This is a genomic window from Streptococcus infantis (genome assembly GCF_047465035.1).
GTDB classification, from domain to species: domain Bacteria; phylum Bacillota; class Bacilli; order Lactobacillales; family Streptococcaceae; genus Streptococcus; species Streptococcus infantis_T.
This window is the reverse complement of sequence record NZ_JASHAQ010000019.1, coordinates 1-44,716: the sequence shown is the minus strand read 5'-3', so window position 1 is coordinate 44,716 and position 44,716 is coordinate 1. Positions and strand designations below refer to the sequence as shown.

Genomic DNA, 44,716 nt, shown 5'->3' with positions numbered 1-44,716 from the left:
TGTGTGATGCTTCTGTTATACTACCTGTTCGCTCACAATAGGAGAGAACTTTTTTACGAAAATCTATTGAATATGCCATAAGAAGATTATACCACATTATGTACTGTTTTAGGTTCATTTTACTATAATTTAAAAGATAGAGAACGGAAGAAATTTTTGTATCCTTATCCGAAGAAGAAGAAAAACGATATCTCCTCTGAAAGTAGATACCTTTTTAATGTTTAAACATGATGAGTTTGTAGCAGCAATCCTAGCTTATATCGCCAACAAATCACGTATTGAGAAATAAGAGATAAAACCTGGTACAAAATGCCAGCTACTAAAAAGAGGCTAGGACAAAAGTCCTAGCCTCTCAATTGTCTTTGGATTGTCGAGCAAGACGCAGTGGTTGAGTGGGCTCTACTACGCTGATTTCATCAGCTTTTACAGCCCTACTCAACTGTGCGGAGGTGGGACGACGAAATCGAATTCTAACGAATTAACGATTTCTGTCCCACTCTCTTTTTTGATGTTTCTGTTTTTACATTTGAACAATTCTACGATAGCTTCTTGAAGTAATCATAAAGATTAGTACATAGACTAAAGCAAAGATACCACAGATAGAAAGAGTTACGCTTAACATCATGGCTGAATCAACAACACCAACGACCTTGAGAATCAGGCTCAGCATATGATAAGCAAAGGCCAGATGAAGAAAGGCAAAGGCCAGAGGTAGGAAGAAAACAGTCAAGACTTGTTTATTAATGGTTTGCTTGATTTGTTTTTGATCCAAGCCAACTTTTTGCAGGATGACAAAGCGTTCACGGTCTTCATAACCTTCTGAAATTTGTTTATAGTAGATAACGAGTACAGTACCTACCATAAAGATGATAGAGAGAAAAATACCGATAAAGAGGACTCCACCAAAGAGAGCGTTCATTTCGACAGTTGACTCACTCGCAATGTTTGCACCGTAAACCATACCATTCTCGTTCTTGAGATTGTGACTGAAATTATCAGAGTAGTTTTCAAAATCATCTGCAAGTTTGAGTTGTTCCTCTTTACTTGCCGTCACATCCATTCCACCATATAGCTGAGTGTAGATAGCAGAATTCTGGTATTTATCTAAAAAGTCCTGCAAATTTGAGACAACAAGGTAGTTATAATCTGAGATCAAAAGTACATACTGGTTAGCAACATGGTCTCTGAGGAAATCTTGCTGAATTTCTTGCTTGATCGTATAGTTATGATTGTTAAGACTGAATGCTTTTTGACCTTTAAGGCCATCGTTCTTAGCGAATAGTCCCACCTCATTATTCGTAAGGTTCAACTTTTGTCCAGTCATTTTTTCATAATCCTTTTGATCAAAGACTAGGAAAACTGTCTTGGGCATAACACTATTTTGACCTTTTTCAAAGGTGGTTAATTTGGTACCATCTTGACTAGAAAGGCCGAAACTTGCATAGCTAAGAACATCCTTAGTACTGATTGTTAGGTTCTTTTCGCTAGCGTATTGAGTCAAAAGCTTGTCTAAATCCTCAACTTCTACATTTTGTCCTGAAATTGACATATCGTGAGGATACAGGAGTTTTTTAATATTTTCAGAACCATTGTAGATACTGGTTGCTGCTGACATGGTGACCAAAACCATGGTGGAAAGGATGGCAATAGTCGCTAAACCAACCGCATTTTTCTTCATACGGAAAATGAGGTTAGAAACAGAGATGAGATTATTAGGTTTGTAGTAATATTTCTTGTTTTTCTTGAGCATTTTCAAGAAAACTGTAATCCCAGCATTGAACAAGAGATAGGTTCCTAAAATGACCAGTATTACAGCTAAAAAGAAGGTAGAAATAGCTAATAGAGCATTTGTTACGCTTTGAGCTAGATAATAGCCACTACCTAAAGAGAGTAGTCCCAAGATTGTCTGAAACACTAGGAAACGACCCTTCTTCTCACCTTTTGCTTTCTCACGAGATAGTTGGAGAGCATCCATACGGATAATGCGGATAGCATTTAGGAAGACAATGACTAAAAAGATAAAACCAAATACCAGAAGGATGGAAAGGACTACGGACCATTGGAATGTGGCTACTAACTCCACTTTCATCTTTGAAAGTTTGAGCAATAAAGCGAAAATCAGATTATCAAAGAGGGCACCAATCCCAATCCCAGCAGTGACTGTTACTAGACCAAAAATCAGGAGTTCCTTGAAGGTCATACCAATCAAATGTCGCTTTTCTAGTCCCAACATGCCATATATACCCAGTTCTTTGGAACGATTTTTCATGACAAAACTGTTGGCATAAAGGACGATAATGGCAGATGCAAGTGTTACTACGATGAGACCTAGTTGTAGGGTAAATTGAATAGAAGATCCACCCCGCATTTCTACCATTTTAGGATTAAAAGTTAATGAATAAAATAGGTAGCTGATAGTAACTGCAAGGAGAACTGCTAGTGCAAAAGGATAATAGAGTTTGCGGTTTTTGATTAAGTTGGAGATGGCCAACTTATTGGTTAATCGAAACATACTAGTTCACCTCACTTGCCATGACAGTCAAGGTGTCAGAGATTTCTTGGAACATCTGACGATCAGTCTTTTCACCACGGTAGATTTGATTGTAGAGAATACCGTCCTTGATGAAGAGGACACGTTTAGCACGACTTGCTGCAGCTGTTGAGTGGGTTACCATGAGAATGGTTTGTCCTTGTTCATTGATCTGATCAAAAATATCAAGAAGAGCTGCAGATGATTTAGAGTCTAGGGCTCCTGTTGGCTCGTCAGCAAGGAGAATTTCTGGTTCTGTAATGATGGCGCGTGCTACTGCTACCCGTTGTTTTTGCCCCCCAGAGATTTCATAAGGATACTTCTCCTGCAATTGATTGATGCCAAGATTTTCAGCCGTCACGACTAATTTTTTCATCATTTCTGTAATAGGCTTTCTAGACAATACCAAAGGGAGTAAGATATTGTCTTTAACAGAAAGCGTATCTAACAAATTGAAGTCTTGGAAGACAAAGCCTAACTTTTCACGACGGAAGCTTGATGCTTCTGTATTTTTAATGGTAGCTGTGTCTGTTCTGTTTAGGAAGACCTGACCACGAGTTGGTTTGTCAAGCATGGCGAGAATATTGAGGAGAGTTGATTTACCAGAACCAGACTCACCCATAATGGCAACGTAGTCACCTTTTTCAACGGTAAAGTGAATATCTTTCAGGGCTTCTACTTGGTTGCCTTGAAAGCGAGTTTTATAAATCTTTTGAACGTGTTTTACATCTAATAGTGTCATTTTAACTTCTCCTTTTTAATATCCCATTAGTTGAAATTGAGCCTGCATAATAGCGCAACCGAGCTGAACTCGCTCAATCTCTTTTGGACTTGGTTTACTTGTATGTTTCTTTTGTAAAATATTTTTCATAGTTTTGCTCCTTTATCTTTATGCTATAAGTTTACTCCAAATAAAGAGAGCTTGCCATAACATAACCTTACAAAAGAGGCCTTTAATCTTACATTTTTGTAAGATTACAATTTTTTATCTGATTGAAGTCTGCTTTCTTACCATAACAAGGTCTAAAGAAGAGCCTGAAAGGATTCTTCCAAGCTCTTAGCAATTCTTTTCATTCGATCAGTAGGTTTACTTCTGAAAACTTGATACGCACAGTCGTCCCTTGACCAAGTTTAGATTCGATACGGATTTGATGTCCTAATTCTTGGCTGATTTTTTGGGTCAAGTAGAGTCCAAGTCCAGATGACTGCTGGGTCATGCGACCATTATAGCCTGAAAATCCGCGTTCAAAAACTCGCAATTGATCACTGTTTTTGATGCCAATCCCAGTATCTTTGATGCAAAGTTCTTGATCTTCCATATAGATCTCAATTCCACCTTCATTTGTGTATTTGAGGCTATTTGAAAGGATTTGTTCAATAACTACTAACAACCATTTTTTATCCGTCACAATGCTTCTATCCAAGTCATGCAGATTAACACTTAAACCTTTCTGGATAAAGAAAAGGGCATATTTGCGAATGACTTCCTTGACCAAATCCTCCACATTTTCTTTCTTCAACACCAGATCATCATGGAAGCTCTCTAAGCGTAGGTATTGGAGAACGAGGTTGGTATAGGAATCAATCTTAAAAATTTCCTGTTCTAGCTGTTGCTTCAATTGGCGATCTGCCACCTCGCTCACGAGGAGTTTACTGGCCGCAATTGGAGTTTTTATCTGATGAACCCAGAGTATATAATAGTCCACCAAATCATTGTAGCGGTTTTCAGCATCTGATTTCTTTTGATAGAGTTCTTCTTCACTTTTCTCTAGTTTTTCAGTTAGTAGGGCCTCCATTGGTGACTTGGCTTCTCTTTTTCCGTAAAACAATTCCTTACGATATCGTTGCAATTCTATCAAGAAATCATAGACCAAAAACAAAAGTGTCAAAAAGGTAGATAGAAAGAAGAAATAGTTAAAGTAGGGCACTTGGTTATCAAATAAGACCTCAAAGAGAAAAAGTAAACCTGTAAGTAAGAGAATAAACACGAAAAAACGGCTACGCGAACGGATATAAGCTAGAAAAAAACTTTTAAAATCAAGCATGTTTCAATCCGTACCCTATTCCTTTCTTAGTTTCGATAAAACCAATCAAACCTTCTTCCTCCAATTTCTTGCGCAAGCGCGCGACATTTACGGACAAGGTATTATCATCGATAAAAAAGTCACTATTCCAGAGCTCCCGCATCAAATCGTCACGCGCTACGATATTTCCCGTATGCTCAAATAAGACACGTAAAATCTGAAATTCATTCTTGGTTAAACTGATAGCTTTGCCATTGACATGCACATCCATAGACTTGGTATTGAGGATAACTCCAGCATACTCTAAGAGACTTTCATCCCGTCCAAACTCATAGGAACGACGCAATAAGCCCTGTACCTTGGCTAAAAGAACCTGCTGGTCAAAAGGCTTGGTTACAAAGTCATCCGCCCCCATATTGATAGCCATCACGATGTCCATAGCCTGGTCTCTCGAAGACAGAAACATAATGGGAACTTTTGAAATCTTGCGAATCTCTTGGCACCAGTGATAACCATTAAAGAGAGGCAAGCCAATATCCATGAGAACCAGATGAGGCTCAGACTGAACAAATAGTGTTAGAACCTCCATGAAGTCTTCTACCATGACTACCTCAAATCCCCATTCGGAGAGCATTTTCCCAACTTGCTGACGGATTACTGGATCATCTTCTACTAGTAAAATCTTATGCATCTGCTCCTCCTTTTTCTATATTATAGCAAAATTCTTCTGACTACTAGCAAAATTGATGCAAATCTGATAAGATAAAAGTAAAGAAAGGAGTTCCCATGTCCAATATTTTCGACTACCTAACTGACGTTCAATACGATTCTTTTTACGATCTTCCCTTGAATGAACTGGATATACTTGCTTTTACAGAGCTGACTTATCTTCCTTTTGATAACTTATTGGAACAGCCTATCAATCGTTTAAGCGATGTCGCAACTCGCGTCCCTCGTGAGACTAACATGTTGACCAATAAAGAACGTCTTCAGCTCCTGGATCAGTTATCCCAGCACAAACGTTTTAAAAATAGCAAACTCTCTAACTTTGTAAACGAGGTTGATACGGAGCAACAGAAACAGTTCGCTGCTATGACCTATCGCCTTGATTTAGATACTTATCTGATTGTCTTTCGTGGCACAGACGACAGTATTATTGGCTGGAAGGAAGATTTCCATATGACTTACATGAAGGAAATCCCTGCCCAAAAGCATGCTATTGAATACTTGGAAGAATTCTTTACCCAACATCCAAAACAGAAAGTGATTGTAGCTGGACATTCTAAAGGTGGGAATCTGGCTGTCTATGCTGCCAGTCAAATCCAGTCTGAATTGCAGGAAAAGATATCGTCGGTTTATACCTATGACGCCCCTGGTTTGCAGGCTCATCTGACTGAGACCACTGGTTATCAAGATGTTATTCCAAAAATTCACCGTTTCGTCCCACAAGGTTCTGTCATTGGCATGATGCTAGAAGTTCCTGATACTCCTATCGTCGTCAAATCTATGGCTCTCGGAGGAATCGCCCAACACAGCACCTTTAGTTGGCAAACTGAGGATAATCACTTTGTCCAACTAGAGGCCATCAGTAGTGAGAGTCTCCAAATCAAAGACACTCTCAAAGAATGGGTGGATAGTGTTCCCGATGAGGAACTGGAGCTCTACTTCGATCTCTTCTTTGGTACCATTCTAGAATCTGGAATTAGCTCCATTAATGAACTGTCTTCTAAAAATGCTATTGACCATGTTCGACAACTTGTTTCTCAAGCCCAAACACTGGAGCCTGAGCAAGTTGAAATCTTAAAAAATCTGACACAACTCCTACTGGATGCTCGCTTCCAAGCCTGGAAGAATCATTTTTAATCAAGAACAAGGTCTCTTCTTTGAAGGGGCTTTTTTATTGATTTCTTATTTTATTCTTCTGTGTTATACTAGTAGGAGTAAATGCTTTGAAAGAGGAAATTCTATGAAAATCCATAAAACTGTGAACCCTGTTGCCTATGAAAATACTTATTATCTTGAAGAAGACCAACACCTGATTGTTGTTGATCCGGGTAGCAACTGGGAGGCTATTCGCAAGACTATCGAGACCATTAACAAACCAGTCTGTGCAATTCTCCTGACCCATACCCACTATGACCATATCTTGAGTCTGGACTTGGTCAGAGATACTTTCGGAACCCCTCCAGTTTATGTGGCAGAAAGTGAAGCATCTTGGCTCTATACTCCTATTGATAATCTTTCTGGTCTTCCTCGACACGACGATATGGCAGATGTCGTATGTAAACCAGCTGAACACACCTTTTTCTTTCATGAAGAATACCAGATTGAGGACTTCCGCTTTACGGTACTTCCAACTCCAGGTCACTCTATCGGTGGAGTTTCATTTGTTTTTCCAGATGGGCACTTGGTCTTAACGGGTGATGCTCTTTTCCGAGAAACTATTGGACGAACAGACCTACCTACAGGTAGCATGGAACAACTCCTTCATAGTATCCAAACCCAGCTCTTTACTCTCCCGAACTACGATGTCTATCCTGGCCATGGTCCAGCTACGACCATCGCTCACGAAAAGACCTTTAACCCATTTTTCTAGCAAGAGAAAAACCAAGGACAATCATCCTTGGTTTTTGTGTGGCTTCAATTTCTACATCATTACTTGCTCAGAAGAATCAACATTGACTAGAAAAATAATTCAAAACTAATTAGCTGGATTCAATTCTTTCCAGTCAATGTTAGACAAATCAAGCTTTTCAGAAGAAATATCTAAAACTTGCTCTGCTTTCTCATTGCCACCGATTTGAATAGTTGCTTCTTTAATCTTCTGCACTCCATTTTTTTCAAATGAATATAGAACCAGGTTCATTTCTGGACGAGTTGACTGCCAGTCTGCATAAGAGACTAGACCATTTTCGTAAATAACAAAGCCTGAGCGAAAACCGCCTGCAGAAGCTACATAAGCTGTGTGAAGTAAGTTTGGTTTTTGATTTTCCAAATAATAAATGGCTGAAACAAATTTTTCATCGCCAATAAGTAACTCATCTTGCCCATCCTTATTCAAATCAAGAAGGGCATATTTAAAGTCTGGTGCATTTTGATAATCCATACGAGAGAAAATCATGCTATATTCTTCTGAAGCAATCTTGTGTTGTTTATTTTCCGCGTATAAATCTTCTCTATTACCTTGTTTTAAAAGGTCTGTAAAGTGATTATAGCGTTCAATCACTTCTTTATACAAATCTGGTCCCGTTTCCTTCTTATTTTCAGCAATTGATTGTGACGCCTTGGTTGACGAGTCGCTTGTATTTTCAGTCTTTGCTTCTGTTGATGCACTAGTCTTATCGTCTTTGGAAACAGATGATAGTGCAGATGAAGGTTCTATATTGCTATTATTTTTATTGAGACCACAAGATGCCAAAACTGAAATCGAAAGAATAGCTGAAAGCATCATTAAAAATTTCTTCATGTTAACCTCGATAGCATTGCATTTTCAGATGGATAAACTTCAAACATAAGTCATTTGCGCCAAGTTATACTTGGTTAAGAAATCATTTTACCAAATAATCACACGGTCTTCTGGTGCACGCCACATGCCGTCACCTTCTTTGACATCATAGGTCGTAAAGAAGTCATCAAAGTTTGGCACTTGGATATTGACACGAAGTTTAGCTGGTGCGTGTACATCAACGCTAGCCATGAGTTTCATCAACTCTGGGCGGCCTTTCATACGCCAGATACGTGCAAAGTTATGGAAGAACTCTTCAGCTGAGAAATCTGGCTCTCGCTTAGCAGCTTCTAGCGCTGCAGCGATTCCTCCTAGGTCGGCAACGTTTTCGGATACAGTTAATTTCCCATTGATTTTTGCGCCGTAAGATTCTTGACCATCAAACTGGTCGATAACCTTCTGCGTTTTTTCTTTAAAGGCTGCGTAGTCGCTCTCTGTCCACCAATCCTTGAGACTTCCATTTTCATCAAAAGAAGCTCCATTAGTATCAAAGGCGTGAGAAATTTCATGGGCAATAACCGCACCGATACCACCATAGTTAGCAGAAGATGACTGATGCAAGTCATAGAATGGTGCCTGTAAAATAGCAGCTGGGAAGACAATCAAATTCTTTTGTGGGTTGTAGTAGGCATTCACCATATGAGCAGGCATTCCCCACTCCTTATAGTCAACTGGCTGGTTCCACTTACTCCAGCTGTGCTTGATTTCCACACGCGCAAAGGCGAGGGCATTCTCAAAGAGGCTAGCAGATTCATCCACTACCTTATCCTTATAGCGAGCTGGCAGTTCTTCTGGATAACCGATATAAGGCTTGATGACATTGAGTTTGACGATGGCTTTTTCTCGAGTTTCAGGAGTCAGCCAGTCATTCTTAGCCAAACGTTCCTTATAAACGTCAATCATGGTCGCAACTTTTTTCTCCACATCAGCTTTAGCTTCTGGAGAGAATTTTTCGTGGGCATACCAAAGGCCGAGGGCTTGTTTGAATGGTCCTTGAGCTAAATGGTAAGCTGCCTTACGTTTGTCTTGAGCCTCTGGAACTCCTGAAAGAGCTCGTCCGTAGGCACCTGACAAGATACGAATCTCATCTGTTAGATAGCTAGTTGAAAGATTAACCACACTCAAGATCAAGCTTGCCTTGAGCAAAGGCCAAGCTTCTTCACTATAGAATTGCTCTGCTGCTTGCCAGAAACGTTCTTCATCTACGATAACCTTATCTGGAGTTTGCCCAATCACTGCTTGGAAAAAGTCATCCAATGGAAGGGCAGGCGCAAACTTTTTGAAATCTTCGTAAGCGTATGGATGGTAAAGTTTGGCATACTCTGAACTCTCTTCGTTTGAAAGTACGACAGCTGCGATGCGACGGTCCAATTCCAATCGTTTCTCTAGCAAGTCTTCGATTTCTTCATCTGAGAAGTTATAGGCTTTGAGGAGATTAGAAGTACTTTCTTTCCAAAGGTTCAATAATTCCTCACGCTGAGGATGGTCTTCCGCATAGTAGGTTGTATCAGGCAAAATAGTTCCTGGTGCACTAGCCCAGAGAACATTGGTTCTAGCATCCATAAAATCTGGTGATACTCCAAATGGAAGGAAGTTTGGTTTACCAGCTAATTCAAATGCTGCTAGTTTACTTGCGAAATCCGCAAAACTTTCCAAATCTTGATATTCCTTCAGTAAAGGGAGGACTGGCTCGATTCCATCAGCTTCTCGCTTATCGAAATCTCTGACCATAGCATGGTACTTGACAAAGTTTGCTAGAATAGGATCTTCAGGTACATCTTCTCCAGCCAACCACTTATCAGTCGTCGTTAGCATCAACTCTTCAATTTCTTCGTCAAGGTCGATAAAACCACCTGTTCGAGATTTATCGGCTGGAATAACAGCAGTCTTTTCCCACTCACCATTTATAGCATCATAAAAATCATCTTGATAACGTGTCATCTTGTTCTCGCTTTCATTTTTCACTTATTCCTAGCTTAGCAAAAATCCCTGGGGAATGCAATTAAAAATACCGTCTTCTTCTGATTGTTTTCTAGTTAATATTTTAAATATTTACAAAATTAACTTGACTTAATTTTTATTTTAATGTATATTAAAAGATAGGAGGAATATAACTGTATGATACGTATCGAAAACCTCAGTGTCTCCTACAAAGAAACGTTGGCACTAAAGGATATTTCACTAGTGCTCCAAGGACCAACGATTACCGGAATCATCGGTCCAAACGGCGCTGGGAAATCAACATTATTAAAAGGTATGCTGGGAATTATCCCACATCAAGGTCAGGCATTTCTCGATGACAAGGAAGTTAAAAAATCCTTACATCGAGTTGCCTATGTCGAGCAAAAAATTCATATTGACTACAACTTTCCCATCAAGGTCAAGGAATGCGTCTCGTTAGGACTATTTCCCTCTATTCCTCTCTTTCGAAGTTTAAATGCTAAACATTGGAAGAAAGTGCAAGAGGCCCTTGAAATCGTCGACCTAGCTGACTACGCTGAACGGCAAATCAGTCAACTGTCTGGAGGTCAATTCCAGCGGGTCTTGATTGCCAGATGTTTGGTGCAGGAAGCCGACTATATCCTCTTGGATGAACCCTTTGTTGGGATTGACTCAGTCAGTGAGGAAATCATCATGAATACGCTGAGAGATCTTAAAAAAGCTGGAAAGACGGTTCTCATCGTCCACCACGACCTCAGCAAGGTTCCCAACTACTTCGATCAAGTCTTGCTTGTCAATCGAGAAGTGATTGCTTTTGGTCCGACCAAAGAAACCTTTACCGAAGCCAATCTCAAAGAAGCTTACGGTAATCGACTCTTTTTCAATGGAGGTGACCTATGATTGCAGAATTTATCGATGGATTACAAAAATTCCATTTCTTACAAAATGCCTTGATAACAGCTATTGTTATCGGGGTCGTAGCTGGAGCTGTAGGATGTTTCATCATTCTACGTGGGATGTCACTCATGGGAGATGCCATTTCACATGCTGTCTTACCAGGTGTAGCCCTCTCCTTCATCTTGGGCATTGACTTCTTTATCGGAGCCATTGTCTTTGGACTGCTAGCTGCTATCATCATTACCTACATCAAGGGAAACTCGATTGTCAAAAGCGATACCGCCATCGGCATTACCTTTTCTTCTTTCTTAGCCCTCGGTATCATCTTGATTAGTGTCGCTAAAAGTTCAACTGACCTTTTCCATATCCTTTTTGGTAATATCCTGGCCGTCCAAGATACGGATATGTTTATTACCATGGGGGTAGGGGCAGCCATTCTCTTGTTAATCTGGATTTTCTTCAAGCAACTCTTGATAACGTCCTTTGATGAACTCTTGGCCAAAGCCATGGGAATGCCTGTCAATTTCTATCACTACCTTCTCATGGTACTCCTAACTCTCGTATCTGTGACAGCCATGCAAAGTGTCGGAACTATCCTGATTGTAGCCATGCTGATTACCCCAGCAGCAACTGCTTATCTGTATGCTAATAGCCTGAAAAGCATGATTTTCCTTTCCTCAACCTTTGGAGCGATAGCTTCAGTTTTGGGGCTCTTTATCGGCTATAGCTTTAACGTTGCGGCAGGTTCTAGTATCGTGCTCACAGCTGCTAGTTTCTTTCTCATTAGCTTCTTTATCGCTCCAAAACAACGATATTTGAAACTGAAAAATAAACATTTGTTAAAATAAGGGGCAAAACCCCAATAAATTGGAGGATCTAATGAAAAAATTAGGTACATTACTCGTTCTCTTTCTTTCCGTCATCGCTCTTGTAGCATGTGCTAGTGGAAAAAAAGATGCAGCTTCTGGTCAAAAACTAAAAGTTGTTGCCACAAACTCAATCATCGCTGATATTACTAAAAATATCGCAGGAGACAAGATTGATCTTCACAGTATCGTTCCTGTTGGTCAAGACCCACACGAATACGAACCACTACCTGAAGACGTCAAGAAAACTTCTCAAGCTGATTTGATTTTCTATAACGGTATCAACCTTGAAACAGGTGGCAATGCTTGGTTTACAAAATTGGTAGAAAATGCTAAGAAAACTGAAAACAAAGACTACTTTGCAGTCAGCGAAGGCGTTGATGTTATCTACCTTGAAGGTCAAAACGAAAAAGGCAAAGAAGACCCACACGCTTGGCTCAACCTTGAAAACGGGATCATCTATGCTCAAAATATTGCTAAGCAACTCATCGCTAAAGACCCTAGCAACAAGGAATTCTACGAAAAGAATCTCAAAGAATACACTGAAAAACTAGACAAGCTTGACAAGGAAGCCAAAGAGAAATTTAACGCTATTGATGCTGACAAGAAACTCATCGTAACCAGCGAGGGATGCTTCAAATACTTCTCTAAAGCTTACGGTGTACCGAGTGCATACATTTGGGAAATCAACACTGAAGAAGAAGGAACACCTGACCAAATCAAGACTTTGGTTGAAAAACTTCGCCAAATGAAAGTTCCATCACTCTTTGTTGAATCCAGTGTCGATGATCGTCCAATGAAGACTGTTTCAAAAGACACAAACATCCCAATCTATACTCAAATCTTTACGGACTCAATCGCAGAACAAGGTAAAGAAGGCGATAGCTACTACAACATGATGAAATACAACCTTGACAAGATTGCTGAAGGTTTAGCTAAATAATCATTTTAAAAACGTCAGTCACCTTGAATTGGCGTTTTTTGATTCAAAATCCGGTCAAATTATTGGAAAACTCTGAACATTTAATGTAGAATGAAAGAAAAAAGATTGGAGTATCTTATGGTAACTTTTCTCGGAAATCCTGTGAGCTTTACAGGTAAACAACTACAAGTCGGCGACAAGACACTTGATTTTTCACTCACTACAACAGACCTTTCTAAAAAATCTCTGGCTGATTTTGACGGTAAGAAAAAAGTCTTGAGTGTCGTACCTTCTATCGATACAGGCATCTGCTCAACTCAAACGCGTCGTTTTAACGAAGAACTGGCTGGACTGGATAATACGGTCGTCTTGACTGTTTCCATGGACCTACCTTTTGCTCAAAAGCGCTGGTGTGGTGCTGAAGGAATTGAAAATGCCATCATGCTCTCAGACTACTTCGACCACTCCTTTGGACGCGATTATGCCCTCTTAATCAATGAATGGCATCTGCTCGCACGTGCAGTCTTTGTCCTTGATACAGACAATATCATCCGATATGTCGAATACGTAGACAATATCAACAGCGAGCCAAACTTTGAAGCAGCCATTGAAGCAGCAAAGTCGCTTGACTAAAAGAAAGCCCACCTGTAACAAGACAGAAAGCTAGAGAAATCTAGCTTTTTTTGGTATACTAGATAGAGATAATAAACAAGGAAATGCGAATGACACCAAATAAAGAAGATTACTTAAAATGTATTTATGAGATTGGCATGGAAGTTCCTAAGATTACCAATAAGGAAATCGCTGCTCGGATGCAGGTATCACCTCCTGCGGTAACCGAGATGATCAAGCGCATGCAAGCCGAAAATCTTATCCTAAAAGATCAGAAAAAGGGCTACTTACTAACGGATATTGGTTTAAAACTTGTATCTGACCTTTACCGAAAGCACCGACTCATTGAAGTTTTTCTGGTTCATCATCTGGACTATACCAGTAACCAGATTCATGACGAAGCGGAGGTATTAGAACATACGGTTTCAGACTTTTTTGTCGAGAAATTAGACAAAATGTTAGGTTTTCCAAAAACCTGTCCCCATGGAGGAACCATTCCTGCTAAGGGAGAGCTTTTAGTTGAGATCAATAACCTTCCTCTCTCGGATATCAAAGAAGCAGGAACCTATCTACTGACTCGGGTCCATGATAGCTTTGAACTTCTCCAATATTTGGAAAAACACAGCATCCATATTGGAGACCAACTACAAGTCAAGCAGTTTGATGGCTTCTCTAATACCTTCACTCTGATTCACAAGAATGAAGAACTCCAAGTCAGCCTAGAAATTGCCAAACAACTCTATGTTGAAAAAATGAACTAATTTCTCAAGTCCCCTACCAACCCTGAAAGCTTGATTTTCAGGGTTTTATTTCTAGCATTTGATGTTACTCTCATTTTGTTGTAGAATGTTTGTAAAAAAAAGAAAGATATTTTAACCTATGAAAAAATCACTAAAAATTTTTGCGACATCCAAATGGTTTGACCTCTTTGGTGTTGCTCTGGTCGTTGGAATTGCGATCGCATCTGGTTACCTCAACTCCCGTCTCGATAAATTCGTAGACTGGGGCCCATGGACTGCCCTTGTGCCCTTTGGATTGATTTCCGTAACCAACGTTGGGATTTCCATGTTGTCCACTCGTTTCACGGGAAAATTAAGCAAATGGGGAAATTACTTTGGCATTGTCAATACGATTTTGTCCGGCACCATTGACTATATCCTGTCACCTTCCTCATTTATACCTTTGCTATTAAGAAATGGGAAGCTTCGCAAGAAGGCAGACCCAACCAAATGAGCCAAAAACAGATAAAATTAGCTGCCATCATCATTTCAATCATCGCCTTCCTCTTTGCATTTATGACCAACTATATCGGCTATGGAGGAAAGATGAATCTCCTTGCCTACGTAACAACTATTGCCTTTGCACTCTCCCTCATTGCCAATGCTTTGAATGCATTGAAACTGACAACTCAGTGGGGATTTTGGTTGATTTACAATTTCGTTCAGCTGACAAAGGCTGGCATTCAAGGAAACTTTGCCAATATCGGAAAATACATCTTTTATATCCTCAATGCAATCGGAGCTTTATTTGTCTGGAATGATGAAGAAGTGGAAAAATAGAAGGAAACTCAAATAAAGAAAGCAAGCCGACTTAATAGAATCTCCTTACTAAAATTTTTTATCATTTTACTTGTAACTCCCATTCTTTTGGAGTAGAATGAAGCTAGATAAAAGAGGGAGGTCATCTTATGAAAAATCTCTTTAGAATCCATTTTACAGCCATCGTAGTCAGCGATTTGCTACTGTTAGTAACTTTCAGACCCCGATACGAACTTTCTTTGGAGAGAGGCCTGATTTTTTGCTTCATTTTCATCCTTGCTCAAGGACTACTGCTATTTCGCTTGGTCAATCGACTCAAAAAACATTTCTCTGAGATTTATCCTCAGATGAACAAAAAAATTCGCCTTTACTACTTAAAGATTCTCTCCACTGACCTACTATTATTTGTCTTTTTAGCCATCACTGGCCCTCAACATTTTTACTCTCTTACTCCAGTCTTTACTTCCTGTCATTCTACTTTTTATTATATAACGGCTAGCCACCTAAGAGAAAACTATCCAGACTTTTATGACAAACATATCTCTTTGTGGGAGTGTCTCTAAGGAAAAAAAGGTTTTATCATGAAAAAATCATCTACATCAAAACCATTCAACTCCTTATCATCGATGGAATCATGCTGGCATTTTTGACATTTAAAGAGGGACTGACGTGGGATTGGATTTTGATTTACAGTGGTTGGCTCATTTTCTTTCATCCTGTGCTATTGACCTATCTGTCTAACCAGCTTTGTGACCACTTCAGTCAACTCTATTCCCAGATTAGACCTAGATTCTGGCGTTTTGCCTTACAAATCCTCCTATGGGATAGCCTGATAATTCTCTCCTTGCTGTTTTTAAGGGGTGTCCCACTCTTCCTTCAGGGAACTCTCCTCATCCTAGGACATTTCATCCCTTCCTATCGCACCTGCCAAATCCTGAAACAAGACTTCCCCAAAGCTTATCAAGAACCGATTTCATTTTGGAATATTTTGTGATAGATGAGAAAAACCAAGCCGGTCGGGCTTGGTCTTTCTTATCTATTTTTCGTATCAAGGATAATGGTAACCGGTCCGTCATTGACCAGCTCAACCTGCATATCCGCTCCAAAGATGCCTGTCTGAACGGGCACTTCTTGAGCTAATTTTTTGTTGAAAGCATCATAGAAGTCTGATGCCATATCAGGCTTGGCTGCGCCTGTGAAGGCTGGACGATTTCCCTTTTTGGTATCTGCAAACAAAGTAAACTGAGAGATGGAGAGGATTTGGCCTTGGATATCCTTAACCGATAAGTTCATCTTGCCTTCAGCATCTGAGAAAATTCGCATATTGACAAGCTTTCTGACTGCATACTCCAAATCTTCTTTTTGATCCTCAGGTCCAACACCTACTAAGAGTAAGAGCCCCTGCTGGATTTTCCCATATACTTGACCCTCAATAGAAACTTGTGCTTTCTTGACACGCTGAACGATAATTTTCATAGCAATCCTTTCTGATGATATCAAGCCAACTTAACCATTGGTACGTTTAACCGAGTAGACTTCTGGTACACTCTTAATCTTATCAACCACGGTGGTCAGCATTGAAAGGTTTGAAATTCCAAAGGAAACATGGATATTAGCAAATTTCATATCCTTGGTTGGTTGGGCATTAACGGTTGAAATATTCTTAGTTGTATTTGATAAGACTTGCAAGATATCATTCAATAGACCAGAACGGTTGAGCCCGTAAATATCGATGTGAGCCATATACTCCTTGCTTGAGAATTGGTCTTCCCACTCAACATCGAGTAGACGTTGTTCGTAGTTTTCCTGTGAACGAAGGTTCATACAGTCTACACGGTGGATGGCAACTCCGCGTCCTTTAGTAATATAGCCGACGATATCATCACCTGGAACAGGGTTACAACATTTGGCAATCCGGATCAAGAGCCCAGAAGCACCTTGGATGACTACTCCACCCTCATGCTTAACCTTAAGCGTGTCCTTGTTCTCCACCTTGACTTCGCCACCCTTGACCAGTTCTTCTGCTTCTGCCTTAGCTTTGGCCCGCTCTTCTTCACGACGTTCCTTCTCAGTCAAACGGTTAAAGACAGTGATGGCTCCGATTTCTCCAAAACCAATCGCCGCAAATAGCGCTTCTTCTGTCTTGTAGCTGGTTTTTTGAAGGACTTCATCCATGTGGCGTTTGTCCATAAATTTATTGGCCACATAGCCGTTTTCTTGGAGCTGACTAATCAGCAATTCACGACCTTTATTGATGGACAATTCTTTATCTTGGTTTTTAAAGAACTGACGAATTTTGTTACGAGCCTTGCTGGTCTTGACCATATTGAGCCAGTCACGGCTTGGTCCAAATGAATTTGGATTAGTGATGATTTCAACCTGGTCACCCGTTTTTAACTTGGTCGTCAATGGAACCATACGGCCATTAACCTTGGCACCAGTCGCTTTTTCCCCAATTTTTGTATGAATTTCATAAGCAAAGTCAATCGGTCCAGAATCCTTTGGAAGTGAACGAACCGCCCCATCTGGAGTAAAGACATAAATCTCCTCAGCCAGATAGTTTTCTTTGACAGTATCCACAAATTCTTTGGCATCATCTGCTTGATCTTGGAGCTCCATCATCTCCTTGATCCAGTTCATCCCAATAGCAGATTCCTTGCTATTAACCTGACCCTTGATTCCTTTTTTGTAAGCCCAGTGAGCCGCAACCCCGTACTCAGCAACCTCGTGCATCTCCTTAGTACGAATCTGGAACTCAATCGGCCCTTTTGGTCCATAAACAGTCGTATGGATAGACTGGTAACCATTGGCCTTACGATTGGCAATATAGTCTTTAAAACGTCCCGGCATCGGTTTCCAAAGCTCATGAACGTAGCCCAACATCGCATAGACATCACTCTGAGTATCTAGGATACAACGAATAGCAATCAGGTCGTAGATCTCTTCAAAGCGTTTTTTCTTATCCTGCATCTTACGATAGATAGAGTAGATATGCTTTGGACGACCGTAGATTTTTCCTGTAAGATGGCGCTCAGATGAGTATTCCTCGAGTTTCGTCACAACTTCATCGACCAAGGCTTCACGCTCTTGACGTTTTTCCTTCATCATGTGACTAATCTTGTAAAATTCAGTTGGATTCAGATAGCGGAAAGAGAGATCTTCCAGTTCCCACTTCACACTTGAAATCCCCAAACGGTGAGCAAGTGGCGCATAGATTTCCATGGTTTCTCTGGAAATACGCTCCTGCTTGTCCTTACGAAGGTGCTTGAGGGTGCGCATATTGTGTAGGCGGTCAGAGAGTTTGACCAAGATAACACGGATATCTTCTGACATAGCCATGAGCATCTTACGGTGATTCTCAGCCAGCTGCTCCTCGATAGACTTATACTCAACCTTGCCAAGCTTGGTAACACCATCTACAATCACTCGAACATCGTGACCAAATTCGCGTTCTAAGTCATCTAAAGTAGCATCTGTGTCTTCTACCACGTCATGCAAAAAACCACAGGCAACAGTGACAGCATCTAGCTTGAGTTTAGCCAAGATACCTGCTACCTGAATAGGGTGGATAATATAAGGCTCGCCTGATTTACGATACTGGCCACTATGGCATTCTACAGCATAAACCAAGGCCTTGTGTACAAAAGCCACATCTTCTTTCGATAAATATTTTTGCGTTAAAGCGACGACTTCATCGCCTGAATAAATTACTTCTTTCGGCATGCATACTCTCCAATTCTTCCTACCATTTTAACACTTTTTTGAGGATATGAAAACTAGTAAAGCCCATTCTGTAAGAGTTTGCTAAACTTGATAAAAAAACACTACTAGAAAAACTCTAGTAGTGCTCATTATTTAAAATCTATCTTAGTAAACTGTTCTTTCAGTTTCTACGTCGAAGAAGTGTGCTTTGTTCAAGTCAAATCCAAGTTCAACTGTTGCACCTGCTTGCAAGTAGTCACGAGCGTCAACTTTTGCAACGAACTCATCTTTACCAACTTGGCAGTATAGGTGAGATTCTGAACCGAGCAATTCTGATACAGAGATTGTTGCTTTCACAACTGATTCTGGGAATGTTTCAAGGAAAGCAGGTTCTGCATTTACGTCTTCTGGACGGATACCGAAGATCAATTCTTTTCCTTCGTAGCCTTTTTCACGAAGAACTTTCAAAGCACCTTCTGGAACTTTCAAAGTAAATCCGTCAGCAACAATGCGGTCACCGTTCAATTTAACGTTGATGAAGTTCATAGCTGGGCTTCCGATAAATCCTGCTACGAATTTGTTCACTGGGTTTTTGTAAACTTCTTGAGGAGTACCGATTTGTTCAACACGTCCGATAGTACCAGTACCAGCAGGGTTTTTAGTAGCTGACATGATAACGATACGGTCTGCAAGTGTCATCGCTTCTGTTTGGTCGTGAGTTACGTAGATAGTTGTAGCTCCGATACGACGGTGGATTTTAGCGATTTCAGCACGCATTGATACACGAAGTTTAGCATCCAAGTTTGACAAAGGTTCGTCCATCAAGAATACTTTGGCATCACGGACGATTGCACGACCCATGGCAACACGTTGACGTTGACCACCTGAAAGGTCAGCTGGTTTACGATCCAAGAATTCTTTCAAACCAAGAATTTCTGCTGCTTCTTGTACACGTTTGTCAATGTCTTCTTTGCTGTATTTACGCAATTTCAAACCGAAGGCCATGTTATCGTATACAGTCATGTGTGGGTAAAGAGCGTAGTTTTGGAATACCATGGCAATGTCACGGTCTTTTGGAGCCACGTCGTTGACAACCACGCCATCTATAGATGCAGTACCTTCTGTGATGTCTTCAAGACCTGCAATCATACGAAGAGTAGTTGATTTACCACATCCTGAAGGTCCTACGAAAACGATAAATTCTTTGTCTTTGATGTTCAAGTTGAAATCTTCAACTGAATAGTGTTCGCTATTTGGATATTTTTTGTAAATATTTTTAAGATTTAATTCTACCATTTCGGTGAACTCCTTTTGTCATTTGATAGTTTTATTATATATGAAAACGCTTTACATTTCTATGGCAAGGTGACCAAAAAAATAAAAAAGTTCTGTGCAACTTGCACAAAACTTTAGATTATATCTGGTAAAATCAACTGATAACACAAGGTCAAATCAGTCAATTCTTTCAACTGTAGCCCTGTCAGTTCTTCCCACTTATCAATCTTGTATTGGAGAGAATTGCGGTGTAGATAGAGTTGCTGAGCTGTTTTTGTCAGAACCGCACTATTGTCCCAAAGAGACAAAATAATTTCCTGAATCTGATCTTGATCTAGAATCTGCTGATGCAGATATTCCTTGACAACTCGGAGATCCACGATTCTTTCACCCATACTCCACAGATAGAGTTGAGAAAAAGTATGAACTCCTTGATGACCTTGACGCCACCAAGTCTTAAATAGCTCACGCTCTGCCTTAATCAAGCTCGCTAAGTTTTGCTGGGCATTCTGAGCCCAGACCTGGCCAAGCATGATCGATAGACGAACGCCAAAGTCATATTCTACAGCTTCAAGAGTGTCTGTTAGGATAGAACGAACTGACGAGTACTTGTCCTGTTGAAGAACAAAAATGTAATCTTGGGATCCCACCTGAATCATAGTCAAGTAATTTGGAAAGAGGGTTCTCATCATGTCTAACCAAGAAGACAAATTCTCCTGTTGAAAATAGGAGAGGTGACAATAAACAAGCTGCAACTTTTTAAAGTTTTGCGGTGCCTGTCCTTTGCCTTCAATGAGATAACTATACCAGGGATTGAGGGAAATGGTTTGCTCCTGTTTGGTTAAGAGAGCCACCAGTTGTTTTTCACGCTCGCTAAGACTAGCTTCCTCAAGCAAAAGCCACTGATAATTTGACAGAGGTAGACTTAGATAACCCTCTTTATCAACTGGCTGATCTAAGATTTTACCATCAGGAAACCAATCCAGTAGTTCTTTTGCAATCATTTCTAGCCCTCCACTTTTTGGATGCACCAAGAAATCAAGGTTTCGAGGCGCTCCACATTTTCAGTCATATGAAGATAGCCCATGACCGCTTCAAAACCCGTGGACATACGGTAGGTTACCACATCCGCATTCTTAGCCTTGGTATGGCTGTTGGTGTTGCGACCTCGTTTATAGATTTCTTCTTCTTTTTCCGTTAGGACTTCTTCTTCCAGCATGTGGGAAATCAAGTGTGCCTGAGCCTTGGCCGACACATACTTGGTTGCCTCTTGGTGGAGTTTATTGGGCTTGGTCATGCCTTTGAGAATGAGATGGCGACGGATATACATAGAATAAACTGCATCTCCTTCAAAAGCTAGAGCAATCCCGTTAATGAGATTGACATCAATCACGTGTCCACCTCACTCCATCCTTGGTGTCAAGTAGCTTAATCCCTTGTGCAGCTAGTTGGTCACGGATTTGATCAGCTGTTGCAAAGTCTTTATTAGCACGCGCTTCTTGGCGTTTTTGAATCAAAGCTTCAATCTCTTCATCCAAAACTTCCTCAATAAAGACGATTCCAAAGACTTCTAACATAGCCGCAAGAGTTTCCTTGACGGCTGCATCATAGTTACCTGAATTGATCCATTTGGCCATTTCAAAGACAACTGTGATTCCATTAGCTGTATTGAAATCCTCATCCATAGCAGCTACAAACTTATCTTTAAATGCCTGTAACTCTTGAGCATCTACAGTTCCAGTAAATGGTTGTTCATAGGTGTTCTTCAAATACTTGAGATTTGTCTCCGCATCACGCACTGCTTTTTCCGTAAAATTGATAGGCTTACGGTAGTGCTGAGTCGCAAAGAAGAAACGCAATACTTGACCGTCGATAGTTTTGAGAGCATCGTGTACCGTAATGAAGTTTCCCAAAGACTTGGACATCTTGACATTGTCGATATTGACAAAGCCATTGTGCATCCAGTAGTTGGCGAAGGTCTTGCCTGTTTTAGCTTCTGACTGGGCAATTTCATTTGTATGGTGAGGGAACTCAAGGTCTGCTCCACCACCGTGAATATCGATGGTATCTCCTAAAATCTCAGTTGACATGACTGAACACTCGATGTGCCAGCCTGGGCGACCTGGTCCCCATGGACTATCCCAAGAAATCTCACCTGGTTTAGCAGCTTTCCAAAGGGCAAAATCGACTGGATTTTCCTTGCGAGCTGTTTCCTCATCTGTACGACCTGAGGCACCTAGCTCCAAGTCTTCCAAGGTTTTATTGGCCAACTTAGCATAGTTATGAGATTTTTCTACACGAAAATAGACATCTCCTTGGCTCTCATAGGCATAGCCCTTTTCAATCAAGTCTTCTACAAAACGAATAATATCATCCATAAACTCGACTACACGAGGATGACGAGTTGCAGGTTTCACCCCCAAAGCCGTCACATCCTCACGAAAGGCAGCAATGTACTTGTCCGCTACTTCCTGAGGTGTGATGCCTTCTTCCTTGGCACGGTTGATAATCTTATCATCCACATCAGTGAAGTTGGAAATGTAGGCTACTTCATAGCCACGATATTCAAAATAGCGACGAATAGTGTCAAAGGCTACTGTTGAGCGGGCATTCCCCACATGAATATAGTTATAAACTGTCGGCCCACAGACATACATCTTAACCTTGCCGTCCTCGATTGGGACAAATTCTCGCAAATCACGAGACATGGTGTCATAGATTTTAATCATAAAATAATAGTCAGGAAAGCTAAAATTCATAAACAGATATTTTCATAACTAACTGTTCAACGAAATTTTAGTCCGATTGCCTGTCACAAATCGGATTTCCTTGCTCCTTTCTAAACATAAAAGAAGAATGAAGTAAAAAGATGAAGGGAGTCGCTACGGAAGTTTTATTTCTATGTTTTCCGTTAGGCTCCCTTCCTTTCTTGTTTCGAATTTATCGTAAAGACTAGTCTAAACTAACTCTTGAGCAATGACTAGGGCAATCTCAAAGAAAGTCATAGAATCCGCTTTTCTATCCTCGCGTCTAGCATCCCATTCGTGATTGTGATGGTCGACATAGTCAGCTGTGTAGAAAAATTGATAGACATTGGCTTGTCGATATTGGGCCCAGGCCATGATAGCTGAAGCTTCCATATCTACAACTCTAGCTCCTGCCGCCAGTCTTCGTTTGACTTTAGCAGCTGTCTCACGATAGAAGGCATCTGTGGTCCAAGACTTTGTTCGAATATGCTCAATACCAGCTTTATCCAAGGCTTTTTCCATAGTTAAGAGTAGAGATCGCTCATAGGCTATTTCATCACTTGCTGGAGCATAGTGATAACTAGTACCTTCATCACGTAAAGCCGAGCTTGGTAGGATAATCTTATCTGCTTGAATAGACTGGTCTAGAACTCCACAAGACCCTAAAACGATAAAGTTTTTAAAACCTCTTGCTTTGAGTTCTTCTAAGAGTCCAACAACCATTGGAGCACCAATCGTAGCCATAGCAACTGCTACCTTACTCCCATCTTTTTCATAGATATACCATGGCAGTTTGCCATTTAGATTGGTAAGATAGCCACCTTCGTAGACACCATCTATCTGCTTAACTCGTTCAAGGATTTCTCCATTAAAAGACAAGATTATGGTATCACAAACTTCTCCACCACTAAGGAGGCTTCGATCAGTTGGCTCGATAACAGCAGGTACATTTTCAAATTCTTCTAATAGCATTTATTACTCTTTCGCATTCAGATAAACCACTTGGGTTTGTTTGACAAAGCCAATCTTTTCATATAAGCGTTTGGCACCTACGTTGCTGTCCTCTACTGCAATCTGAAATTCCTTATCATTTTGCTCAATCAGTTGGTTGACGAGGGATTTTGCTAAATATCTTCCATAACCTTTTCCACGTTCAAGTTCAGCTATTGCTAAACCATAGAAATAATTCGTATTACTCGATAGATCAACCGTGCAAGTTCCAATAACCTGATTATTCTTTAGTAAAATATATAGACGACTTTCTGGATCCTTCAGAGCTTTAGCAACATATCTATCCACAACTTCTCTAGATTCATGTTCCTCTGAAAATGCCTGAAATTTTAACTGACTAATTTGCTCCTGATACGAGCTATCTGCTAACAAAACTTCAAGATTAGAAACGTTTGCTAACGGGTAAGGTCTTCTATCCTTACCTAACCAAGTTTCTGTCTCTTCATCCTCGACCAATCCCCAGTTACTGACAAAATCAGGATGACGCTCTAGAAAAATACGTTCTGTCTGAAAAGTCACTGAACGAATAGGGAAAGAAGTCGTTTCTTTCTCAAAGCTAGTAAACAAAGCACGTGCAATTCCCTGACGGCGATGATTGGGATGAACCAGTATCGTCACTTCCACATCTTGGTCATCAGCATAGACAGTTAACAAACCAACCAGTTCGCCTTTTTCGTAAAAAAGGAAAAAGGCAGGCATGTTTAGGTCAAAATTAAGCATGTTAGAAAGATAAGGATCACGATAAGTTCCATCATAGGCTTGGCAACAGTTAATTAGTTTTTTCGCCTCAAATAACTCCTCTTGGCTTAACTTATTTCTTGCTTGAATCATATAGATACCCTCTACAGCTCAGACGATCTATGACTGGCATCTCTCGCTTGCTCGAGTTTATTGACGTAATACTCTCGTTTTTCTTCGACTTCGTGAATGGTTGGTTCATCCTTTTGACCATGCACTCGGACAATCTTAGCAGGAATACCGACAACCGTTACATCGCTAGGAACATCTGCCACAACGACCGCTGCAGCACCGACCTTGGCATTTTCACCGATTTCTACAGGTCCGATGACTTGGGCATGAGCAGAGATAAGAGCTCCTTTACGAACGGTCGGATGGCGTTTGCCACTATCCTTCCCTGTCCCGCCAAGAGTTACCCCGTGGTATAGAAGAACCCCTTTTTCAACGATAGCTGTTTCCCCAATCACAAGTCCTGAACCATGGTCGATAAAAACACCAGATTCGATCTGAGCTCCAGGATGGATCTCAATCTGAGTCCAAAAACGCCAAAACTGGCTATGCATACGAGCTAAGAGCTTAAAGCCATGTTTCCAGAGAAAATGAGAGAGACGGTGGGCAGCCAAGGCTTTTACACCAGGATAGGTCAAAAGAACCTCCAAAGTGGTGCGAGCCGCTGGATCATTTTCTTTTACGATATCAATGGTTTCACGCCACCATCCCATACATTTCTCCTTTTCTTATTCTGAATCTTTTGGTGTTTCTGTAAATTCTTTCTTAGGTTTGTGATCCCTGTGATGACGTGGGCGGTGAGGACGCTCTGATTTTTCACCTTTTTCATCACGTTCAGGTTTTGGAGGACGAGGAAGAAGAGCCTTCATAGAAGCATCCACACGTCCTTTTTCATCAATCTTGATTACCTTAACATCCACTTCATCACCAATGGCTACCAAGTCTTCGACATTATTGGTACGAGTCCAAGCCATTTCAGAGATGTGTACGAGGGCATCTGTCTTGTCAAAGAGGTTAACAAAGGCACCAAATTTCTCGATACGAACAACCTTCGCATGGTAAACTTCATCCACTTTGGCTTCACGAACCAAGCCAGCAATGATTTCTTTAGCGCGGTTAATGGCATCTTGGTCGCTAGAGTAGATAGACACATTTCCTTCTTCGTCAATATCAATCTTAACGCCTGTTTCAGCGATGATCTTGTCGATCGTTTCTCCACCTTTACCGATGACAATCTTAATCTTGTCCACATCAATCTTGATGGTATCAATTTTCGGAGCAGTTGGAGCCAATTCTGGACGAACTTCTGGAATCGTTGCTTCAATCACATCAAGGATTTCAAAACGAGCTTTCTTGGCTTGAGCAAGAGCTTCAGTCAAAATTTCTGCAGTGATCCCTTGGATCTTGATATCCATTTGAAGGGCTGTAATCCCGTCACGAGTACCTGCAACCTTGAAGTCCATATCTCCAAAGTGGTCTTCCAAACCTTGGATATCTGTCAATACTGTATAGTTGTTTCCATCTGAGATGAGACCCATGGCAATACCTGCTACTGGTGCCTTGATTGGCACACCACCTGCCATAAGGGCAAGAGTACCTGCACAGATAGATGCTTGAGATGAAGAACCATTTGATTCCAAGACTTCTGCTACCAAACGGATGGCATATGGGAATTCTTCCAAGCTTGGTAATACTTGAGCAAGAGCACGCTCACCGAGAGCACCGTGACCAATTTCACGACGACCTGGTGCACCGTAACGGCCAGTTTCACCAACAGAGTATTGTGGGAAGTTATAGTGGTGCATAAAGCGTTTCTTATACTCTGGATCCAAACCATCGATGATTTGCGTTTCACCCATTGGTGCCAAGGTCAAGATAGAAAGAGCTTGCGTTTGTCCACGAGTAAAGAGTCCTGAACCGTGTACGCGAGGAAGGAAGTCAACCTGAGCATCCAAAGGACGGATTTCATCGACCTTACGGCCGTCAGGACGAACCTTGTCTTCAGTGATCAAACGGCGCACTTCTGCATGTTCCATTTGTTCCAAGATTTCAGCCACATCACGCATGATACGGTCAAATTCTTCGTGGTCTGCATATTTTTCTTCGTAAACTGCTGTTACTTGGTCTTTGACTGCTTGAGTTGCAGCTTCACGCGCCAATTTTTCTTCAACTTGAACCGCTTTTTGAAGGTCGCTGTTGTATGCTGCGATGATTTCAGCTTGCAATTCAGCATCCACATGAAGCAATTCTACTTCTGCTTTTTCTTTACCGACTGCCGCAACGATTTCTTCTTGGAAGGCAATCAATTCTTTAACAGCTTCGTGTCCTTTAAGAAGAGCTTCCAACATGATTTCTTCTGACAATTCTTTGGCACCAGATTCTACCATGTTGATAGCGTGCTTTGTACCAGCTACTGTCAATTCAAGAAGCGATTGCTCTGCTTGTTCTTGACTTGGGTTGATGACGATTTCCCCATCAACATAACCCACTTGTACCCCAGCGATTGGTCCGTCAAATGAAATGTCTGAGATAGACAAAGCCAATGATGAACCAAACATCGCTGCCATTGGTGCAGATGCATTTTCATCGTAAGAAAGAACTGTGTTGATCACTTGCACTTCGTTACGGAAACCTTCTGCAAACATTGGACGGATTGGACGGTCGATCAAACGCGCTGTCAAGGTCGCATCTGTTGAAGGACGTCCTTCACGTTTCATAAAGCCACCAGGAAATTTCCCAGCCGCATACATTTTTTCTTCGTAGTTAACTTGAAGTGGGAAGAAGTCCCCAGTTGCCATCTTCTTAGACATGACAGCTGCCGTCAAGACAGTTGACTCACCATAACGCACGACAACAGAGCCATTTGCTTGCTTAGCAACCTGACCAGTCTCTACGATCAACTCACGACCCGCAAAAGTCGTTTGAAACACTTGTTTTGTCATTTTAATCCCCTTTGGATTGATAATATTATACGCCTTGCCTACAAAGATCAAGATACAAATCATTAGAAAGGTTTGATACTAAAGCATCTAAACCTTTCACGCTAATCGCTATCATGCGATTAGCTAAATGCTTTACTAACTCCCTCGTCAAATAATATCGATTTGACTCGCTCGTGTCGCTAAACCTTGCAGTTTGAATGTATTGTATTATTTAATACCCTCATCTTTGTATCAAGTACGTACAGAGTCTATTTTATCATATTTTTCTTAAAAAGTGCTGGCTTTTCTATTAAAAAGGAACCATTCCTCTATGAAAAGAAGAATGGTTTGCTTTTTATTATCCTAAAGATTGGTGATTAAACAAGGCATGGGTTGCTTGGTGAATGTACTGAGCAGTATCTGCATTGTTCATGGTGTAGAGATGCACACCTGCTACGTCTTGCGTTACCAAGTCCACGATTTGGTCTACGGCATAGGCAAGTCCTGCTGCTCTGAGTGACTCAGGGTCATTCTCATACTTGTCCAAAATAGCCTTGAACTTACGTGGGAGATGGATATTCTCACAAGTCTTCAAGAGACGAAGCGCTTGGTTACGATTCAGGATTGGCATAATTCCAGCATGGATAGGTACATCAATACCAGCCAAGGTGCACTTATCCTGAAAATCGTAGAAACGCTCATTGTCAAAGAAAAGCTGAGTGACAAGGCTTGAGCAGCCTGCATCCACTTTTCTTTTCAGATTTTGAATATCTGAGATTTGGTTTGGTGAATCAGGGTGCCCTTCTGGGTAACAAGCTCCAATAATTTCAAAATGTGGCGCCTGTTCCTTGATAAATTCGATCAAATCTGTCGCGTAACGGAAATCTTTTTGTGGCTCCACATCAGGAATGATATCTCCACGAAGAGCCAAGATTTTCTGAACCCCAACCTTATCCAAATCTGCAATAGTCTCAGCTACCTTATCCTTAGTTAGGTAGATAGCTGGCAAGTGAGCAATGGTCGGAATCTCCAAGTCATTTTGGATATAGTCTGCCAAACGAACCGTCGTCTCTTTGATATTAAATTTATTATTGCTAGCAGTTACACTGATGAAGTGTGGTGCTAAGCCCTGCATGTCTTTCAGAGCTGCAATAATTTTGTCATTGCCTACTGCTGGATTTGGAGGGAAAACTTCAAATGAGAGTGACGGTGTTTGACGTGACATATGTATGAACCTTTTCTAGTTGATTTCTTACTGATCAACCGTGTAGAGAGAATTGTCTTTTCTTACAATTTCTCACGCGCAGCTTTCGCAGCGTCTACAAGGCGGATCAAGCTTTCTTTCGTTTCTGGGATACCACGTGTTTTCAAACCACAGTCAGGGTTAATCCATACTTTCTTGCTTGGTACTTTAGCAAGGATGGCTTCGATTGTGTGGTCGATTTCGCCTTCGTTAGGCACACGAGGAGAGTGGATATCGTAAACTCCAGGACCCACTTCTGTCTGGAAGTTTTGAGCTTTGAGTTCGTCCAAGATTTCAAGATTTGAACGGCTAGCTTCAAATGAGATAACGTCCGCATCCATGTTGTCGATAGCTGGGATGATATCTGTAAATTCTGAGTAACACATGTGAGTGTGGATTTGTGTGTCTGGTGCTACTGTTGAGTGTACCAAACGAAAGGCTGGGATAGCCCAGTCAAGGTAGTCTTCGTACCAGTCGCTACGACGGAGTGGCAATTTTTCACGAAGAGCAGCCTCGTCGATTTGGATGATTTTCACGCCTGCAGCTTCAAGGTCAAGAACTTCATCCTTGATTGCAAGAGCGATTTGGAGAGTAGAATCCTTGATAGAGATGTCTTCACGTGGGAATGACCAGTTAAGGATAGTAACAGGTCCAGTCAACATACCTTTAACAGGTTTGTCAGTACGGCTTTGTGCATAGCTTGACCATTTCACAGTGATTGGGTTGAGACGAGTCACATCGCCCCAGATGATTGGTGGTTTAACCCCACGCATACCGTATGATTGTACCCAACCGTTTTTAGAGAAGAGGTAACCTGACAAGTTTTGACCGAAGTACTCAACCATGTCATTACGCTCGAATTCACCGTGTACAAGCACGTCAAATCCAACTTCTTCTTGCCATTTAATCCATTCGTCGATGGTTTCAGCAAGGAAGGCATCGTATTCTTCTTGTGACAATTCACCCTTACGGAAGGCCAAACGTTTAGCACGAACTTCCTTAGTTTGAGGGAATGAACCGATGGTTGTTGTTGGAAGAGCTGGAAGTTTGAAGGCATCTTCTTGGATAGCTTCACGTTCTGCAAAGGCTGGCAAACGAGTGTAATCAGCGTCTGTCAATCCAGCGATACGCGCACGAAGTTCCGCATTTTCACCAACACGTTCAGTCGCAAAGAGTTCTTTGTTAGCTGCAAGTGCTTCTGCACCTTGACCGTTGCGGATAGCATCCAAGTCACGGATCTCATCCAATTTTTCAACTGCGAAAGCAAAGTGATTCAAGATAGCTGGTTCAAATTCTTCGTTAGCTGTTGTAAATGGCACATGAAGAAGTGAACATGAGCTTGTCAAAACGATGTTTTCAGCTGGGATTTGCTCAAGAATCGCCAAGCTCTTTTCGTAATTATTGCGCCAGATGTTCTTACCATTGACAATACCTGCATAAAGAGTCTTGTCAGCTGGGAAGCCACCTTTAACGAGTTCAAGAGTTTTCTTACCTTCAACGAAGTCAAGACCGATCGCATCTACTGGCAATTTCACAAGGTCAGCGTAAACGTCACGAACGTCTCCGAAGTAAGTTTGAAGCAAGACTTCAAGACCTTTTTTATCAGCCAAGAGTTTGTTGTAGATGTTCAAGAAGAGGGCTTTTTCTTCTTCTGTCAAGTCTTTGACAAGAGCAGCTTCGTCGAGTTGGATACGAGTTGCACCAAGTTCAGCCAATTTCGCAAAAACCTCTTGGTAAGCAGCCACTAAGCTATCTGCGAAGTCTTCTGCTTTCACACCTTCTTCAAAGTCTGACAATTGAAGGAACGTGAATGGACCTACAAGGACAGGACGAGTGTTAAGTCCAAGCTCTTTCGCTTCTTGGAATTCATCAAAGATCTTGTGACCAGCCAATTTTACTTGAGTGTCTTTTTCAAATTTTGGAACGATATAGTGGTAGTTGGTATTAAACCATTTCTTCATTGGAAGAGCACGAACATCCCCTTTTTCTCCTTGGTAACCACGTCCCAAAGCAAAGTAACGTTCAAGATCAGATAATTCTAAGTTTTGTACTGATGCAGGAACTACGTTGAAAAGGAAAGCTGCATCTAGGAAGTTATCATAGTGAGAAAAGTCATTTGATGGAATTTCAGAAATGCCTTTTTCTTTAACGATGTTCCAGTGTTTTGCACGCAATTCTTTAGCAGCAGCTAAAAGTTCTTCTTCTGAGATTTCTTTTCTAAAGTATTTTTCAGTTGTAAATTTTAATTCGCGGAATTCACCCAAACGAGGGAAACCGATAATTGTAGTTGACATGTTTTGTCCTCCAAAAATTGTTGTTGAAACTATCTTAACAGAAAAGAAATCATCTGTATAATTGTAAAAAATTAGGCTTTGATATAGTTTGAAACTATATCACTTTTTAAGTTACAAAAAAAGATTTGGAGAAAATTCCCCAAATCCTTGATAGACAATGGTTAATAGATTTTTTAAATAGCTAGGTTCAGAACAAAAGATCAACGAATTGAAAGCTGACTATGGCTTGTTATTAGAAAAGACTATAGGTTGGTTTTCTTTTGTAATTCTGATATTTCCCTGAAAAAGTGCGGACGGGAGGTAAAATTATCCAGTGGATGATTTTAGCAAACCAAGTCATTTCATTCCTATCAACCTTTTTCCTGTTCAAGTGGGACGACTGCTAGTGTCTTGCCTAAACTGGCTAGAACTTTTAAGACGGTATCCAACTGAGGACTCGTCTTTCCTGTTTCCATCCTAGCTATGACAGGCTGGCTCACTCCACTAAGTTCTTCTAACTTTTTCTGGCTAATTCCTTGCTCATGCCTAGCCTCAATCAACTCACTCATGATAGCCACTCGCATATCACTTTCAAGGATTTCCTCCTTGGTAAATAGTTGAGACCGAACATCCTTCCAGTTACTCCCAACGGCACTATTCTTCATCACTTATCCCTCTTTCTTTTAAGTCCTTTAGTTCACGCTTGGCTTTTTAAAATTATAACTCAAAAGTTATTAAAAGTAAATCCAAATACTTACAAAAAGAAGACCTTAGAATCATTCTAAAGGTCTCATTTTTATTATTCGAAAAATTTACGAAAAGAGTTCTTAATTAGAGTTAATCCTGACCCTTACTCCAGCTCAATGCCTTTCTCACGGAGATTAGCCAGGCACTCCTCATAGTAGGCAGCGTCATGCTCGCTATAGATAGGACTTTTCAGCTTTTCCTCTGCCAAGTCTTGATAAGGAGGGCAGGTCTTGCCACGGTAGTTCTTCTCCAGCCACTCAGGGCTGACATTGTAACCACGGTCAGCCATCTCCTCCATGATCAAGCGATGATAGGTATAGAGACGATAGGGCGAGTGGGTAAAGACATAGTCAACCGTCGCATGCTTTCTGTCCCAGCCATTGCCACGCAGGGCGCAGCACTCTCGATGTTGCCCCAAGAGTTGAGGACGGGGAAGTTGTGAAATCAAAGCCTCATGCCAAAGTCTCATGGGAGTCTCCTTTCAGCAAGGTCGAATCTTGCAGATAAGTATTTGGGTAACGTTCAAGTAAATCCCTAGTACTAGCAATCAAGTCTTGCTTGGAAGCTTGACCAAAGCGATAGCGATCCAGCAAGAGCATATAGTCTTTGCGCTCATCAGGACTGGCTTGCTTTTTAAAATAGCCCCAAATATGCTGAAAAGCATTGCAAACCTGACCCCTGTGTTCTGGGATTTGACAGGCGCGGTCAATCATCTCTTGAACCTGACTCACCTTCACCTGTTCATTCTTCAAGTATTGGCGAATTTCATTGTAAATATTGCTAGAATGGCTCAAAACAAGGTATTTGTTTCTCGCCCAGAGTTGCTGACAAAGGGCACGTTGGTTGTTATTTTCCATATTTCTCCTAACTTCTACTAGTTCCCAGGAAATACGGAAACAAAGTTATATCTATAAAATGAGCGAATCGATTTTTAGATGAGTCTAACGTCCACTTCGCTAAATTCCTGAATAAATCTCTACTAATAATTGAATCTGATGTAAAACTTCTTGTTTCTTACGTTCACGAGCTCCTTGTCTACGAGAAGTTGGTGGAATAATCGAATCCAAATCAGCTCCACTATTCTCAGCGTAACCACGTTGAATAGATCGATCAATGAATAACTGATAATCTTTTACAAGCTTTTCAGACTCTGCTAATTCACGAATAGCGACTGCTTTACGTTCTTTACCATAAGCATAGAATGCATTGATAATTTCATCATGGTCTTTCAGACTCGCTAAATCAGTATCATTGATAAAGCCAATCACCAACTCTTCCTTAGCACGAATATCAATACTTGAGCGAATAACACGGCTAACTTCAACTTTCATTGCTTCTTTGGACTCAGAATTCTTCGATTTTTCAACAATCAATGCAAGAATGTAGTCCAGATTAATCTCATCTGTTTTTAAGAGTTCGATTTCAAATTCAACATCTGAAAGGTCAACACCTAAGTCTTTTGTTCTTTCATAATTTTTAAGGTTTAAGAATTCATCTCGAATTTCTACATAAGAACTCCTTAAATCTTGGAGATAACCTTCAGAAATAGGCTTATCGATTTCTTGAAACTCATCATAATTTCGAAGGACGTTATCAAGCTTCAGAAACTCACCAAATAACTTAACAAACTCTTTTTTATCATGCTATGTTTCAATTTCTTGCGGATTTGGAAATCTTTCCAGAATTTCCTGACAAACCGCAGTATAGCCTTTGACCTCAATACCTGTTACTTGGTCCACGAAACCATCCATGTATTCACTAAAGCTTTTTTCTAAGATAATATCAAGCTTATTGATGTCCCCAAAAGTCTTAATAGCTTCTTGCGTAGCCTTCTCTAAATCACGGAAACAAACAATATTACCAAAAGGTTTAACCTCGTTAAAAATTCGATTGGTTCTTGAGAATGCCTGAATCAAGCCATGATAACGTAAATTTTTATCAACAAAGAGAGTATTCATGGTTGGAGCATCAAATCCAGTCAAGAACATACCAACTACAATCAACAAATCCACTTCCTTGGACTTGACACGTTTGGAAAGGTCACGATAGTAATTTTGGAACTCTTTCCCATCAGTAAAAAAGTTGGTCTTGAACATTTGATTATAATCGAAGATTGCCTTAGAAAGGAACTCTTTAGATGAAAGAGGCATGGCTGTATCTTTAGGCTCTAACTCTTCATCTTGAATTTCTCCATAAGCTGACTGTTCTTCGTTAGGCGCAAAGCTAAAGATAGTCGCAATCTTCAAACGCTTAGCTTCTGGTATTGCTGCTTGTTGTCGATGAAGTTCTTCATAGTATAATTTCGCGGCTTCAATACTTTGTACAGCCAGCATGGCATTAAATCCAAACAGTTGTTTTTGCTTATGAGTATAGTGTTGATTTCGATGCGTTTTGTCATTATAAACTCTCAACAGATACTCTGTAATAGTTGCTATCCGCTCTGGATGGAGAAGAAGTTCCTTCTCCATCTTTTTGAGTTTTTTCTCATCAATCTCTTGACCGACAGCCTTTTCTGATTCTCTAAACTTATTGATTTCAGGCTTGATATAGTTATAATCAACCTTGAACTTTAACACTTTTTTATCTTGAATAGCATCCGTGATAACGTAGTTATGAAGTTGTTCTCCAAAAACTTCTTGTGTTGTTTCTCCCGTTAAGCTATTTTCTGAGAAAATCGGAGTCCCTGTAAATCCAAATAAAGCATACTGTTTAAAAGCCTTCTTAATACGCTTTTGCGCTTTCCCAAACTGAGAGCGATGACACTCGTCAAAAATCAAGACACATTTTTTACTGTAGATTTCATGATTTGGATTTGCTGTTATAAACTTATTTAATTTTTGAATAGTTGTGACCACAATTCGATCATCATTTTCTTCAATACTACGTTGGAGTTCTCTGGTATTATTGCTACCATTGACTGAATTTGGTTGAAATTTTCGATATTCATTCATAGTTTGGTGATCTAGGTCTTTTCTGTCCACCACAAAAATCACTTTATCAATATAGTCCAACTCTGTCGCTAAACGAGCTGTCTTAAAGCTGGTCAAGGTTTTCCCTGAACCCGTTGTATGCCAGATATAGCCACAAGCATTGATAGTGCCAAAGTTCTTCATCTCATAAGACGAATGAATCTTGCGAATGATACTCTCAGTAGCCGCTATCTGATAAGGGCGCATGATGAGCAAAGTATTATTAGTATCAAAAACACAATACTTAGTCAATACTTCCAAGAGCACACGCTTACTCAAAAAAGTAACGGTAAAATCTTCCAATTCGTGAATAGTCTTATTCTTACGGTCTGCCCATTCACAGGTGAACTCATAATGATTTTTATTCTGAGCTGTTGTATTTGCAAAATAGCGTGTAAAAGTCCCATTAGAAATCACAAAAATTTGAATATATTTGTATAAAGAATTTTCGCTATTGAAACTTTCCTTGCTATATCTATGAATTTGTTCAAAAGCTTCTTTAAGACTTCCCCCTCGTTTCTTTAATTCAATCTGAACTAGAGGTAGACCATTTACTAAGATAGTAACATCGTAACGATTAATATGACTACCCACCTGGGTCACTTGGTTGATGACCTGCATACTGTTGTTGTGAATGTTTTTCTTATCAATGATGAAAATATTTTTAATCCGTCCATCATCAAAGACAAAGTCATAGATATGATTCTCTTGGATTTTTCGTGTTTTTTCAACTAACCCTTCATTGGGACAATCCAGATATTCCACTACAAAGCGATTCCACTCATCATCTGTAAAAGTCACCTTATTTAGCTTTTCAATCTGAACCTTGGTATTTGCTAAAATTTCTGCGGGAGTATGAATATTTAAGCGTTCATAGTTGAGATGATTCACCAAATCAGAAATCAGCTGATTTTCTAAATCAGCCTCTGACTGATATTCTCTATCTGTGCGGTACTCTGGTTGATACTCAGCCAAGAGAATCCCTTCATTTGTTTCCGCAATTACTTCATGTACTTTTGAATAATCAACCAATTTTTACCTCCCGTTATCTTTTCCAATTAAAGTTTTCAATAAATTTTTCATAAACTCGTTTTAAAACATTCTGCATCTCTGGTTCTAATATTTTCCCTTCATAATCAGAATGCGAACTATGACTGAATAGATTAATCTTTCTTATATAAAGTGAACTGTCTTCAAGATTTCCTTCTTCATCCTTTAGAATCACGCAGTCTCCCCAAGTACTATAGCCTAAAAAAGTAGCTGTCTTCTCTAATAAATTACGTAGGAGAGTAAAATGATACTTTTCTAATCGATTATTCTCAATAGCATCCTCCAGTTCTTTTTTTAACATTAGATGATAAGCAAACGGAGAGTCACTTTGTTGTTTTTCAAGATAGTAGGTTCTTTTTATTTTCCTAAGTGTATATTTTTCACCATTTAATTCATTATGAAGGACATTATAGAATAGAGCATGATGTGTTGTAACTATAAACTTTAAATTTGTATTTTCTTTATTACTTGATTTTATCAACTTTGCTAAATCTAAAGCAACATCAATAATCCTCCGATCATCTAGAGATGAAATAGGATCATCTATAAAAATGTACTCTAATTTATCATACTCCCTTGACCGTCTATCATCCTCAGGAAGACTTAACTGCTCAATTACATATTCAAGAAAAACATAAAATAAAGACCATATAAAATTGCTTTCCTCTCCTCTAGAAATTTTAATATTATCAGAAGTATTTCCATCAATAGAAGAACTAAATGTAACATAAGAAGAATCCGAGCTAAAAGATGCATCTAAAACTACATTGTTAGAATTGTTATTATCTACCAAATAACTTTGAAACTTCTTTACAATACGTACAGTATCACCTTCAACATTAATAATATTTTTTATCCAATCCGAATCTGGATTAATGAGAAGTCTTCTATCACAACCAAATTCAAGATCATTATCCCAATAAAATAAATCTTCAGTAAAAGCATTATAATACAAAATTTTATTATCTTGGTCCACTTCTACTCCGCTGGATAATAATTTTTTGAACTCTAAAGATAATCTCGTCTTACCAGTTCCATTAAATGCATATATTAATTGAACTTTTTTATTGGATTTTTGTAATTCAGATGCCACATCCTCCAATTTTTCATATCTTTCATCATTGGTACTCATAACTTAATCCTTACTGTTTACTTACTGAAATTTAATAATTGTTCTCTCCAATATTCATACTGTTTCTGTCTTAGTTCAATTTCTTTTGGAAGACCTTCAGAAAGAGAGTTGGCTAAGGTGTTGAAATTGTCAAGAATGGAGACAATTCTTTTTTGTTCAGTGAGAGGTGCAAGAACAATTTTAAATTTTTCCATATCCTTTGAATTAATTCGGACAACTTTTGTCCCAGTCACTTTTCTTTCCTTTTGAGATTGAAACGAAATCGATCTTAGCCAATAATTCAAGTACCGTGAATTTTGACTCGTACGAATGATATAACTATCTCCAGAAATTCCAATTTCTTCTTTTCCTTCCCAAACAATTGCTTTCCCAACATCTTCAACATTTTCAGATGTTGTTGCCATTATCAAATCATTTGGATAGGCTTTTTTTAACTTTTTGAACACCATTTCACTAGTTTTGGAGAATGTGTGAGCTACTGTAAAATCGTATTTAGTGTAAATTTGTCCATAGTGGATAACAGATTTTCCAACTTTGGTAAAATCTTTCTTCTGAAGGCCATTCCCTCTTACAAATTCACAAATACTTCCCAACTCCACCCGAATTGGACCAAATACCCACTGTAAAAGTTTGATAAGAGCGGAGTTGTCCCACTCCTCTACTCTACTCTACTCTCAGTGTACTCGCCTTCGGCGACGAATGTCAAGAGTTTTTCTCGGAAATATTCGTACTGTTTTTGACGTAGTTCAATCTCCTTGGACAGTCCGATGTTTAGGTCATTACAAACCATTTCAAAGTTATCTAAAACTTGAACAATACGAGATTGGATTTCGAGGGAGGGGACTGGAATTTTTAATTTCGAAAGTGTACTACTATTCGTTAAAGCTCTGGTTGTATAAGTACTATACCGCACAATATCCCTTCGAAAAGTAGTTGATTCAAAACAATATGCACAGTATTCTGGAAGCAATAATTTCGTAATCGGTCTTGCCCTCAAAACAAATCCGCTAAATACTCCGTCTTTAACTTCATCTAATAATACAGAAGTTTTTCCGATTTCTTCTTGTGTTTCAGAAGTTCGGGTAAAAAAACATCCCCCCTCTGAATACCATAACGTTCTAGTTCCTCAGTGCTTACTCTAACTTTTCCTTTCAAAATATTCGATGATATTTTCTTATTCTTGTATACATCAGTATAGTTTACTATAGGAGTTCCACTCCCAAAAAATTCTTTTCCTTTGTTCAATCCATTCTTAAAAACAAATAATTCTCCCAAAGTCTTCCACTCAATCTGATAAACCTCATCCTCAAATGATAAAAGTTTATCTCGATAAAAAGAATATTGCTTTTTACGTGAGGTCAATTCTGAGGTCAATTCTGAGGTCAATTCTGAGGTCAATTCTGTAACATACTCAGTGAATTTGTCAAGTATTTGCACGATTTTTTCTTGAATTTCTAGAGATGGGATAGGGATTAATAATCCCTCTAAAGCTGATTTATTTAAGGCCGGTATCCCATCAAAGGTACATAAGTTTTCAATTTCTTTCGAGCTATTTTTTAAATAAAAATATAAAAATCTAGGTAATAATACTTCCTCATTTTGAACTGTCGCAGAATAATTCAGATTTCCTCTAAAATACTTACCTTCATTCCAAGAAACATAACCAACACCTGCTCCTCGTGAAGTTATTCCAATAGGATCATTTTGTGTGTTAAAGATATTGATATATCCTAACGGTTCTTTTCCGCTATTAATTACCGGAAAGTTCCCTAAATTATTTTGAATAAAAGTCTTATTAATATTTTTTCCTGCTTTTACCTCACACACTTCCCCCAACTCTTTCCACTCAACGGGACAGTTTTGGATTCCTTCTAGGATATTCATCATTTACCTCCTTCCTTTGCAATATTCTCAATACTTTTAATTTCCTTTAGGTAATCTTTTTCAACTTGACTGAGGGTCTTGGATTGATAGCTTTTATATTCCTTGTCTACCTTATGTTTCATCTGTTCACGAGAAATAGAACCACTATTTTCAAGTAAGTCTTCTCCAGTAGCGAGAAGGATTCGATCCACATGTGTCACCCAATCGGACATAGTCATGACTTCTTCTCGCTCTGCCTGCCTTTCCGCAAAATCCAGATATCCTGATACAAGCTGATTAAGCCCACGAAGTTCCTTTTCTGTCAGATAATTCTTAGCAACTTTTGCTTCGGACAAAGTAGGAAGGTCTCCCTTAAAAGTAGTCAAGCCCATAAATTCCTTTTCGCTATCGACACGGTTATAAATGAGTTCACTCGCAGTGTTGTGGTGAATAGCATAATGCATCTTGTTTTGAACCGTCGCAAAGAACTTCTTTGCTTCTGGTGAATTTGCATTATAGTCACTAGACGTCGCGAAAAGATCCAAAACCTGACGGTAAAAGACTTTTTCACTCGAACGAATGTCTCGGATTCTTTCCAGGAGTTCTTTAAAGTAAGAGCCACCACCCAAATTTTTCAGACGCTCATCATCCATCGCAAAGCCCTTGATCAGATATTCTTTCAGTACCGTTGAAGCATAGTGTCTAAACTGTATACCACGAGGGGAGCGCACACGATAACCAATCGCTAAAATCATATCTAGATTATAGTAGGCAACATTTCGCTGAACACTTCTATTACCCTCGTTTTGAACTGTCAACTTATAGTTGACAGTTGCCTCTTCCGATAATTCTCCATCTTCAAAGATAGCCTTGATATGCTTACTAATATTTTGCTTGGAAGTTTGAAAGAGCTCAGCTAGTTCCTGTTGGGTCAGCCAGACTGTTCCATTATCCAAATGTAGTTCAATAGCTGACTCGCCATCATCTGTTCTATAGAGAATTACATCATTTACCATAGCTTAGCTCCTCTACAATTTTATCTATCTCTGCACGTAAGTAGTCAATCTTAGTAACAGTTTCAGCGATTTCTTTATTGAGCTCATCAATATCAATCTTCTCACGTGTATCTTCTTGTTCGACATAGGTTGAGACAGATAGATTGTAGTCTTGCTCTGAGCCAATCACTTCATTATCAACAAGAGCTGCTTTATAGTCTACACTTTGATAATTAGTGAACAATTCAACAATATGCTCAATATTGCTATCTGTCAAAATATTGTTATTGGTCTCTTTTTTGAATTCTTTACTCGCATCAATAAAGAGAGTTTTATTTTCTAATTTATTCTTCGCCAAAACTAAGATTGTGGTCGCAATAGAAGTTCCAAAGAAGAGATTGTCTGGAAGGGCAATAACCGCTTCAACAAAGTTGTTATCTACTATATACTGACGAATGGTCTTTTCAGCTCCGCCACGATAGAATATGCCCGGGAAACATACAATAGCTGCTCGACCTTTATTAGACAGGTGGTTGAGACTATGCATGATAAAGGCAAAGTCAGCTTTTGACTTAGGAGCTAGTTTCCCTGCTGGCGCAAAACGGTCATCGTTTATCAGAGTTGGATCTCCATCTCCCACCCATTTGACAGAATACGGAGGGTTAGAAACGATAGCATCAAATGGCTTTTCTTCTAAATGCTGAGGATTTAAGAGGGTATCTCCTCGCTTAATATCAAAGTTGTTGTAGTTGATATTGTGTAAAAACATATTCATACGAGCCAAGTTGTAGTTGGTCATATTGATTTCCTGTCCAAAGAAACCATCCTCTAGAATATGATCTTCGTATTGTTTTTTCATCTGAAGCAAGAGCGAACCCGAACCACATGTTGGGTCGTAAACCTTGTTAATCTTGTCCTTACCAACCATTACCAAACGAGCCAGTAATTTAGATACTGTCTGAGGAGTGAAAAATTCACCACCACTTTTACCAGCATTGCTCGCATAGTTGGAAATCAAGAACTCATAGGCATCTCCGAAGGCATCAATGTCATTATCCTCAAAGTTCCCAAAATTAATGCTATTGATACCATTTAGAATATCAGAGAGACGTTTATTTTTTTCTAGAACAGTACCACCAAGGATGTTACTTCTTGTGTCCAAGTTATCAAATAGACCTTTAATATCATCCTCTGATTTGAATCCAATAGCTGACTTCTCAATAGCTTGGAAAATATTGGCCAATTCTTCGTTTAAATTTTCATTTTGCGAAGCATTCTCAACAACGTTTTCAAATAGTTGACTCGGAAGGATAAAGAATCCCTTATCCTCAACTGTCCCTGGTTTAAAATCTTGCTCAGCTTCCTGGTCACTCAATTCAGCATAACGGAATTCTAAGTCACCAGCTTCGTGCTCAGCGTGATCAAAATAATTAGCCATATGTTCGGAAATGAAGCGATAGAAAAGGATTCCCAATATGTATTGCTTGAAATCCCAACCGTCTACAGCCCCACGAACATCATCAGCAATCGCCCAAATTTTACGGTGAAGTTCCTTGCGCTCTGCATTTTCTTTACTTGCCATTTTTACTTTCCTTAATTAGTGTATTATCTTTTCTATTTTATCATATTTTAAGAAAAACCACTCGGACTAAGGAGGACGAGTGGGGTAGAATTATTTTCTAAATAAGATTTTATAATAGTATTCTATAACTTCAGTTACTTTGTGACTTTATTAAGGCAGTAATAGCTCTTCCATACCGTCCTTATCATCACTTTTTACAAATACAACTTTCTGTGTCCCTGTTAACTCTATCATTTTTTCTTTTCCAAGAATGATTGCAAGATTCTTAATAATTGAACGTTTAGCTGCATCATCGTAATAAGTAAAAATAAATCGATATAGATACTCACCCTCCTCCGCTAATGCAAAACATTTTTGGAATATTTCTTTATCCAATGGATCAACTGAATGACCAAAAATAATTATATTCTTAGATGATAAATAAGGCATACTTAACTCGTCTTCTGCAAATTCAAAATTTGGCTCGAAAAAAGTTTCATAAAAATTCCCTGTTTCCTTAACAACTCGTTGATAGTATTTCTGGTAAGGAATCAAATCACTGTTGACATCATTTTCCTTATCCTCAATCCCAAATACCATAGTATTGATTCGACTAAAAGTTCTATCTAAATCAATCCGACCATGTATAAAATGAGTTCTTTCTTCAACAGTTTCAAATAAATAAGCTGACGTGTTGGTATAATTAAAGTTTAAAACATAAGAACTTAATAAATGAGATACTGCATCCAAGGCTGTTGGCTTGGGGTTAATCCCTTGAACTTCAAAATCTAAATAATCTAAATATGACAGATAGATTTCTAATAGTTCAATTAGTAAATCAAGTTGTCTGATAAATTCGTTATTTAATTTATCCAATGCAACTTCTCTTTCTAAAGAACTCCAACCTTTTTCATAGAATAGGGAGAGAAAAGTACCTGCAATATATAATTTTGAACTGTAATTAGCACTCATACGCCAATCAAACTTATGTTGCTTTATAATACTTGCTAACGGTCTATTAAATTGATTAGAGTATAACAAGCTACTGTTTTCTTTAAAATACATTATTGCATCTGCAAGTTGAGAAATCATGGTTTCAAGATTAGACCAATTATCTCCAAGAGTATCTTTATTCTCATTAATAAATTTCAAATACAAATTATCTTTGTATTTATCTATATCTATACATTTAGAATCTAGAAAGGTTTGCAAATAACTCCCTAGTTCTGGTTCAATGTATAATATCTGTTCAAATTCAATAAAATCTGTATACTTCGTTTTTCGATTCATCGCGATATCAAATCCGTTGCCTAAAATTAGAATTGTCTCTGCCATAAAATTTTCCCTTACGAATACTTTATTATTTTTTTAATAACTACATTAATCTTTTTTGTTTCTTCATCAATAATTTTTATAAAATTATCAAAATCCATTTCTACATAACTCTCAACAACTTCTTTGAAAGAATATTTATATTCTAAAAAATTTTCAATAGAAATTTCAGTAAGAGAATAGTGAAAAATATTATTTCGAAATTGAATATTTTCCAAAAAATATTTCTCTTTAAATTCAATAATTTCTTCTAGATTTTTCAATATATCTGAACTCAAACTATGATAGTATTTTAAATAAATCTTTTTAATAGCAGAAACGCTAACTAAGTACGTTTGTATCTTTAAACGAAATAATAGCCCACCTGTTTTCATAAATATTTCAGGTATTAAAACATTTATAAAATTGTTTTGACACAGAATATTAAATAACTGTAATTGAAGTTCCATAGGTAAGTCTCCCAATAAAATATTGCGCCTTTTTTTATCTATTAAAAATTTATCATCATGATTTAACTTACGATTGGTTACATTCATTTCCAAAGTTGGATCAACTGAGAATTTTTCTTCAAAATCTAAAGTAATTGAGTTGATAAAAGCCGCTAGAGTACTAGAAAAATCAATAAGAAACTCTTTATTACTTAATATCCATTGATTTAGAGTCTCGAAATTATTCTGAACAAATATTTCTTCCAGATAAATACTTAACTGGCTGGTGTTCCCATATGGAATATCGTCAATCGTAAATACTCCTAAATCTTTTTGACCAACTATACTAGTGATAAATTTCTGGAAAAAATTATAATCAGTTTCTAGTCTTTTTTTTCGTTTATCTGCACTATTATATAGCATTTTAAAAGCTCTTTGAACTCTTTTGTCTGAATATAATTTAAAACTAATTCGAACTTTTTTTAATAATGTGACAAAATTAAAACCTCTAATATCTGGTAAATTTACTATTTCTTTATGTTTCTCAAATTTTTCTACCCAAGCTAAACAGATAGATGATAAAATAGGTAATAATGGTATATATATATCATATTTATTAAAATCATCTCTAGAATTATTAATCTGATATAGTATCTGTTTTATTTCAATAGTTTCCTCCAATAATATATTGAAAGACAGTGCTTCTAATTTTTTATCATCTATCAAATTCGTACTCCTATCCTGTATATTTTTTAATCACCTAAACAAGATTATTATAATATTATTTAAATTATACCACGAAATTATTTAAGAATTTTTCTAAAATAATATTTCTACATACAATTTCTATAAACTGTTATTAAAATATTAAGACATTTCTCCAACTTCCCTCCCAAAAACCTTGTAGTCTTTCTCCTCAAAATATGGTATAGTAGAATCATACTACACAAGAGGAGTTTACATGTCACACGATAAACAAATGAAAGCTGTTTCTCCCCTTCTACAGCAAGCAATCAATATTTCTTCCATCATCGGTGGAGTTGGTACTTTGATTTTCTGTATCTGGGCCTATCAGGCTGGCGTTTTGCATTCCAAGGAAACCCTATCTGCCTTTATCCAACAGGCGGGTATCTGGGGGCCACCACTCTTTATCTTTTTACAGATATTGCAGACGGTGGTTCCTATCATTCCTGGTGCTCTAACCTCTGTGGCAGGTGTCTTTATCTACGGTCATATCATAGGCACTATCTACAACTATATTGGTATTGTTATTGGTTGCGCCATTATCTTTTACCTGGTTCGCCTCTACGGAGCACCCTTCGTTCAGTCTGTCGTCAGCAAGCGTACCTATGATAAGTACATCGGTTGGCTAGACAAGGGTAATCGCTTTGATCGATTCTTTATCTTTATGATGATTTGGCCGGTTAGTCCAGCGGACTTTCTCTGTATGCTGGCAGCTCTAACCAAGATGAGCTTCAAGCGTTACATGACTATCATCGTTCTGACCAAGCCCTTTACCCTGGTCGTTTACACATACGGCTTGACCTACATCATTGATTACTTTTGGCAAATGTTCGCCTGATCACTAAAAAAAGTTGATCAAAAACTCAATTTTATACTCAATGAAAATCAAAGAGCAAACTAGGAAACTAGCCGCAGGCTGTACTTGAGTACGGCAAGGCGACGTTGACGCAGTTTGAATTTGATTTTCGAAGAGTATTATCAGAAAATGAAAAAAATAAAACGCATAGTATCAAGGCTTTTCTGAACTGCACCCCAAAAGTTAGACAGAAAAAAATCTAACTTTTGGGGTGTTTTTATTATGAAATTAACTTATGATGATAAAGTTCAGGTCTATGAACTTAGAAAACAAGGATATAGCTTA

39 protein-coding genes and 3 pseudogenes are annotated in these 44,716 nt (G+C 39.0%); 11 read left to right on the top strand and 31 right to left on the bottom strand.

The features are described 5' to 3' along the window. The 5 genes from QM406_RS08385 to QM406_RS08365 all read right to left on the bottom strand — a co-directional run. A partial coding sequence (locus QM406_RS08385) for an IS630 transposase-related protein (RefSeq protein WP_137995624.1) occupies positions 1-79 on the bottom strand: 79 nt, incomplete at its 3' end. Positions 80-520: 441 nt separating this feature from the next. Continuing rightward, on the bottom strand, positions 521-2,512 hold the full coding sequence (locus tag QM406_RS08380; RefSeq protein WP_414273958.1) for an ABC transporter permease: 1,992 nt from the start codon (positions 2,510-2,512) through the stop codon (positions 521-523). Between the two features lies 1 nt (position 2,513). After that, on the bottom strand, positions 2,514-3,272 hold the full coding sequence (locus tag QM406_RS08375) for an ABC transporter ATP-binding protein (RefSeq protein ID WP_414273957.1): 759 nt from the start codon (positions 3,270-3,272) through the stop codon (positions 2,514-2,516). 328 nt (positions 3,273-3,600) lie between these two features. Continuing rightward, positions 3,601-4,575: an ATP-binding protein gene (locus QM406_RS08370; protein ID WP_414273956.1), complete on the bottom strand. Its 975-nt coding sequence runs from the start codon at positions 4,573-4,575 to the stop codon at positions 3,601-3,603. Continuing rightward, on the bottom strand, positions 4,568-5,245 hold the full coding sequence (locus tag QM406_RS08365) for a response regulator transcription factor (protein WP_414273955.1): 678 nt from the start codon (positions 5,243-5,245) through the stop codon (positions 4,568-4,570). The genes QM406_RS08370 and QM406_RS08365 overlap by 8 nt, the downstream gene beginning before the upstream one ends. A 95-nt stretch (positions 5,246-5,340) precedes the next feature. Between QM406_RS08365 and QM406_RS08360 the strand changes: the two genes are divergently transcribed. Both QM406_RS08360 and QM406_RS08355 read left to right on the top strand, forming a co-directional pair. After that, entirely contained in the window at positions 5,341-6,417 is a 1,077-nt protein-coding gene (locus QM406_RS08360) for a DUF2974 domain-containing protein (protein ID WP_414273954.1), read from the top strand. A gap of 103 nt (positions 6,418-6,520) precedes the next feature. Next, positions 6,521-7,150, top strand: a complete 630-nt coding sequence (locus QM406_RS08355; protein ID WP_414273953.1) for an MBL fold metallo-hydrolase — start codon at positions 6,521-6,523, stop codon at positions 7,148-7,150. 105 nt (positions 7,151-7,255) lie between these two features. On the opposite strand, the gene QM406_RS08350 is transcribed toward QM406_RS08355, so the two are convergent. Together QM406_RS08350 and QM406_RS08345 are read right to left on the bottom strand one after the other, a co-directional pair. Then, on the bottom strand, positions 7,256-8,020 hold the full coding sequence (locus QM406_RS08350; RefSeq protein WP_414273952.1) for a hypothetical protein: 765 nt from the start codon (positions 8,018-8,020) through the stop codon (positions 7,256-7,258). A gap of 87 nt (positions 8,021-8,107) precedes the next feature. Beyond that, positions 8,108-10,000, bottom strand: a complete 1,893-nt coding sequence (locus QM406_RS08345) for a M13 family metallopeptidase (RefSeq protein ID WP_414273951.1) — start codon at positions 9,998-10,000, stop codon at positions 8,108-8,110. Positions 10,001-10,177: 177 nt separating this feature from the next. Here QM406_RS08345 and QM406_RS08340 point away from each other — a divergent pair, with 177 nt between their 5' ends. The 7 genes and pseudogenes from QM406_RS08340 to QM406_RS08310 all read left to right on the top strand — a co-directional run bounded on the left by QM406_RS08340 (position 10,178) and on the right by QM406_RS08310 (position 15,398). Continuing rightward, positions 10,178-10,900 carry a metal ABC transporter ATP-binding protein gene (locus tag QM406_RS08340; protein ID WP_414273950.1) on the top strand — a complete coding sequence of 241 codons (723 nt, stop codon included), beginning with the start codon at positions 10,178-10,180 and terminating at the stop codon, positions 10,898-10,900. Continuing rightward, the gene (locus tag QM406_RS08335) at positions 10,897-11,745 is read left to right on the top strand and encodes a metal ABC transporter permease (RefSeq protein WP_075229540.1); all 849 of its coding nucleotides are present in this window, start codon (positions 10,897-10,899) and stop codon (positions 11,743-11,745) included. The genes QM406_RS08340 and QM406_RS08335 overlap by 4 nt, the downstream gene beginning before the upstream one ends. A gap of 31 nt (positions 11,746-11,776) precedes the next feature. Continuing rightward, the gene (locus QM406_RS08330) at positions 11,777-12,706 is read left to right on the top strand and encodes a metal ABC transporter substrate-binding lipoprotein (RefSeq protein WP_414273949.1); all 930 of its coding nucleotides are present in this window, start codon (positions 11,777-11,779) and stop codon (positions 12,704-12,706) included. A 117-nt stretch (positions 12,707-12,823) separates the two neighbouring features. Further along, complete coding sequence (gene tpx / locus QM406_RS08325; protein WP_414273948.1) at positions 12,824-13,318, top strand: thiol peroxidase; 495 nt, start codon at positions 12,824-12,826, stop codon at positions 13,316-13,318. Positions 13,319-13,407: 89 nt separating this feature from the next. Then, positions 13,408-14,058, top strand: coding sequence for a metal-dependent transcriptional regulator (locus QM406_RS08320; RefSeq protein WP_414273947.1), 651 nt, complete (start codon positions 13,408-13,410; stop codon positions 14,056-14,058). A gap of 118 nt (positions 14,059-14,176) precedes the next feature. Beyond that, positions 14,177-14,856, top strand: a pseudogene (locus tag QM406_RS08315) (nicotinamide mononucleotide transporter). Positions 14,857-14,984: 128 nt separating this feature from the next. Beyond that, complete coding sequence (locus QM406_RS08310) at positions 14,985-15,398, top strand: hypothetical protein (RefSeq protein ID WP_228113874.1); 414 nt, start codon at positions 14,985-14,987, stop codon at positions 15,396-15,398. Here QM406_RS08310 and QM406_RS08305 read toward each other — a convergent pair. Then, a complete protein-coding gene (locus tag QM406_RS08305) occupies positions 15,395-15,550 on the bottom strand; it encodes a hypothetical protein (RefSeq protein ID WP_414273946.1) in 156 nt (51 codons plus the stop codon). The genes QM406_RS08310 and QM406_RS08305 overlap by 4 nt on opposite strands. Between QM406_RS08305 and QM406_RS08300 the strand changes: the two genes are divergently transcribed. Further along, positions 15,482-15,829 carry a hypothetical protein gene (locus QM406_RS08300; protein WP_414273945.1) on the top strand — a complete coding sequence of 116 codons (348 nt, stop codon included), beginning with the start codon at positions 15,482-15,484 and terminating at the stop codon, positions 15,827-15,829. The genes QM406_RS08305 and QM406_RS08300 overlap by 69 nt on opposite strands. 38 nt (positions 15,830-15,867) lie before the next feature. Here QM406_RS08300 and dtd read toward each other — a convergent pair whose 3' ends face one another. From dtd to QM406_RS08185, 23 genes and pseudogenes are all read right to left on the bottom strand, one after another. Then, positions 15,868-16,311 (bottom strand): D-aminoacyl-tRNA deacylase, encoded by a 444-nt coding sequence (dtd, locus tag QM406_RS08295; protein ID WP_153225439.1) that lies wholly within the window; start codon positions 16,309-16,311, stop codon positions 15,868-15,870. A 30-nt stretch (positions 16,312-16,341) separates the two neighbouring features. After that, positions 16,342-18,558 carry a RelA/SpoT family protein gene (locus QM406_RS08290; RefSeq protein WP_001123766.1) on the bottom strand — a complete coding sequence of 739 codons (2,217 nt, stop codon included), beginning with the start codon at positions 18,556-18,558 and terminating at the stop codon, positions 16,342-16,344. 144 nt (positions 18,559-18,702) lie between these two features. Then, complete coding sequence (locus QM406_RS08285; protein WP_049504000.1) at positions 18,703-19,833, bottom strand: ABC transporter ATP-binding protein; 1,131 nt, start codon at positions 19,831-19,833, stop codon at positions 18,703-18,705. Positions 19,834-19,946: 113 nt separating this feature from the next. Then, positions 19,947-20,816 carry a helix-turn-helix domain-containing protein gene (locus QM406_RS08280; RefSeq protein ID WP_414273944.1) on the bottom strand — a complete coding sequence of 290 codons (870 nt, stop codon included), beginning with the start codon at positions 20,814-20,816 and terminating at the stop codon, positions 19,947-19,949. 2 nt (positions 20,817-20,818) lie between these two features. Next, positions 20,819-21,205, bottom strand: a complete 387-nt coding sequence (locus QM406_RS08275; protein WP_414273943.1) for a Mini-ribonuclease 3 — start codon at positions 21,203-21,205, stop codon at positions 20,819-20,821. Beyond that, positions 21,198-22,541 carry a cysteine--tRNA ligase gene (gene cysS, locus QM406_RS08270; protein WP_414273959.1) on the bottom strand — a complete coding sequence of 448 codons (1,344 nt, stop codon included), beginning with the start codon at positions 22,539-22,541 and terminating at the stop codon, positions 21,198-21,200. The genes QM406_RS08275 and cysS overlap by 8 nt, the downstream gene beginning before the upstream one ends. A 228-nt stretch (positions 22,542-22,769) precedes the next feature. Next, complete coding sequence (locus QM406_RS08265) at positions 22,770-23,531, bottom strand: nucleoside phosphorylase (RefSeq protein WP_414273942.1); 762 nt, start codon at positions 23,529-23,531, stop codon at positions 22,770-22,772. A 3-nt stretch (positions 23,532-23,534) separates the two neighbouring features. After that, complete coding sequence (locus QM406_RS08260) at positions 23,535-24,401, bottom strand: GNAT family N-acetyltransferase (RefSeq protein ID WP_414273941.1); 867 nt, start codon at positions 24,399-24,401, stop codon at positions 23,535-23,537. A gap of 11 nt (positions 24,402-24,412) precedes the next feature. Further along, the gene (cysE, locus tag QM406_RS08255) at positions 24,413-25,030 is read right to left on the bottom strand and encodes a serine O-acetyltransferase (RefSeq protein WP_414273940.1); all 618 of its coding nucleotides are present in this window, start codon (positions 25,028-25,030) and stop codon (positions 24,413-24,415) included. 15 nt (positions 25,031-25,045) lie between these two features. Then, the gene (gene pnp, locus QM406_RS08250) at positions 25,046-27,259 is read right to left on the bottom strand and encodes a polyribonucleotide nucleotidyltransferase (RefSeq protein WP_414273939.1); all 2,214 of its coding nucleotides are present in this window, start codon (positions 27,257-27,259) and stop codon (positions 25,046-25,048) included. A gap of 337 nt (positions 27,260-27,596) precedes the next feature. Further along, on the bottom strand, positions 27,597-28,463 hold the full coding sequence (gene metF, locus QM406_RS08245) for a methylenetetrahydrofolate reductase [NAD(P)H] (RefSeq protein WP_049508411.1): 867 nt from the start codon (positions 28,461-28,463) through the stop codon (positions 27,597-27,599). 62 nt (positions 28,464-28,525) lie between these two features. Next, positions 28,526-30,775, bottom strand: coding sequence for a 5-methyltetrahydropteroyltriglutamate--homocysteine S-methyltransferase (metE, locus tag QM406_RS08240; protein ID WP_414273938.1), 2,250 nt, complete (start codon positions 30,773-30,775; stop codon positions 28,526-28,528). 350 nt (positions 30,776-31,125) lie between these two features. Next, complete coding sequence (locus tag QM406_RS08235) at positions 31,126-31,419, bottom strand: helix-turn-helix transcriptional regulator (RefSeq protein ID WP_311523534.1); 294 nt, start codon at positions 31,417-31,419, stop codon at positions 31,126-31,128. 185 nt (positions 31,420-31,604) lie between these two features. Then, positions 31,605-31,970, bottom strand: a complete 366-nt coding sequence (locus tag QM406_RS08230) for a TIGR02328 family protein (RefSeq protein WP_414273937.1) — start codon at positions 31,968-31,970, stop codon at positions 31,605-31,607. Continuing rightward, positions 31,954-32,358 carry a YbgA family protein gene (locus tag QM406_RS08225; protein ID WP_414273936.1) on the bottom strand — a complete coding sequence of 135 codons (405 nt, stop codon included), beginning with the start codon at positions 32,356-32,358 and terminating at the stop codon, positions 31,954-31,956. Before QM406_RS08225 ends, QM406_RS08230 begins: the two co-directional genes overlap by 17 nt. Before the next feature lie 99 nt (positions 32,359-32,457). After that, positions 32,458-35,502: pseudogene (locus QM406_RS08220) on the bottom strand (type I restriction endonuclease subunit R). Positions 35,503-35,515: 13 nt separating this feature from the next. After that, the gene (locus tag QM406_RS08215) at positions 35,516-36,652 is read right to left on the bottom strand and encodes an anticodon nuclease (RefSeq protein WP_414273935.1); all 1,137 of its coding nucleotides are present in this window, start codon (positions 36,650-36,652) and stop codon (positions 35,516-35,518) included. A 17-nt stretch (positions 36,653-36,669) separates the two neighbouring features. Continuing rightward, entirely contained in the window at positions 36,670-37,251 is a 582-nt protein-coding gene (locus QM406_RS08210; protein ID WP_414273934.1) for a restriction endonuclease subunit S, read from the bottom strand. Positions 37,252-37,310: 59 nt separating this feature from the next. Further along, positions 37,311-38,536 (bottom strand): annotated as a pseudogene (locus QM406_RS08205) (restriction endonuclease subunit S). After that, the gene (locus tag QM406_RS08200; protein WP_414273933.1) at positions 38,536-39,531 is read right to left on the bottom strand and encodes a virulence RhuM family protein; all 996 of its coding nucleotides are present in this window, start codon (positions 39,529-39,531) and stop codon (positions 38,536-38,538) included. Before QM406_RS08200 ends, QM406_RS08205 begins: the two are co-directional and overlap by 1 nt. After that, entirely contained in the window at positions 39,521-41,092 is a 1,572-nt protein-coding gene (locus QM406_RS08195; RefSeq protein ID WP_414273932.1) for a type I restriction-modification system subunit M, read from the bottom strand. The genes QM406_RS08200 and QM406_RS08195 overlap by 11 nt, the downstream gene beginning before the upstream one ends. Before the next feature lie 150 nt (positions 41,093-41,242). Further along, positions 41,243-42,406, bottom strand: a complete 1,164-nt coding sequence (locus QM406_RS08190) for an AbiH family protein (protein WP_414273931.1) — start codon at positions 42,404-42,406, stop codon at positions 41,243-41,245. A gap of 11 nt (positions 42,407-42,417) precedes the next feature. Beyond that, complete coding sequence (locus QM406_RS08185; RefSeq protein WP_414273930.1) at positions 42,418-43,557, bottom strand: hypothetical protein; 1,140 nt, start codon at positions 43,555-43,557, stop codon at positions 42,418-42,420. A gap of 235 nt (positions 43,558-43,792) precedes the next feature. Between QM406_RS08185 and QM406_RS08180 the strand changes: the two genes are divergently transcribed. Continuing rightward, positions 43,793-44,413, top strand: a complete 621-nt coding sequence (locus tag QM406_RS08180) for a TVP38/TMEM64 family protein (RefSeq protein WP_281334666.1) — start codon at positions 43,793-43,795, stop codon at positions 44,411-44,413. The last annotated feature ends 303 nt before the right edge of the window (positions 44,414-44,716 follow it).

Bases quoted from the DNA above. Each gene is read 5' to 3' on its own strand.
- QM406_RS08380 (WP_414273958.1), bottom strand. From the start codon at position 2,512: ATGTTTCGATTAACCAATAAGTTGGCCATCTCCAACTTAATCAAAAAC.
- cysS (WP_414273959.1), bottom strand. From the start codon at position 22,541: ATGATTAAAATCTATGACACCATGTCTCGTGATTTGCGAGAATTTGTC.
- QM406_RS08260 (WP_414273941.1), bottom strand. From the start codon at position 24,401: ATGATTCAAGCAAGAAATAAGTTAAGCCAAGAGGAGTTATTTGAGGCG.
- metF (WP_049508411.1), bottom strand. From the start codon at position 28,463: ATGTCACGTCAAACACCGTCACTCTCATTTGAAGTTTTCCCTCCAAAT.
- QM406_RS08235 (WP_311523534.1), bottom strand. From the start codon at position 31,419: ATGAAGAATAGTGCCGTTGGGAGTAACTGGAAGGATGTTCGGTCTCAA.
- QM406_RS08195 (WP_414273932.1), bottom strand. From the start codon at position 41,092: ATGGCAAGTAAAGAAAATGCAGAGCGCAAGGAACTTCACCGTAAAATT.
- QM406_RS08285 (WP_049504000.1), bottom strand. From the start codon at position 19,833: ATGGTAGAATTAAATCTTAAAAATATTTACAAAAAATATCCAAATAGC.
- QM406_RS08280 (WP_414273944.1), bottom strand. From the start codon at position 20,816: ATGATTGCAAAAGAACTACTGGATTGGTTTCCTGATGGTAAAATCTTA.
- QM406_RS08310 (WP_228113874.1), top strand. From the start codon at position 14,985: ATGAAAAATCTCTTTAGAATCCATTTTACAGCCATCGTAGTCAGCGAT.
- QM406_RS08215 (WP_414273935.1), bottom strand. From the start codon at position 36,652: ATGAGTACCAATGATGAAAGATATGAAAAATTGGAGGATGTGGCATCT.
- QM406_RS08290 (WP_001123766.1), bottom strand. From the start codon at position 18,558: ATGCCGAAAGAAGTAATTTATTCAGGCGATGAAGTCGTCGCTTTAACG.
- pnp (WP_414273939.1), bottom strand. From the start codon at position 27,259: ATGACAAAACAAGTGTTTCAAACGACTTTTGCGGGTCGTGAGTTGATC.
- QM406_RS08200 (WP_414273933.1), bottom strand. From the start codon at position 39,531: ATGGTAAATGATGTAATTCTCTATAGAACAGATGATGGCGAGTCAGCT.
- QM406_RS08330 (WP_414273949.1), top strand. From the start codon at position 11,777: ATGAAAAAATTAGGTACATTACTCGTTCTCTTTCTTTCCGTCATCGCT.
- QM406_RS08335 (WP_075229540.1), top strand. From the start codon at position 10,897: ATGATTGCAGAATTTATCGATGGATTACAAAAATTCCATTTCTTACAA.
- dtd (WP_153225439.1), bottom strand. From the start codon at position 16,311: ATGAAAATTATCGTTCAGCGTGTCAAGAAAGCACAAGTTTCTATTGAG.
- QM406_RS08230 (WP_414273937.1), bottom strand. From the start codon at position 31,970: ATGAGACTTTGGCATGAGGCTTTGATTTCACAACTTCCCCGTCCTCAA.
- QM406_RS08360 (WP_414273954.1), top strand. From the start codon at position 5,341: ATGTCCAATATTTTCGACTACCTAACTGACGTTCAATACGATTCTTTT.
- QM406_RS08265 (WP_414273942.1), bottom strand. From the start codon at position 23,531: ATGCTATTAGAAGAATTTGAAAATGTACCTGCTGTTATCGAGCCAACT.
- QM406_RS08370 (WP_414273956.1), bottom strand. From the start codon at position 4,575: ATGCTTGATTTTAAAAGTTTTTTTCTAGCTTATATCCGTTCGCGTAGC.
- QM406_RS08320 (WP_414273947.1), top strand. From the start codon at position 13,408: ATGACACCAAATAAAGAAGATTACTTAAAATGTATTTATGAGATTGGC.
- QM406_RS08345 (WP_414273951.1), bottom strand. From the start codon at position 10,000: ATGACACGTTATCAAGATGATTTTTATGATGCTATAAATGGTGAGTGG.
- QM406_RS08180 (WP_281334666.1), top strand. From the start codon at position 43,793: ATGTCACACGATAAACAAATGAAAGCTGTTTCTCCCCTTCTACAGCAA.
- cysE (WP_414273940.1), bottom strand. From the start codon at position 25,030: ATGGGATGGTGGCGTGAAACCATTGATATCGTAAAAGAAAATGATCCA.
- QM406_RS08355 (WP_414273953.1), top strand. From the start codon at position 6,521: ATGAAAATCCATAAAACTGTGAACCCTGTTGCCTATGAAAATACTTAT.
- QM406_RS08190 (WP_414273931.1), bottom strand. From the start codon at position 42,406: ATGGCAGAGACAATTCTAATTTTAGGCAACGGATTTGATATCGCGATG.
- metE (WP_414273938.1), bottom strand. From the start codon at position 30,775: ATGTCAACTACAATTATCGGTTTCCCTCGTTTGGGTGAATTCCGCGAA.
- QM406_RS08305 (WP_414273946.1), bottom strand. From the start codon at position 15,550: ATGAAAGAAAATGAGCCAACCACTGTAAATCAAAATCCAATCCCACGT.
- tpx (WP_414273948.1), top strand. From the start codon at position 12,824: ATGGTAACTTTTCTCGGAAATCCTGTGAGCTTTACAGGTAAACAACTA.
- QM406_RS08350 (WP_414273952.1), bottom strand. From the start codon at position 8,020: ATGAAGAAATTTTTAATGATGCTTTCAGCTATTCTTTCGATTTCAGTT.
- QM406_RS08375 (WP_414273957.1), bottom strand. From the start codon at position 3,272: ATGACACTATTAGATGTAAAACACGTTCAAAAGATTTATAAAACTCGC.
- QM406_RS08365 (WP_414273955.1), bottom strand. From the start codon at position 5,245: ATGCATAAGATTTTACTAGTAGAAGATGATCCAGTAATCCGTCAGCAA.
- QM406_RS08225 (WP_414273936.1), bottom strand. From the start codon at position 32,358: ATGGAAAATAACAACCAACGTGCCCTTTGTCAGCAACTCTGGGCGAGA.
- QM406_RS08340 (WP_414273950.1), top strand. From the start codon at position 10,178: ATGATACGTATCGAAAACCTCAGTGTCTCCTACAAAGAAACGTTGGCA.